The organism is Rhodopila sp. (assembly GCF_035548235.1).
GTDB lineage: Bacteria > Pseudomonadota > Alphaproteobacteria > Acetobacterales > Acetobacteraceae > Rhodopila.
On record NZ_DASZTJ010000057.1, the window covers coordinates 1 to 41,060 of the forward strand.

The following is a 41,060-nucleotide window of genomic DNA, read 5'->3' on the forward strand; positions in this document are numbered from 1 at the left end:
ATCCGCGACGCGCGCGCCGCGCCTGGCGTCGGCGGCGGCCAGGCCAATCTCCGCCCAAGGCCCCCAGGCAATGCTGGTCGCGGGCAGACCCCGCGCCCGCCGGTCGGCGGCCAGCGCGTCCAGCATGGCGTTGGCGGCGGCGTAGTTGCCCTGCCCCGGCGAACCCAGAAGCGCGGCGGCAGACGAGAACAGCACGAAAAAATCGAGGCCGGCAGTGAGGCGGTCAAGCAGCCGCGCACCCTCCACCTTGCCGCGCATCACTGTCCGGAACCGGTCCGCGGACAACTGGTCGACCAGGGCATCATCCAGCACGCCCGCCGAATGCACCACGCCCTTCAGCGGCGGCAGGTTGGCGGCGACGTCGTCCAGCACCGCGCGCAGTTGCGCCTCGTCGCCGATATCGAGGCTGCGGATCAGCACCTTGGCCGGCAGCCGATCGATGGCCGCTTGCGCCTGCGGCGACGGGGCGGACCGGCCGCACAGCACCAGGCAGCGCGCACCGGCCTCCACCAGTTCCTCCGCCGCGACCAGGCCCAGCGCGCCGAGACCGCCGGTGATCAGATAGGTGGCGTCCGGCGAGACCGGCATGCCGGCGGGGACCCGCATCCCGTCGGTCGCGATCACCACTTTGCCGACGTGGCGGGCGGCGGCCATCATCTGGAACGCCTCGGCCGCGCGCGACGCCGGGAACACGGTGACCGGCAGCTTGGCGAACACGCCGTCGCGCAACTTGTCCATGATCGTAGCCAGCATGGTCCCGACCTGCTCCGGCTGATCCTCCAGCATCGTCGCGAGGTCGATGCCGAAGATCGCACGGTTGGCGAGCAGCGCGCCGAAGCCGATGCGGCTGTTGTCCCACATGTCGCGCTTGCCGATCTCCAGGAACCGGCCATAGGGCGCCAAGGCCGCCAACCCTTCCTGGATCGCGCCGCCGGAGAGGGAGTTCAGGATGACATCCGCCCCCCGTCCCCCCGTCAGTTCCGCCACGGTCCCCGCGAACGCGCCCGCTCGGGAATCGAACACGCCGTCGATCCCCATGTCGCGCAGCATCGCGCGCTTGGCGTCGGTGCCGGCGCTGGCGATGATCCTGGCGCCGAGGGAACGGGCAACCTGGATGGCGGAAAGCCCGACGCCGCCGGTGGCGGAATGGATCAGCACGGTCTCGCCGGCCCGCACGCGTGCGGCCTCGACCAGCGCGAAATAGCTGGTCAGGTACACGCAGGGCAGCGCCGCCGCCTCGGCGATGTCCAGCCCGTCGGGGATCTTCGCGGCCAGGCAGGCGCGGGTGACGAGGTGCGAGGCAAGCGTCCCGACGTCCTGGAACGCGGGACTGAGCGCGACGACGCGATCGCCCGGCCGGAACGCGGTGACGCCGTCGCCGACGCGCAGGACCACGCCGGCACATTCGGCCCCCAGGCTGGGGATGCGTCCGGCCAACGGATCGAACAGCCCCATGGCGCGGATGATGTCGAGGAAGTTCAGGCCGGCGGCATGGACTTCGATCTCGATCTCCCCGGCGTTCGGCACGCGCCGCCGTCCCCGGCGGATGGTCAGGCTGTCCAGGACGCCCGGCACGCCGATCGCGACCTCCGCCCGTTCGTCCGCGAAAAGCGGGCGCGTGGCCGGGGACAACGCGTCCGCCGCATGCTGGTGCAGCCGCGCGGCATGGCGCCCGTCGGCGCGGAGCGCGACCCGCGGTTCCGTGCGCGCCTGCGCGATTTCGGCGACGAGGTCCGACACCGCGACATCGCGCCCCAGGTCGATCATGCGGCAATCGAGATCGGGCGATTCGTTGGCGATCACCGCGCCCAGGCCCCAGACGGACGCGGCGGGCGCCGACGCAGGCTCTTCGCCAACGGCGCAGGCGTCGCGGGTGACAAGCCAAAGCCTGGCACCGTCCCCATCCGCGAGCACGGTCGCCAGGCGTGCGATATCCGCGCCGGCCTCGGCGATTTCATCGATGGACGCGCCTTGCACCAGGTCGCAGCCACCGAAATGAACGGCGCGGCAACCGGCAAACGGCGCGTAGCGCGCACCAGGCTCGACGATATCCACCTGGTCGCCTCGGGCCCGGATCGCCGCGGCGAAAGCCGTTCCAATTCCCTGCCGGTCGGCGATGACCAGCCAGCGACCCTCGGCGGGTGAGCGTGCGGCTGCTTCCGGTCCGCGTTCCGCTCGCACCCAGTCCACACGCCAGAACGGCGCGGCGTCCGACGGGCCCTGGGCGGATCCGAAAGCCTGAAACCTCAGATCGTGGACATCCGCGAGCACCGTGCCGTCGGCCCCGTACAGCGTGACGTTCCCAAGCCCGTCCGCCGACGCCTCGGCCACGATCCAGGCCGCGGAGGTCGATTCCGCCTCGGGGAATATCCGGACCTCGCCCACGGATTGCGGCACCTGCGTCCGGTCGGGCGTGCGTTCCAGCAGCGCGACCGCCAGCGCCTGGAACCCGCTGTCCAGCAGCGCCGGGTGCAGGCCGTACGCGGTCGTGCGCAGCGCCGGGTCCAGCCGCGCGGCAGCCCGCACGCGGTCCCCCTGCACGTCCAGCCACTGCAGGTTCAGGAAGTTCGGCCCGAATTCATAGCCGAGACCCGCCAGCCGCGCGGCATGGTCCTCGGCGGAGACGGCGCCGCCCGGGGCCCCATGGCCAAACGCTTCCATTTCGGACGCTTGCAGCGGCGTCGCACGGTCGTCGGGATCGGCGGCGATGAGGGCCGAGGCGGACAAGGTCCAGCGATCGGTGTCACCGTCATGGGCGTGGAACTTGATCGACCACAGTCCCGGCCGCTCCGGCGCTGCGGACACCTGCACGGCATGATCACGCAGCGCCGACAGGACGATGGCTTCCTTGAGCTGCAGGTCCCGCACCACCACCCGGTCGTGGCCGAAGACCTGCCGCGCCGCCATGACCGCCATTTCGACATAGGCCGTCGCCGGCAGCAGCGTCGCGCCGCGCACGGCATGGTCCTTGAGCCAGGGCAGGATTTCCGTGCCGAGCCGCGTGGTCCAGATCCAGGTGCGGTCGGCGGCGCGGAAGGGTGTCGGCAGCAGCGGATGACCGCCGGCGGCGGTGGAGACCGGGACCGACCCCTCGACCTCCGGCCAATAGCGACGGCGCTGCCAGGGATGGCGGGGCAGGTCCACGAACCTTCCGGACGGATACAGACCTGCCCAGTCGACCGGCACGCCATGCGCGAACAACCGGCCGAGGGCGAACAGGATGGTGGCCTGCTCCGGTTCCTCCCGCCGCAGGGACGGCAGGGTCAGCACTTCCGTCCCGCTCTCCCGCCCGCTTTCATCGATCGCCGGCAGCAGAATCGGATGCGGGCTGGCCTCGATGAAAATGTGCCGCCCCTCGGCCATCAGCGCCTTCAGCGCGGTGTGGAACAGCACCGGCTTGCGCAGGTTGTCGACCCAGTAGCGCGCGTCGAATTCAGCCCCGTCGCTGAAGCGTCCGAGTGTGGTGGAGTAGATCGGAGTGTGGCCGGCGCGCGGGCGAAGGCCCTGCAGGCTGTCGAGCAACTCGTCGCGGATCAGGTCCATCTGCGGGCTGTGTGCGGCCACCTGCACCGCGACGGGACGGCAGAAGACGCCGGCCTCCTCCAGGCGGGAAACGATGTTGCGCAGCGCGTCGGGTTCCCCCGCCAACACCGTGGAGCGCGGGCCGTTGCTGACGGCGACCGACGCCCGGTCCTCGAACCCATGCAGTGCGGCGGCGGCGGCATCGGCGGACAGCTCCACCAGCGCCATGGTCCCTTGCCCGGTGAACCGGGTCATCAAGGCGCTGCGCCGGCAGATGATGGCGACGGCATCCTCCAGCGACAGGGCGCCGGCGACGTGCGAGGCCGCGATCTCACCCATGCTGTGGCCCACGACCACCGAAGGCCTGACGCCCCAGCTTGCCCACAGGGCGGCCAGGGCGACCTGGATCGAGAACAGGGTGGGCTGGATCAGCTCGATGCCGACCTTGTCCCAGGCCGTATCAGCGAGGAGAAGCTGACGCACCGACCAGCCGACCTCGGCCTGGACGGCGGCGTCGCAGCGGGCGATCGCAGCGCGGAACACAGGCTCCCGCGCCATCAGTTCGCGTCCCATGCCCAGCCATTGCGAACCCTGGCCGGGGAAGACCAGGACCACGCCCCCGGCCGGCGCCTCGGCGGCGACCGGCGACGCGGCAACGAGCGGGGCGCTGCCCTGCTCTGCCCAGTCGCGCAGGCGGGCGGCGAGTTGGGGCGCATCGGCGCCGACGGCGACGAGCCGATGGGGTAGCGCGGACCGGCGCCTGGCGGCGGAGAAGCCGATATCGTCGAGGTCGCCTCCGTCCGCCAGCATGGCAGCGTAGTCATGGGCCAGCGAGCGCAGCGCCTCAGGCGAATTGGCGCTCAGCGGCAAGGCCCAGGCATCGCGGCCCGCCGGGGCGGAGGGATGCGCCGCCGCAACGGGAACGGGCGGCTCCTCCGGCACGACATGCGCATTGTTTCCGGCGATACCAAAGGAGCTGACGCCGGCGCGCCGGGGCGTGTCGCCACCGGACCAGGGACGGCCGGAGGTGCTGAGCGCAATGCCCGCCGTCGGCCAGTCGATGCCGGCATTCGGCGTGGTGACGTGCAAGGTCGGCGGCAGGAACCGGTTTTCCATCGCCAGGGCGATCTTGATCACGCTCGCCATGCCGGCGGCCGCCTCGGAATGACCGATATTGCTCTTGACCGATCCGACGAGGCACGGCTCCGCGCGGTTGCGTCCGACGGTGGACGCCAGGGCGGCAAGCTCGACCTGGTCGCCGGTCGTGGTGCCGGTGCCGTGCGCCTCCACATACTGCAGGTCGGACGGCGACAACCCCGCATCCGCCAGCGCCGTCATGATGACCTGCGACTGCGCCTGCACGCTGGGCCGCGTGATGAAGCCGCTGGCCAGACCGCTGTTGGCGACGGCGGAGCCACGGATCACCGCGCGGATCCGATCGCCGTCGGCCTGGGCCTGGCTCAGGCGCTTCAGCACCAGCATCGCACCGCCTTCGCCGCGCACGTAGCCATCGGCGGTGTCGTCGCCGAACTTGCAGCGCCCGTCGGCCCCGAGGACGTTGGCACGCGCGAGGGCCTGGGTGATCTCGGGGCGGAGGATGAGGTTGACGCCGCCGACGAAGGCGACGTCGCACTGACCCGACCGCAGGGCACCCATGGCCTGGTGGATCGCGGTCAGGGAGGATGCGCAGCCGGCATTGCAGGAGATCTCGGGCCCCCGGAAGTCGAACGCGAAGGCGACCCGGCCGGACACGCCGAACAGCGAGTTGAAGACGGTGCCGCGCACATCGGCGACCGGCTGGATCTGGTCGAGCTGGTGTCCGAAATCCGACGCCCACGCGCCGACGAAGATGCCGGTCCGGGGGCCGGTGATCTTCTCGGCGGCGACGCCGGCATCTTCAAGCGCCTCCCACGCCAGTTCCAGAAGCAACCTCTGCTGCGGGTCCATCAGCTCGGCTTCGCGCGGCGATACGCGGAAGAAATCGGCGTCGAACTGGTCGATATTCTCGATGAAGCCGCCGCGCCGCGTCGGTGCGCCCAGGTCGCTGCCGGCGGCACCATAGAAGCGATCGAGTTCGGGGCTTCGCCCTGGCGTGTAATCGACGACGCCGTCGCGGCCGGAGGCCAGCAGGTCCCAGAACGCCCGAATGTCCGGGGCGCTGGCGAAACGGCATGCCATGCCGATGATGGCCGCAGGTTCCATGGTCATTCGATCCGCCATGATCTATCTCTATCGATTGGTCGAGACTGATGAAACTATTTTTGCCGCCAGGACAGGCCGCTGCTGCTGAAGATAGAAGTGCTCGCCTTCCAGCATCTGCAGGCTGCAACCGCCTGTCGTGTGCTGCCGCCAGTCTTCCAGGGCGGGACGCGGCGTCGCCTTGTCGTGCAACCCGCCGAAGACCGAGACCGGACAGTCGAGCGGCGACCGCTCCGCCACCTGATACCGCTCCAGGATGCCGAAATCGGCGCGCATGGCGGGCAGGATCGCCGCCATGAACCCTTTGTCCGCCAGGATCGCGGCGGGAATGCCGCCATAGCGACGCATGACCTCGGCCACGAAGTCCGGCTGCGGCAATGTGGAAATCGGTTCGGCGATCTGCGCCCGATTGGGAGCACGGCAGGCGGAGACGAACAGATGAACAGGCGTGCGTCCCGTCAACCGGCGCAGCCTGTGCGCCAGTTCGAATGCCAGCAGTCCGCCCATGCTGTGGCCGAACAGCGCGAACGGATGCCGGGCTTCCGGCGCAACCACGTCGAGCAGGTCGGCCAGCACGTCCTCCAACTCCGTCTGCGGCGGCTCGCGGAAACGGCTTTCGCGGCCGCGCAGTTGCAGGATCTGGACGGCAACGTGCGGCGCGAGCGCGTCCGCCCAGCCGCGGTAGGCTGAGGCACCGCCGCCCGCATGGGGAATGCAGAACAGCTTGACCGGACGCTGCGCCACGGTCCCCGCCACGCCGCTGTCGAGATAGGCCATGTCGTTGAAGTCTCTGTCCATGACGTCTTTCACGCGATCGCGGTTTGGTGCGGGTAGTGGATCGAACGGACACGGCCTTCGGCGATGTCGATGACGACATCGGCATCCGACAGCGCACTGCCGCGATGCGCCACGATCAGGATGGTTGCATCCGGAAACGCCGAGCGGACGTCCTGCAGGATCGTCGCTTCGAGCTTGGCGTCGACGGCGTTGGTCGCTTCATCGAGGATCAGCAGCCGCGGTTTCATCGCCAGCGCCCGCGCCAGCGCGATGCGCTGCCGCTGCCCGCCCGACAGACGATGCCCGCGCTCGCCGACCTTCGTCTCCAGCCCGTCCGGCAGGCTGCCGATGAAATCGGCGATGCCGGCAAGCGTCAGGGCCTCCATCGCCTCGGCGGCGGACAGGTCGGGGCGGCCCAGGCGAAGATTGTCGATCACGGTGCCGTTCATGACATCGATGTCCTGGCCGGTGATCGCCACGCCGCCCAGCCATGCCAGCCGGTCGATCGACGACAAGGGAACACCGTCGACTTCGATCGCGCCTTCGGACGGTTCCGTGAGCCGGAGCAGCAGATTCAGGATGGTCGTCTTGCCGGCGCCGCTCTGCCCCACGATCGCGGTGACGAGGCCGCGCGGAATCTCGAAGCTGAGTTGGTTCAAGGTCGGCTCGACCGAGGTAGGATGGCGATAGGACACGTTATCGAACCGGATCGAGTCCCACGGTGCCAGCGGCGTTCGTCCGGATCGGGCAGGCGGCTGCGCCGGCACCTGTTCGGTGATGACCCGCACGACGAGGCCGAGGGAACTTTCCAGCCCGTGGATCGAGGTCAGGCTGCTCTGCAGGCCCTGGATCTGTGGTTGCAGGCGAAACAGCAGCGCGACGATCGTCAGCGTCTCCGCCGATCCGTTGCCCAGGGCATGGGAAAACAGGACGACGGCGCCGATCATGCCCAGCGCGGCCAGGGTGGTGGAGGGCGTCACCACGTTCTCGACCGCCGCGAACCGCACCGCCATCCGCGCGACCGATTTCGAGGCATCGGCGAACCGGTCGAACTCCCGCCCCTCGGCCCCGAATGCCCGGATCGTGCGCAGGGCCTGGATGCCGGACAGCATGCGGCTGGCGAGGTCCTCGTTCAACGCGAGAATCCGCTGTCCGAGACGATGGAGGTAAACGCGGCTGACCTGCATGAGCAGCGCCAGGGCCAGCCCGGCGATCGCCGTCAGGCATGCGACCGGCCAGGAGATCAGCAGCAGCACGACGAAGAATATCCCGGCCCCGCAGGCGTTGATCGGCATGCGGAAAAGCTGGTCGATCAGTTCGGCGACCCGCGGCGCTTCGACCTGCAGCGTGTTCGTGATGAAGCCGAAGCTCGCCTGGGACGCGTCCTCATGCGGCGCGAACATGAAACGCTGGTAGAGGCGCAGCCGCAGCCGGTGGAACACCAGGCTTTTGAGCGACACGGCGACGACCCCGTAGGACGCCACCGCGGCGGCGCGCAGAAGGAGGGTCGCGACCACCGCGGCACAAACGAACCAGAAATGGACCTGAAACAACGAATTCAGGTCTATATCAAAATGGTCTTGTATCCAGGGGAACAGACGGCTGGCCCCGCCGCCACCGAGGGACAAATAGAGCAGCACGCTGATCAGGCTGACGGCCGCGGCTTCCAGGACCGAAGCAGCCAGGCCCAGCGCCACCATGCCGGCGAACACGGCCCGCCGGTCCGCGAGAATCGGCCAGATACGCGTCAAATCGGACATGAGCGACGAAACACCGGCCCGAGCGAGCTTGCCGTGGCCGATAACGCTCTTTGCCGAGAGGTTCCCCTTGAAGTTCAAATGAACCTCATCCTTCGTGTTGCCCCGCGCTGTATTGTTGGAGCAGAGAGCGCCGCCGTAACTGTATGCACTTTGGATCGTAACAAAGTACATCTGTATTGGCACAAAAAACTATAAACGTGTCAATTCAAAAATATTCAACCAGGAGTTGATTATCAATCCACAACTTTCGATGGCGGGTCCTTGTTCATTCAGGTCGGCGATTTTCGATTTTACCGTAATACAGTGAGAATCACTACGATCTTTTTACCACACCGCCCTTGAGCGCCACCGGAAGCAACCTCTCATTCTACAACCACAAGCGGTATTGAGGACTTTCGGCCGGGTGCTTGTCGGCTTTCGTGGCGTGGCTGGAAGTCTAATTTACTTGCTTCAGATCGCCTTATGATAAATTCCCAATTATTCCGCCTCAAGTCTCATCTTGCTGCCGCGCTCCAGGCCGACCGACGAGACCACGCTCGGCGCAGAATGGCATCCAAAGTCCGGTCCCGGCCGAACCTCTCGCCAAATACGCGCTGGACCACGAAAGATTCGTCCTCCCGCAGGCCGTCCGTGTCGAAGAACAGGCCGATCACCTCATGCCGTCGCCGCAAGTCCGCCAGCCACCTGCGGTCCAGGCCGCCGCCGAAATAAGGGAACGCGAACGGCACCGAAGACTCACCGGTCAAATCCGCGACGATGCGGCAGGATTCGACGATTTCCCGCTCCGCCTCGCGCGGCGACAGCCCACCCAGCCAGCGGTGACTGCGGCCATGCGCCCCGAGGGTGAAGCCATCGGCCTGAAGCTGGCGGATCTGTTGACTGGTGAGGTAAGGCCGAACGTCGTTGAGGTAGACTTGTGCTTCGACGCCCAGCCGAGCGGAAAGGCGACGCATGAGGTCCTGGTCTTCGGGGCCGATCGTCAGCAGCCAATGCAACAGCGGCCAGAGACGGGGGTCCGCCCGCCGATCAAGTCCTGCGATGTCGAGCGGGGTGCGCGCCGGGTCCATCCAGCCTCGCGCCGGCGGCGATGTCAGCCGCGTCTCCAGGTCAAGGTCGCGCAGGGTCGTTTCAACCTGCTCGACCGGCATCTTGCAGACAGCCTCGATGCATAGCGCCGCCTCACTCTCACGGAACAGGCTGGCATTATCGACCAGATCCGTGATGATGAAGAATATGCCGCTGACGCCATGCCGGCGCAGGATGGGGGCGATCACGCTGGCACATTCGGCGAAGCCGTCATCGAAGGTCAGGACGACCGCGTTGTCTCGGACCGGGGTTTGCGCGGCGCGGCGGGCGACAAGTTCCGGATAGGAAATGACATCGAACCGGCTGCGCAGATAAACCAGGTCGGTCTCAAACTCAGTGGGATCAAGAAACGGATAATGCTTCAGGTGTGCGACGTTGTCGTGCGACACGATATGATAACAGAAGCCCAGTTCGGTTTTCGGCCGCAGCCGGCGCCAGACGGGCGTCGGTACCGCATGAAGCACCCCCTCCCCGGCGGCGCGCAGAGTAGCCTTGGCCAGTCGCCTCATCGCGGCGGGCGCGGTCATTCCCTGGGTTCGTGGAACGGCAACGCACTACGCCTTCGCAAGGCGCAGGGGAATCGCCTGTTTGCCGTCTCGGCCCCAAGGGTCTCGGGACCTTGCGGCGGCCAGGTAGCGCCTGACCGCCTCGCCCTTGCTGGGAATGGCCGGATCACCCTCGGACGCGGACGCCGATTCGCTATAACCGCGCCGCAGCGTCGCGGGATCGATCCCGAGACGGCACGCAATCGCCTCGACGAAGGCGAACGGGTCCTGGCACAGTTTTTCATAGGAAATCGACATCGGCGTGATGCCGTGCCTGGCCATGTAGACCCTCCAGCCGCGTTCCTGTTCGGATAGGTCCAGCAGCGCGTGATCGATGGCCTCGTAATCGAAGAAGTTGGGGTTTTCCTTGGGGGCCGTCGTCACGGCATCATCGATGCCCCATTGCCCCGTCAGTTGCGCGAAGTGTTCTGACACCGCCTGCTTCAGCATGTCTTCGCGATACAGAAAAACGAACAGGCCGCCGGCAAGCAGTTCCTGCCCCACTTGATTGTCCAGGACCCGCGCGAAATCACGATAATGGATCTTCGCCGCCAGCACCCCCGCCTGGCATCGCCGGGTGGTCAGGAACTCGATGTATTGCTGAAGGAAATCCCGTTCCTGTTCACGTTCCCCCCGACGTAGCCCAAGGCGGTCCCGGCGGCCGCGGGGCGACCATTTCAGGTCCTTTGCGTTCCGAGCGAAACCCAACCGCGGCACGATCTGCTGGATCACGACCGGATTGAAGTATTCGTGGGGAACGCCAAGACCGGCGTTGATCATGTACCGGCACAGCAGGTAGCTGCCGCTTCTGGGCGTCGAACAGATGAACACCTTCTTGGGTTTACCCAGGAAGTCCGGCTGGTCCAGCAGGTCGCTGCTGATCTGCAGTTCCGTGTAGCGTGTCATGTATTTGTCCTGAAAGGCCGTGGCCGGCACGGATCAATCCCAGTCGAAAACGGAAGGTTGGGGCCGCAATTCCAGAGACTGCAAGAACTTGCGCACACGGCTTCTGGGCATGCGGCACAGCTTGGCCAGCCCCTCCGCCCTCTCGTAGCCGAAGTAACGCGACGCGATCTTGACGTATTTCGGTCCGACCGGTGCGATGTTCGGGTCCAGCGTACGAGCCATCTGGAGGTACTGACGGAACGCCGGCCGGTCTTGGGCATAGAGCAGCCGCCCCCAGATCGTGCAGTCGTCCAGAAGATCCCGACGCTCCGCCGCGGAAAGTCCGATATCGGTTATCGGCCTGCCCCCTGTCGCCTTCAGGATCAGCGAAATCCAACCCAGGGCGACCGGCGTGGAGCGATAACGCGCCTCTTCCCGGCCTATATAGATTTTCTCGCGATGCATGCGCCAGAAATAGCGCGGCTCCTTACCCGGCACGCGCGCGAAGCGGCCCGCCATGGCGAGACGGTAATTCAGCTCCTCGAACTCCCAGAAGCGGAGCGTCTCATCCAGTCCGCCGATCCGCTGCAGGACCGAACGCCGCGCCAGGCCGGCCCCGTGGAGCGGACGGTTCCCGCCCACCAGGCACATGATCGGCTGCCGTCCGTCCATATCGGGGTCGACCAGTCCCCCTTCCCAGGTGATCTTGCCATCGTCGACATAGCATCGCCGCCACGGCGAATAGACCGCCGCGACATCCGGCGCGGCGCGGACGCATTCGGCCATTTCTTCCGCGAATTTTGTCGGCGGGATCAGGTCGTCGCTGTCCATGAACTGGACCCACTCGCCACGGGCCGCCCGCAGCCCGACATTGCGGGCCGCGCTGGGCCCCCGATTCGTGCCGAGTTCGATGACCTGCCAATCGCCCTTGAAGTCGCGCGTCAACTTCTCCCGGACCACAGCCACGGTGTCATCTTGGGAGCCGTCGTCGACGGCGATGAACTCGACATGCGGATAGGTCTGGGCGATCACGGCGTCGATCGACGCACAAACCCATTTCGCCGCGTTGTATGTCGGCATGATCACAGTCAAAAGTGTCACAACTACCCCGACTTGAAGTGATGAACTTCGTGTTGATTTCGGATCACGTCCCGACTACGTCTCTCCGGTCCGACTTGCCTTCCTGATTGTCAGCGGGTGCGACGGCGCCGCCGGAACGCGGGTCGACGCGCCGCCGTGCTTTCTCCGCCACTGAACACAGGGCAATTGGCACCGTCAGTCTGCATGGAGCATCCTTGTGGGCTGCCTTTTATAATCACCGATACCGCATCATATAATGCGCAAGACCGGCAAATGATACAATTTTTTAGCCATGCTATGTAACGTTTGTCGTATTTTGCCTATCTGTGGTTGCCACGGGCATCGAGGCGCCCCAAAACTGAACCCATGTCAATTCGTTCTGGCATCCATGCTGACGAACCCTTTAGAGTGGGACGCGCCCAATATCTGAGGTCGGACAATCTTGCCCCCTCCTCCCGCCAAAGATGACAACCCGCTGAAGCCGTGGATCCGCGCGCTCGACCGCACGGCACCATTCGGGCGCGGGGAAGGCGTCACCCTGCCCGCCCATGTGGCCGGCATGGCGGAACGGTTCGGGGACCGACCGGCGCTGCTATCCGATGGGGAGCAGCTGAGCTATCGCGACCTCGCGGACAAGACCCATCGTTATGCCCGCTGGACCTTGCAGCAGCCCGTCGCCGCCGGAGAGGTCGTCTGCCTCCTGCTTCCCAACTGCCCCGACTACGTCGCCATTTGGCTTGGCATCAGCTCGGTCGGCGGCATCGTCGCACTGATCAACCCGAACCTGACCGGGGACGCGCTGCTGCATGTCATCGCGACGGCCGCGCCGAAGCAGGTCATCGTCGGCGCCGCGCTGGAAGCAGCCGTGGCCGAGATCCAAGACCGGCTGCCCGGCGCGCCGACGATCTGGACCCATGGCGCCGGCGAGCAGTGGCCCCGGATCGATGCCGCGGTCGAGACCCTTTCCGCCGAACCGCTGCGGACCGAGGAGCAGCGGCCCCCCGCGCTGAGCGACATCGCGCTCTACATCTACACGTCCGGCACGACCGGCCTGCCGAAAGCGGCCCGCGTCAGCCATCGCCGCGTCGCCGAATGGTCCTTCTGGTTCGCCGGCATGATCGATACGCAGCCGGACGACCGGATGTATAACTGCCTGCCGCTGTACCACAGCGTCGGCGGAGTGGTCGCGGTCGGGGCGATGCTCGTCTGCGGCGGGTCCGTGCTGATCCGGCCCAAATTCTCCGCGAGCCGTTTCTGGGACGAAGTCGTCGACGGCGAATGCACGCTGTTCCAGTATATCGGCGAGCTGTGCCGCTACCTGGTCAATGGGCCGCCGAACCCGCGGGAGACCCAGCACCGGCTGCGGCTGTGCTGCGGCAACGGCCTGCGCGGCGATGTGTGGGAGGCGTTCCAGCAGCGGTTCCGCATTCCCCGCATCCTGGAATTCTACGCATCCACCGAAGGCAACGTCTCGCTCTACAACTGCCAGGGGCGTCCCGGTGCGATCGGCCATGTCCCGGCGTTCCTCGCCCATCGCTTTCCGATCGCCCTGGTCCGCTGCGATCCGCTGACCGGTGAGCTGCTGCGGGGCGAGGACGGGCTGTGCATCCGCTGCGGCCGCGACGAGGTCGGGGAGGCGCTTGGGAAAGTCGGGCAGGCATCGTCGGCACATGGCAGGCCGTTCGAGGGCTATACCAGCGACGCCGCCTCCGACGCCAAGCTGGTGCGCAACGTGCTGGCCGCGGGCGACGAGTGGTTCCGCACCGGCGACCTGATGCGACGCGACGGCGCCGGATATTATTATTTTGTCGATCGGATCGGCGACACCTTCCGTTGGAAGGGCGAGAACGTCGCGACCGAGGACGTCGCCGAAACACTGCGCGCCTGCCCCGGCGTGACAGATGCCGTCGTCTATGGCGTGACCGTCCCCGGCACCGAGGGCCGCGCCGGCATGACCACCCTGACCGTGGAGCCTGGCTTCGACCTCGCCGCGTTCCACCGGCACGCCAGGGAGAGGCTGCCGGACTATGCCCGTCCCCTGTTCGTACGGATCGGCGACAGCATCACCGCGACGGGGACGTTCAAGCCGGCCAAGGCGCTGCTGGCGCGGGAGGGCTACGATCCGGACGCCATCCGGGATCCGCTTTATTTCGATGACCGAGCGGGCGGGGGGCTCGTGCCTTTGGACCAGGCGCTGTGGGAGCGGCTGCGAAGCGGGCAGGTCCGGGTCTGAAGGCCGTTCAGGCCCCTGCGCTACCGCGGTCGTGCGGCCCTAGGCCGTGTTCCCCGCGTCGACCGTCAGCGTCGTGGCGGTGATGTTGGCGGCGGCGTCGCTCATCAGGAAGCTGACCGCGCCGGCGATGTCGGTCACCCCCGGCATCCGGCGCAAGGCGCTGCGGCGGGCGATCTGCGCCTTCTGGCCGGGGTTCAGCTCCTGCGTCATCTCGGTGTCGACGAACCCCGGCGCCACGGCGTTGACCGTGATCCCCAGGGAGCCAAGCTCCCGCGCCAGCGACCGGGTGAAGCCAAGCAAGGACGATTTCGTCGCGGAATAGACGGATAACCCGGGATATCCGGTGGTCGCCACGATCGAGCTGATATTCACGATCCGCCGGCCAGCGCCCGTCATCATCCCGCGCACCACGTATTTCGTCAGCAGCATCGGGGACAGCACGTTCAGGCGCACCAGACGCTCGACCTGCGAGTCCGGCATGGTCGCCAGGATACCGCTCGTGCCGATGCCGGCATTGTTGACCAGCCCGTACGGGGCGCCGAATTCCGACTGCACGCGCTTGGCGAAACCACCCAGCGCCTCGAGCTCGCCCAGGTCGCAGGGGCGGAAATGGATGACCCCTGCCCCGGCGTCCCGAGCCTCTTTCTGGGCGGCCGCCAGTTCCGCGTTTTCCTGCCGCGCCACGGCGATCACCTGATAGCCGTCGGCCGCCAGGGCCCGCGCGATGCCCAGGCCGATCCCGCGGCTGCCGCCGGTGACGATGACGTTACGCACTCTTGCGCACCAGCTTGCCGGCGGCGTTGACGTTCAGCGACGGCACGATCCTGACCGAGGCCGGCACCTTGAACCAGGCCAGGGCCTGACGGCAGGATTCGATGATCTCGGCCTCCAGTTGCTTGGCGCCGTCGCTTTCCCGGGCATTGTCGTCGGCCGTATGGGACAGCACGACGTCGGCGACGACGATCGCGCCGATGATCGGGCTGCGCCGTGATCGGACCAGCGACATCTCGACGAACGGATGGCGGTTGACCACGGCCTCCACCTCCTCGGGATGGACCTTCAGGCCGCCGACATTGATCACGCCGTCGCGGCGCCCGACGAAGTGGTAGCGTTCGCCGCGCAGTTCGACCATGTCCTTGGTGTCGACGAAGCCGTCCGGTTCCTTGAGTGGCGGGGCCTTGTCGCCCAGGTAGCGGGTCGCGGTCCGCGGCGAGCGGATGCGCAGCGTGCCATCGACGACCCCCAACTCGACGACGCCGCGCGGCTGCCCGACCCAGGCGGCCGGGAAACCGGCCAGGCCATCCGCGACCTCGAACGCAACGCCGCCCTCGGTGGAGGCGAAAGCGTGGCAGACCCGTGCGTTCGGATAGGTCGCGCGCAGTTTCTCGATGATTGCCTGGTCGGCGACTTCCCCGGACATGCGGACGTCGCGGGGCGCGATCAGGGCGGCCGCGGGGCTGAGCATGGCACGCCGCCAATGCGTCGGCGTGCCGGAGATGAAGGTGACGCCGGCGCCCCCGGCCCGCGCGAGGAAATCGACGGGCGCCTCATGCTCGCTGGACAGCACCATCGATCCGCCGCCGATCAGGGCGCGCAGCAGGATCTGCAAGCCGCCATAGCGCCGTATGTCGTAGAACGTGCACCAGACCGACCCGGTCGCAGGCGCCGCGTCGCGCGCGATCACCCCGGTGAGCGCGGCCAGGCTGTGGATCGCCATTTTCGGCGGGCCGGTGGTGCCGGAGGTGAACAGCGCCCATTCCGTCTCCACGCGCCCATCACGCCCGAAGCCCGTGGGCGTGACGGCCGGGCCGTCCATGATGATGACCTTGACCCCGAGATCGGCCAGTTCCGGCAAGGGACGGTCGGACGCCACGACGCCGACCTCGGCGGTGTCGATGGCGAAGCGCATATGCTCCGGCGACAGGTCCGGCGTGCACAGGACGATCCGGCGCGCGATACCGTCCAGCGCCAGAAGCGCCAGGGCCGCGCCCAACTGGTTGGTGGTGCGGATCATCACATGGGCGTCGCGCACCGCAGCCAGGAACGGCTCCGAGGCCACGCCGCACGCGATCGCGTCGAACGGCAGGCGGGTCGTGTCGTCCAGAAAAAAGCGCTGATCGAGCGGTCCGGCCGCCTCGGTCAACTGCCAGAGGGTGCGCGGGTCAGGGTTCGGCATTCGTGAAGCGTTCATGGCCGTTGGGCATCGGGGCGGAACTCTATCCCTGTCCGAGCACGGGCGCGACATCGCCGGTGACCAGGGGGGCGGAGGGGCTGGCCAGGAAGGCGGGATCCGTCACGGATCGCGCGGCTTTCCGCTGCATCACCAGTCCCAGCCAGTTGGCATACAGATTCACTGCCAGCCCGTGCCAGCCATGGCCGAGATTGGCCAGGCAGGCCTCGGTCGGGAATGCCGCGGACAGGTCGGCACTGCGTTCCCGCATCGCGCGTTCCCGGAACGCGGTCAGGACGGCCGTCGCCTCGGGTCCGAAATAACCGTGCGGGATCGCTGGGTAGTCGTCGCGCTGGCAGGCCAAGTATTGGCGCACGTCCCGACGGTATTCGCGCAGCAAGGTCTGCGCGTCGTATTCCGGGTGACCCTGGCAGAACACGAACAGCGCGGTCACTTCCTTGATGAACAGATCGACGCCGCCATCGTCCGACCGTGACAGGACGCGGTAGCCGTGACGAAGCAGTTCGTCTTCGGGCAGTTCGTTGTAGCGGGAATGGGGGACCCGCCAGCGCCGCGGCATATCGGCGACGATCGGGTGCGCCGCTTCGGTCCGGGCGAAGTCGTACAGGCCGGATAGTTTCCCCGGCAACCGACGGCGTTCGATGCCGTCGAGATACAGCACCGCCGCGTGCGCGGCCAGGCAGGACCACATTGTGGGAACGGCGTGATCGACGGCGAAATCCACCAGCTCCGTCAGCTTGCGCCAGTAGGGCTCGTCCACCAGCGCCGCCGCCTGCGGGGGGGCGCCGGTGACGATCAGCGCATCCGGCACGGCGGTTTCAAGCCGTGAGGAGTCTTCATAGCGCGCTTCGCCGCACCGGCCCTGGGTCAGCGCCGGCATCACCGTATCGAGCGAATAGAAGCGCAACTCGACCGCGGCGTTCAGGCAGGCGGCCGACAGGATGGAACGGAACTGCTGTTCGGTATGCTTCCGGGCCTCGCCCGGCATGCTGTTGACCAGCCCGATGACGATCGGCGACACCGGCGCGAGGATATGCCGTTCCACCGAACTTGCAGCCCGCCTGTGTATCACTGTCAGCTTTCTCCCCCGTTCAGGATGCCGCAGCCAGCACGTCCAACCGAAGTCTCGCCGCATCCAAGGCCTGGTCCAGATCGGCGATGATGTCGTCGGCGTGTTCGATACCGATGCTCAACCGGATCATTTCCGGCGTGACACCAGCTTTGACCTGTTCCTCCCGCGTCATCTGCCGATGCGTCGTGGACGCGGGATGGCAGGCGAGCGACTTGGCGTCACCAAGGTTGACCAGGCGCTTGATGAGTTTCAGCGCGTCATAGAAACGAACTGCGCCATCATAGCCGCCCTTCGCGCCGAACGTCAGCAACGAACAGGCCTTCCCGTTCAGATATTTTCGCGCCAGCGCGTGATAGGGGTTGTCGGGAAAGCCGACATAGTTGACCCAGTCGACACGCGGATCGTTCCGCAGGAATTCCGCCACCCGCCTGGCGTTCTCGACATGCCGTTCGACCCGCAGGGCCACCGTCTCGATGCCTTGCAGCAGAAGGAAGGCGCTCAGTGGCGACAGCACGGAACCGGTGGTGCGCAGATACACGCTGCGGCACCGCGCGATATACGCGGCGTCTCCGAAATGATCGGTGTAGACGAGGCCATGATAGGATTCGTCAGGCTCATTGAACATCGGGAAACGCCGGGCATGGTTACGCCAGGGGAATTTTCCGCTGTCGACGATGATCCCGCCCATCGTGGTGCCATGGCCGCCCATGAACTTGGTCATCGAATGCACGACGATATCCGCGCCATGTTCGATCGGACGCAGCAGGATCGGCGTCGCGACGGTGTTGTCCACGATCAAGGGCACGCCATGCGCATGCGCGACGCGGGCCAGCCCTTCGATATCGCACATGTTCCCGGCCGGGTTCCCCACGGTCTCGCAGAACACGCCTCGGCTATTCTCGTCCAGCAGCGCCGCGATCGCTGCCGGCTGGTCGCTCTCCGCGAACCGGACGGTGATGCCGAGGCGGCGGAGGTAATGGGCGAACAGCGTGTGCGTGGTGCCATACAGTTGCGGCACGGAGACGATGTTCTTTCCGGGATCGAGAAGATTGGCGACGGCGTAGTGCAGCGCCGCCTGGCCCGACCCGACCGCCATCGCCTCCACGCCGCCTTCCAACTGCGCGACGCGGCGTTCCAGCACGGCACAGGTCGGATTGCTGATCCGGCTGTAGCGGAATCCCTCGGCTTCCAGATTGAACAAGGCCGCGCCGTGATCCGCACTGTCGAACGCGTACGCAACGGTCTGGTAGATCGGCACGGCGACCGAATGCGTCGTCGGGTCGTCTTCATATCCGCCATGGATGGCGATGGTTTCCTTGCGAACCTTAGACATCGCCATGCTCCTCAGCGATTATGAGCCTGCAACGCGGCGTTGACTGCTGCTTCAAATCTTCCCGCCTTCAGGGGAGCTGCAACATGACCGTTCTTTGCCAAGGTTGCCGCCTGAAACTGGACAATCATCCGCTAGAAGTCAAGAATTAATGATGATTCCCCAATTTTAGATGTCATAGACCAAAAAGTCGTCTTGGTTGCAAAGTTTCTACATCTTCAACCGGGGATTTATCGCGCCGCTTCCAGCGCCCCGACCAGTTTCTCCACATCCTCGACCGCCGTCGCCCCATGCGTGACGCAGGTCCGGATGACCGGCCGGCCTTCAAACATCGCCACGGAAATCCAGGCCGTTCCCGCGGCGAGCACACGCCGGACGATCGTAGCCGGATCGGCCGATCCTTCCGGCGGTTCCAGGCAGAGCACCGCCAGCGGCGAATCGTTCGCGACCCGCCACCCAAGCGATCCCAACCGCCGCGCAAGCAGCCCCGCCAGACCGATCGCCCGTTCCACATGCGCGGCGTAACCGTCCCAGCCGGCGGCAGCCAGCGCCAGGAACAGCCGCAGCCCCAGGAAGCGCCGCGACCATTGGATCGAATTGACGTAGGGATCGACGCTGACGCTGTTCGACGGCATGTAGCCGGTGGAGACCTGGAACGCCGCGGACAGCACGGCCGGGCGGCGCGTCAGGAACATCCCGCAGCCCATCGTCGTCGCGAACCATTTATGCGCGTCGATCGTCACTGAGTCAGCCAGTTCCAGGCCAGCCAATACGCCCCGGCGCTGCGGAGAGGCGATCGCCGCCCCACCCCAGGCCGCGTCGACATGCAGCCAAAGCCCGTGGTCCCTGGCGATCGCCGCGCAATCCGGCAAGGGGTCGATCATGCCGGCCGCCGTCGTGCCGGCGGTCGCGGCCACCATGAACGGCACCGCCCCTTGCGCCCGATCCGTCGCGATGGCGTCCGCCAGGCTGGGGGCATGCAGGCGTCCTTGCCCGTCGGTCCGGACCAACCGCACCGCCTCGCGCCCGATGCCCGCCTGGTGCGCGATCTTGATCCAGGCGAGATGCGCTTCCCGCGAGATGTAGAACACCGGCGGCCCGTCGAAGCACCGCGCGCCCAGCCGGGCGAAATCGGGACTGGCGACGGTCAGGGCGCAGGTCAGCGCCGTCGCGTTCGCCTCGGCACCGCCGGAGGTGAAATGGCCGCCCGCGTCCGCCGGCAGGCCTGCCCGAGCGGCGACGGCGCGGATGACATGGGCTTCCATCGCGACGGCGGCGGGGGACGTCGTGGCGCTCGCAAGCTGCGGGTTGAAGGCCGCGACGATGCGGTCGGCACACTGCGCCGGAAAGGTCGGAGCCGGGTTGAACAGGCCGAAATAGCGTGGGTGGGTGATCTGCGTGACCCCACGCTCCAGGCTTTCGATCACCCAGGGCAGCAACGCGTCGAGCGCCCGCGGGGCGGCGAAATCGACCTCTGCCAACTCCTCCCGGAACCGGCTCATGTCCAGCGTCGGCGCCACCGGCCCGGCGGCGATCCGCCGGTCGAGGCCGTCCAGCGCCGCAGCGAGCAACGCCTCCGACCGTCGGCGGTCGGCGGCGGCAGGGAACAGGCCGGGGACCGGAGGATGGGTCATGAATGGACCGCGGCCGCCTCATACAGATGGACGAGGTCGCCGACGGTGACCGGGATCGCCACGTCGTCGCCCGAACCGAACGGGTCGACCCCCAGTTCATCGTCCAGCGTGGCGACCAGGATCGCGAGACACAGCGAGTCGAGACCAGATTCGAGCAGTAGAACCCCATCGGCCAGAGGGACGAGTACTTTGTTTTGCTGCTTGGCAACAACAGCCATTTGATCGAGAACAGTCGAACGGATTGTCATAGTCTGACTCCAGTGGAAGAATACTTAACATTTACCCGGGATTTACGGCGGCGGCCTGGTTGGGCAGGCTACCGGCATCGCCGCCGTCATTCAATTCCGTCACGTACCGTATCATCAGATCGATCGCGGTCCGGCGCATCGCGCCGGCGGTGAGCATGTGGTCGAGGCCGGGGACGATCCTGACCGTCGTGCCGGCGAAGGCCATAAGCCCGGTGCCGCCGCGGCCGAATTCCTGTTCGATCGCATCGACCCCGTGATCGCCGGACGAGAACAGGAAGAACGTCTTCACCTGCCGTCGCGACAGCGCCGTCATGATCCGGCGGCCGACACTCTGCCGCTCGACCCAGCCGCGCCGCTCCGCCCAGCCCAGCACCGCGTCGCGCGCCCGCTCGGCCGTCCGTTCCGCCTGCGTCCATAGGATCTTGCCTATGTCGAGATCGCGCATGAGCCGCCCCCAGGCCTCCTTGGCGACGAGCCGCTGCACGTAATGGCTGAGCTTGGTGTTCCGGCGCGTCACCGAGAACAGGTCGTCGTCGCTGCGCCACTCCAGCACCGGCAGGTTCACCATCAGCACCACGCCGATGCGCTGGTCCGCCACCGCCCCGTGCAGCGCGTGATAGGCGCCCGAGCAGATGCCATGCACGGCGAAGCGGCGATATCCGAGTTGCGATAGCAGATCGATTGCCGCGCCGATATCGGCCGAGCGGTCGATATTGAACTCCGGCGCTGAAACAGGGATCTTGTCCGTCCGGTCGGCGCTGTCGCCCAGCCCCGCGAAGTCGATCCGAAACGAAGCGATACCGGACCGGGCGAGATCCCTGGCGAACTGTACGGCGAACCGCGCGACGCCGTAATGCGGGTTGAGCCCGGTGTTGCCGATGATGACGGCGAGATCGCCCGCGTCCCCATCCGGCCGGCAAAACATGCCGAACAGCGCATCATCCGGTCCGAACCGCAGCGGCGTTTCGACCCAGCCCGGCGCGGCGAGGACCGCGGCCGGCCCGGCTGCGCCGACCACCGACACCGGCGGGGTCGGCACCACCTGCCGCATCCAGGCCAGCAGCGGCGAGAAATCCATCGGCCGCGTGTCCAAACCTTCGATCGGCTGCAGCATGGGTGCGAGGCAGGCGAAGTCGGTGCTGGTGACGTCGGCACCCTTCTGGCGCCAGGCCCGCTCGCAGTCCGCGCCCAGCTTGGATGGCGCCTGCATGAACAGGCCGACCGGCAGGTCCGGCGGCAGGCTGGCGTTCCGCAAGTCGACCTGGGCGATACGCTCCAGGGTTTCCGCACCCAGATACAGCTCGTGCAGTTCCAGCCCGCCATCGGGCAACACGGCGGCCCGGTTTTCCAACCGCGCCTGCATCTGCAGTTGTTGCACATAGGACCGGCCGCGCAGCACCGGCGCCAGCAGCACGAGAGCAGCCACGTCGTCGCGCTGCTCCGCCGCCAGGGTCGCAAGCGTGGCGCCGATACGCACCCCGCACAGGATGACCCGCCGCGCCCCCGTCTCCCGCCGGAGATGATCGAGTGCGGCATGAATGCTCTTCCGCCAGGTTTCCCAAAGCTCGGTCCGCTCGGGATCTTCGGCGGAGTCGCCCGTATCGGGATAATCGAACCGCATCGCCGGGTAACCGGCGATGGCCAGTTCGTCCGCAAGGTTCCGCAAGGGATGGTGCGCGCGCACCATGTCCCAATTCAACCCTGAACAGATAAGAACAGCAACATCACTACTTTTAGTTGCTCTAATATAATGTAACCAACCGAAAGACGAGCCTATGACCACCGGCTGCATGGTCGGGCGACGATCGGGCGCGGTCCCGTCCGCCACGCCGGGGTTCGCCGGATTCATGATGACGCCGCCCGTTGCACCCACCGCGGCGAATCCCAAGTCAGGCGCTGGAAACATGGCTTTTTCGTCATGCCCGCCCTGATTCGGATGAACCGATATAGCAACGGTCGACGCCTGCCGCGCGGGCCTGATGATCGGCGCTTCGTCGTCGTAATACGCGTGAGAGGGCAACTGCCTGAACTCCGGAAGATTAAGCCAGACGAAAGATTGCAGCCGGCATCCCGCACGACCGCCCAATCTTGATATCCGACATTTTCGGACATCCGACGGGTATGGATAAAGTTTGTCATACTGTATCCATTACGTCTACCTATCTGTTGACTTGCGACGTGCATTTCTGCTTAAAGTGCGTCCAGAAAGTGAAAATCCTGGGCTGGGCCGACGGTTTCTGAGACAGCCTCTCGTGAAATTTTGTTGCGGATATAATATCATGTCAATGCAGGACGTATCGGTTCTTCCGGAAATGCCGCTTGCCTCCGGGGTCGTTGGAAATATTTCGCTATCTTCGCGGGAACGCTTGCGGGAACTGGTTGCCGAAATCCTGTCAACACAATCACAGATTACATCGTTTTCGGACGATGACACATTGGTTGAAATCGGAATTACATCCGTCGACATGGTCACGCTGCTGCTCGCCGTCGAAAGCACGTTCAACGTCGAAGTCCCGCAGCATGAGATCACCGCGGAAACGTTTCGGTCGATCGCAACTGTCGACGCGCTGCTTGGCCGCCTAGGATACGCCGCGTAGCCCTGAAACGGCTACGCTGCCCCCAGCCTTTCCACCACCTCGGCCCCGATCTGCCGATGCGCCTGGCGTGCATACGGGACCACGCGGCCAAACGCATAAAACAGATGAACCATTCCCGGATGGCAGGTGTACCGCACATCAACGCCAGCCTGGCGTAGCCGTTCGGCATAGGCAGCGCCTTCATCCTTCAACGGATCGAATTCGGCCGTATGGATCACGGTCGGCGGCAGATGCCGCAACTCCGGCTGCCGCAGCGGTGAAATATCCGGATGAAGCGGGTCCGTGCCGGGCGGCAGGTAGTGGGCCATTTCCTCGGCCAGGCCGCGCGTTTCGACCAGGTAACCCTGCCCCATCTCACGGCGGGACACCGTATCGGCGTTAGCCTCCAGAATCGGGCATAGCAGAAGCTGCAAGGCCAGGACGCCAGGCCTTGTCCGGGCAACATGGCTGCAAACCGCGGCAGCCAGCGTTCCGCCGGCGGAATCACCCGCGATCCCGATCCGCGTCGGATCGACCGCGATCTCCTCGGCATGGTCGATCACCCAACCGGCCGCGGCCAGTGCATCGTCCAGCGCGGCCGGGAATCTGTGCTCAGGCGGCTGTCGGTAGAGTACGGAAACGATACGGCTTTCCGTCACTTCACATAGAGTCCGACAGAATGGATCGTGCGTATCCAAGTCGCCACAAATAAAACCACCGCCATGGAAATAGACCAACGCCGGCAACCGGCCGGAATCGGCGTTTCGTGGCGCGTAAAGGCGAATGGTCACCCCACCGGCCAGATCCCGTTGTTCGATAGCCCCGACCTGGCTGCCGATCTCGGACAGCCGCATCAGGCCACGAAATGCGTCCCGCCGCTGCGTGATGCCGGGGTCCGCCACCGTTCCGGCGACAGACAGCGTGCGCAGAAGACGTTTGATATGAGGATCAAGCGGCATGGCCGGGACGGCGGCCGCAGGTCACATCTTCAACGCGTCACGCACACTCGCCGGCCATGACGCGATGTCCAGACCGTGCGTCGCGAACATCGCAACCGCCAGGCGATCCATCCCGAAGGCCGCGCACCCGGTGTGCACCGGCGCACCGGCATGGTCCTGGAAGTTCCAGGTCGTGCCGAAATGGTCACGGTGGTAGTTGAAGCTCATGCACGCCGTCGGGCGATCCGTGCCGTAGATCGGCACCAGCAGCTCGAACTTCAGCGCCTGCTGGAACTGGGCGACAGCTTTCATCTGGCCTTCGCGCCCGAAGAACGGATCGCTCGCCGTCTCCACCTTCGCCGGCAGACCGAGTCGCTGGGCGATCTGCTGCCCGCGCTCGATCCAATAGGTGCGAAAGGCGACGACGTCATTCGGCTCGCCGATGCAGACGTACTCTCGCATCCGAAACGACTGCAGCCTGTCGAGCATCTGCGATGGTTCCCGGCGGAAGCAGTCGCAGGCGACGTCGAACACCAGGCCGCCGCGCGGTGCCGGACCACGCGACGCAGCGATGGGATAAATGGGATAACAGGCGGCCGGCGACAGCACCAGGTCGGCGGGCGCCAGCGACGTCGTCCAACTGCCACCGGCGTAATGGCGCTGCACGGCGGCGCGGATATCCGCCTCACTGCCATGCAGCGAGCAGACGCAGCCCAGCAGGTTCGGAAAACTGTTGAGGTAGCCTGACTTTTCCAGGTCAGCCCTGCTCATGACGGGTGGAAAACGGAAAACTTCCGCGGCCGCGGGCCGATATTCCGATATCAGCGCGGCCAGCCGCTCCACCACGCCCTCATAAAGGCCGGTCCGAGCATAGACGCCGTCCACGCCCATCGGATGAAACAGGCCGGCAGCGAGCCGTTCAGTCAGTTCCGTCATTTCGATTCCCGACTATCGATTGCTGGATTCAGTGCTGACGCCATCATTTCACTTGGAAACGCTACTCGCTCAAGAAGGGCGGGACCGCGGTCAACAAGGCGGTCGTCGCCAGGTTGGTCATGATGCGGTCGTTGTTGATCATAATCGGCGAAGACAGCACATCGCGCAAATGCCGGCCAACGCTGACGTCGGAGTCGTTCCGATACCCCGACAAGCCGCACGCCCGCATCGCGTCCAGCACGATGCCGACGGCCAGTTCGGACGCCTGGACCTTGGTGAGGTTCAGTTTTGCCTGGAAGTCCATCGAGGCCAGCACGCGCGGATTGTCGGCGTTCTGCTCGAACGACCGAACGGACGTCGCGATCAGGCCGCGCAACGACTGCAGCGAACCCGTGGCCGTGGTGAAATGCGGCGCGCCCGGCGGCAGGGTCCCGTTGTTCTGGCGGGCGGCGCGGCGCACGAATGCACGGGCCCGCTCGACCGCGCCGGCGGCGATTCCGGCCCAGACCCCTGCCCAGGCCAGGTGGGAGACCGGCACCATGCTGTACTTGTGAATCGTCTCGTACGGCTCCGGCAGTACCTGGTCGGCGGACCCGGTGGCCAACAGGTTGAAGCCGGAACTGCAGGTGCCGCGCATGCCCAGCGTATCCCACCCGCTGGTCGGCTTGAGCACGCAGTCGGACTTCAGGAAGCTGACAAGGACCTGGTCCGACGCGGCGGACACCGCGGACCGGCGCGCCGTGGTGATGATCGCGTCCGCCTGCTCGCCGTAAGAGACCACAGTCGCGGCGCGATCGAGTTGGATGCCCGCCGCCGTCCGCTCGACCGGCGCGGCACTGGACCGGACATTGCCGCCTGCCTGACCTTCCGTGGTCGAGGAGGCCAGCAGCATCTGCTCTGCGGCGATACGGCGAAGAAACGTCTCATGCCAGGCGCTGTCGTGCGCATGCCGCAGCACGCAAGCCACGCAGGCCTGGTGCATGGCGTAGATCATCGCCGCCGAGGAGCAGGCCTGCCCCAGCCGGTAGCAGATATCGACGATCTCGGAGAGGGTCGCGCCCTCGCCGCCCAGCGCCGCGGGCAGCATGATCCCCAGCAGACGCTGTTCCCGCATGGCCGCGAGCGCTTCGTCCGGGAACCGTGCAGCGCGGTCGACGGCGTCCGCGTGCTTAGCCGCGACCGCGGCCACGGCTTCGGCCCGAGCGCGCAGATCCCGATCGTCGCGGCTTGGGTCGCTGTCCAGGGGCATCTGCCGCGCTTCGGCGCCGCTGATTGCGTGCTCCATGCTGCCTCTCATCATTCTCTCACCACGCTTGGGTTTCGTTCGATCAGCCGGGACAAAGATTCAGTGTCGGACCAGTCGTTGCCGTTCCAGATCTTGAGATCGTCAGTATCAAGTCGAAGCGGCGGTCCTGCCGCAGTTGGCCGCACGGGTTCATCGGAACAGACAAATTGTCTATACTGAACACATGACGCCATCCACCCGGGCTGGTGCGGCTTCCTCACCGCCTTCAACCCCTCAACCTTGGAAACCATCCGCAACGGGACCACGGTCGCGGTTTCGTCGAACCCAACGCTTTGAAGATCGTGACGTCGACCCTTCTTCCGACGGGAGGGCCGAGTCCTTACCAGACTTACCCAAAAACGGAACACATTTCCTATTTTTAGAAAAACCACCATCACATCCAGGTGTTTTTCATCATTAATGAGACGTAGCAGCTATAGCGCGTCAAAAGCAAGTAGAATCGCCAGGCACGGTCACGACCGGCTACAATCAGCCCCGGCGGATGCCGAAAGAAAGCCGCGCGTCGTCGCGACCGCCGAATTTCCCTGCGCTACCGTAGCGAAAAGCTGATCGGCACGACCAGATCGATGAGGTTCCCCGGCACCTGGGCCGGCGGCTTGGGCAGAGGCTGTGCGCGATCCACCAGGCTCTCCGCCTCCTGATCCAGGTCGGCGTGTCCGGAGCTTCGCGCCAGCGCGATGCCGTGGACCATGCCCGACCGGTCGATGGCGAAGCGGACCAGGACGATGCCTTCCTCCCCGCGCCGCTGTGCGGCGATCGGATAGCGCTTGAACCGTGCGAGATAGGCGGCAACGGCGCTTTCCCAGGACGCCGTCACAGGCCCCGACGGGGCGACTGTCTGCGGTGCCGCGGCCTGGGTCGGCGGCTGCGGGACGGGTGGCGCCGGCGCGGGTTCGGGCGTCCGCGTTTCCACCGGCGCGCGATGCACCGGCGGCGGCCGGCGCTTGAGCTTAGGTTTGGGCTTCGGGACCGGGAGGTCCGGCGGGATCTCCTTGGCCAGCGGCGGCGGCGGTTCCGGCAGGGGCAGCGGCTCCGGCGGCGTCACGTCAGGCGGTGTGGGATCGGGCGGTGTGGGATCGGGCGGAGTCGGCGGCGGCTCCCTGGCAGCCGGCGGCGGCGGCTCCAGCGTCGGCGGCGCTGGTTCGGGCGCCGGCGCGACGACCGGAGGAGCGGGCAGCGGCGCCAGATCCAGTTCCACCACCGGCGCGGCGTTCACCGGCGGGGTCTCCGGCTTGATCTCGCGCAGCCGCAGCATGGCCGCGCCGTGAAGCAACACGACCGCCACGAAACATAGACCCCAGCGGACCGCCGAACGGCCTCCTCCTCCGCTCCACGCTTGTTCCCCCGTGGCGCCTCCTGCGGGCCGCTCCGGCTCGACAGTGGTGGCGCTCAAGGCGTCGTCCCCGTCGGGGTAGCCTGTTCCAACGCCACCAGCGCAACCTTCAGGTAACCGGCCTCCCGCAGCCGGTCCATCGCACCCATCAGATCCTCATACGGCACCGTCTTGTCGGCGCGCAGGAAGATGCGCTGCGATTTGTCGCCGTGACTCGCCTGTTCCAGCGCCTGGGCCAGGCCGTCGGGCGCCACGACGTCATCGCCCAGGGCCAGCGTATGGTCGGCCTTCACCGTCAGGAAGATCGGCTTGTCGGGACGCGGCGACGCCTGCGCGGTCGAGCTTGGCAAGTCCACCGCGACATCCACCGTCGCCAGCGGCGCCGCCACCATGAAGATAATGAGCAGGACCAGCATCACGTCGATGAACGGCGTGACGTTGATCTCGTAGTGCTCCGCGAGTTCGTCCTCGCCGTCGTCCAACCGGGCGGCCATCGGACTACTCCGCCGCCGACCGCAGCGGCACGTGATGCAGGTCGAGGTCGCGTGAGGCCAGCCGCTCCACCGCCGCCGCCAAGTCGCCAAGGCCCGCCTTGTAGCCCGCCAGTCCGCGGGCAAACAGGTTGTAGATCACCACCGCCGGAATCGCGGCGATCAACCCGGCCGCGGTCGCCAGCAATGCCTCGGCGATGCCCGGCGCGACAACGGCGAGGTTGGTCGTCTGCATCTTCGAGATGCCGATGAAGCTGTTCATGATGCCCCACACGGTGCCGAACAGGCCGATGAACGGCGCGGTCGCGCCGATCGTCGCCAGCACCCCGGTGCCGCGCCGCATTCGCCGCGCCAGCCGCAACTCGATGCGCAACAGGCGGGAGGCGATGCGGTCGCGAATCCCCTCGCGCGATGCGCCGGCCGAATGCGCCTTCTCCGTCTCCACCGCGGCCAGCATCAGCGCGGTCGGATCACCGCCCTTGCCGATCCGCACCTTCAGCTCCGCTGCCGACCGTTGCGTCTCCGCGACCTCCACCGCCCGGCGGAGCCGGCGGCTGGCCATGACCAGTTCGCAGCCCTTGGCCAGCAGGACGGTCCAGGTGACGATCGAGGCCAGCACGAGGCCGACCATCACCGCCTGCACGACCCGGTCGGCGTGCAGGAACATCGAGGTCACCGACAATTCCGGCGGCAGGATCGCGGCCGTTACCGACGGCGGCGCGACGGCGGGCGCGGCAGCCGAGGTGACCGTGGCCGAGGCAGCCGTCGGCGCGACGTCCTGCGCCCAAGCCAAGCCCGGCAGGCAGATGCCCACCGATCCGATTATCGCGATCACGCGGCGGCGCGCGTCATTCCAGCCTGTGCTCATTCGCCTGCTCCTTGCAAAGTCGCGTGCATCTGGCGCTTGCGGCGGGCAGAGCGCCGCAGCAGCCACATCGCCACGCCGGTTATCGGAAACACCACCAGGGCCAGTCCCGTCAGGCCGACCGCAAGGCGCCAGACCGGCCCCAAGCCGGCGCCCTCGTGAAGCGTGCGCAGCCAGGCGAGTACCTTCGCCCCGGTCGGACCGGCGTCCGGGTCCCGCTTGCCCAGGACGCGATGGGTCGCCGGATCAAGCATCACCAGTGTCGGCGGCCCGTCATCCGATCCCTCGGGGCGCATGACCGCCATCAACGGCCGACCCGCTCCCGGCGGAAACCGCAGCGAGACCAGCCTCATATCGGGCGCCGCGTCACGCAGCGCGGCTTCGACACCGGCCAAGACGACCGTCCTGGGCCCGTTCCCCCCAGGCGCCTGCCCGGGGGCCATTCTGAGCTGAGGGACGCCGAAGAACGCACCGAACGCCTGCGGAAACGCCATGGTCACGCCCGAGGCGGCCTGCAGGAACAGCAGGACCATCACCCACCCGCCGATTGCGCTGTGCAATCCCCTTTGCAGGCGGTATCCGGTCGCGCCGAACGGCACGGTCAGCGCCGCACGCCAGCGTCCATGTCGCGGCCAGAAGATCGGCACGCCGGTCAATGCCAGGATCGTTAGGCCGATCCCGCAACAGCCGATAACGTTGCGGCCAGCCGGACCGGGGATCAACAACGTCTCGTGGACGGCGTGGACCCAGCGATAGAGACTGTCCGGATGCGCCGCTTGGCCCAGGACCGCGAGGGAGGCTGGATCGACGTAGATACGCGTGTCGGCTGCCCGTTGACCTGGCCGCCCCAGGTCGACGACGGCCGGATGCCGGGCATCATCCGATGCTTCATATCGCAACAGCACGCTTCCGGGAGCGGCGGCCTCGGCGACAGCGACAACGGCCGCCATCGGGTGCGGCAACCCTGGCGAGGCCGGCGGCGCCGGCCTCGCCAATTCGCCGAACGGCGGTGCCGCGACCATGAAAATACCGGTCACCGCCTGGATCAGCATCGGCAGCGCCAGGAGCAGGCCGAACCAGCGATGGACGGCGCGCAGGAAGGCCATCATGGGCTCACACCTCGGCCCAGAGTCGCAGCAGGTTGTGATACACGCCGGTCAACTGCACCACGGCGGCGTGGTCGGGCACGTCGCGGCCCAGTTGCTGGATCGCGGTGTCGAGGTCGAACAGCAGCGTCCGCTGCTCGTCGCTGCGCAGCATGCTCTGGATCCAGAAGAACGCGGCGATGCGCGCACCTCGGGTGACCGGACGGACATGGTGCAGGCTGCTGGCGGGATACAGCAGCATATGACCCGCCGGCAGCTTGGCGGCATGGGCGCCGTAGCGGTCCTCGATCACCAGTTCGCCGCCGTCGTAGCTGTCGGGGGGACTGAGGAACAGGGTCGCCGACAGGTCGGTGCGCACCCGCATGGGCGGCGTCCGTGCCTGGCGGATCGCGTTGTCGACATGGGTGCCGAAGGATTCGCCGCCTTCGTACCGGTTGAACAACGGCGGAAAGACGCGCTGCGGCAGGGCGCCGGCAACGAACAGAGGCGTGCGTTCCAGCGCCGCCAGGATCACCTGGCCCTGCGCCCGCGCGACCGGATGGTCTTCCGGCACCTGGCGGTTATGTTTCACCTGGGCCGACTGAAAGCCGGCGGTGATCCGTCCATCGGCCCAGGCAGCCTTGGCGAGCGCATCGAGGCATGCGCGCACCTGGGCTGGTGTCAGAACGTCCGGGATGTGCAGCAGCATCCGTCAGAGCTTGGCGCTGATGGTAAACAGGGCGGCGCGCGCCGGCCCGAGGATGATGTGGCCGGGATGGAGCTCGTCGAAGTAATAGGTATTGGTCACGTTCGTGACGTTCACCTGCAGGCTGAGATTTGGGGTGATCGGGTATTTCGCCATCAGCGACATGGTCCAGTAGCCGGGCGCGCGTTCGATGATGTTCGTTCCGCTGACAGGGGTCGAGGACGCGGTCCTGGCGGAGACGAAGTTGATACCGCCTCCGATCTCGACGTTGTGCCAGGGCAGGCGGTATTCGGTCCAGGCGGTCAGGGTATGAGCCGGCGCGTTTGGCGGCGTATGGCCGACCTCCTTGGGATTCGGCGACGACACCACGATTGCGTCGTTATAGTTGTAACCGCCGAATACCTGCCATCGATCCGTCAGGTGGCCGGTCACGCCGATCTCGAAACCACGCACCCGATAGTTGCCGGCGAGAATGTCCGCGAGCGGATTGTTCGGATCGGTCTCCCGGACATTGCTCTTCTGCTCCTGATACAGTGCGCCTGTCAGCGAAACGCGCTGGTGCAGGAGGTTCCATTTCGTCCCGACTTCATAGATCGTCGTCTTTTCAGGGGCGACCGTGGCCGTGGCGGCGGTCAGCGACAGCGACTCCGCCGACGGGTCGAAGGACGTGCCGTAGTCGAAATAGATGCTTCCGTCGGTCGTAGGCTTGACGACGACCGCCCCATGATAGGTCGGCAGGTCGTCGTTTCGTGTCAGGTTCAGCCTGGTCGGCACGCTCTGGTGGAACGTGCTGTCGAAACGATCCCAGCGCCAGCCGCCGATCAGGTCCACATAGGGGCCGATGCTGATCGTATCGATGGCATAGATGCCGTAATTGTTGATGATGGTGTTGGTGATGGAACTGACGGTCGGCGACTGGGTGAACGGCACGGGTACCGGCGACAGCAGGCTGGTCGCGGTGGTTCCGTAGGTATACCGCGTCGGGTCCGACGTCTGCCGCGCGATTTCCACACCCGTGACGAGGGTGTGCTTGATAGGGCCGGTATCGAAATGGATCGTCGCGTTGGTCTGGTTGTCGAGAATCGTCTCCTGGCTGCTCAAGGCGATCGTGTGACGTGAAACGGTCAGCGCCGAGAGGGGAAGCAGCGGGTTGGAGACGATGCCCGTGGCCGGGCCGAAGCCGATGATCTGCGGTTCGGTCACCCGGATGGCGCGCTGGTAAGTGCCGTAGCGGAATTGGTCGTTGACCGTGATGTTGTCGTTGAAGTCGTGCTCGATCTTCGCCGTGCCGATGTTGACGTTGGTACGGAAGAAGTCGGAATCGGGATAGCCGTAGAAATTCCGCTGCGGCACCGGCGCGGGCCTGCCGCTGAGCCAGGGGATGCCGTAATCAGGCGTGTCGTATTCCTGGAAATGGAAATAGTCCAAGGTGACGCGCGTGGGCGTCCCGAGCCCGAACGCCAGCTCCGGGGCGAAACCAAAGCGGCTGAACTCGGCGTCGTCGCGACCGGCGACATCGTTCCGGTCGGCCATCAGGTTCATGCGCAGGGCAGCGCCGTTCAGGCCCTGGATGGGGCGATTGACGTCCGTGGTCATACGCGCCGTGCCATCCGTCCCGAAGCTCAGCGTGCCGGCGGTGATCGGCGTCAGCACCGGTTGCTTCGAAACCTGGTTGATCGCGCCGCCGGTCGATCCGCGGCCGAACAGGACCGAAGCGGGGCCCTTCAGCACCTCGATCGTTTCCAGGTTGAACGGGTCGCGATAGTAACTGCCGAAGTCGCGCACGTCGTCCAGGAAGAAGTCGTTCTGGGCGTTGAAGCCGCGGATCGACAGGTTGTCCCCCTGCTGCCCACCCTCCCCGGCCGCGAGGCTAATTCCCGGGACGTTGCGCAACGCGTCGCGCATGGTCGTCACACCCTGGTCGTTGAGCAACTGCCTGGGCACCTCGGTGATCGATTGCGGGGTATCGACGAGAGGTCCCGTCAGCTTGCCGAAACTTGGTGCGTCGACCTGATAGCCGCTGTTGCTGCCCGCGCTGCCTTCGACGGAAACCTGCGGCAATTCCCGCGACGTGCTGTCCGTGGCCTGCGCCCACGCAATGGTCGCGAATGGAAGGTTTGCGGCCGCCAACCCCAGGAACGTGCAGGTCGAAGGTCGAAGCGAAAGACGTTCAGGGGCGGGCATCCAACTGGGTTCCTTGACTTTCATATAAATGCGAACGATTCTCATTATCATTATCATCGGAATTCAGCCCCGACAAGCGTCCAGACGCCCAACCCGGAGATGACGAATGAGACTGCGCGCAAGCCGAGTCGCGGAGCCGATCGGGTTCGATTCGTTACGATCGTTGGATGAGACCCGCTGGCAATCGATCCTGTCCGGCGAACCCGCCAAGGCCGCGCAATGGCTGGAGGCCGCGGCGCGCTATGGGCTGGTGGAGGCGCAGACGCTGTTCGCCCAGCTTCTTCTCGACGGCCACGCCCTTCCCAAGGATTCCGCTCGGGCCTTTCGATGGTTTCGGATCGCGGCCGATGCTGGATATGCCCCGGCAATGAACATGGCAGGTCGGTGCCTGGAGCATGCCTGGGGCGTAGCGCGGGATTGGGAAGCCGCCGCCGCGTGGTATCGGCGCGCCGCCGAGGCGTCATTGGATTGGGCGCAATACAACTTGGCGAACATGTTGTTACGCGGCCGTGGCGTGCCGCGGGACCGACCGCAGGCACTTGATTGGTTCCTGCGCGCGGCAGCGCAGGGACATGCGAAGTCGATGAACCTCGTCGGCCGGTTCCTGGAAGAAGGATGGGAGATGCCGGCGAACCCCTCGGCCGCGATGGCGTGGTATCGCCGTTCGGCGGAACTGGGCGACTTCCGAGGTCAGTTTAATCTGGCAACCTGCCTGATCCAGGCTGGCCGCATCGCGGAGACGACACCCTGGCTGCAACAGGCGGCGGAGACGGGATCAGCCGATTTCTTGCGGGAGATGGATGTGTGGGCGCAACTTCATCCGGATCTGTGCCCCAAGCCGGTGCTGCAAACGATCGCCTCGCGTCTGGCGGCGATTGCGAGGGGCCATGGGGGCGCCATTCCCTCCACCATGGCGCCGGCCTAGGTTCGTGGCGCCCCAACACAGGAAGGCGCGCATGAACCAGGTATCGACATGGAAAGCCGATCCGTTGGCCTGGGGCCGCGGGCCCCGGATATTCGAAGCGTTCCTGGAGCCGACCTGCCCGTTCTCGGCGAAAGCGTTCGGCAAGCTGGACGAGACGCTGGCCTCGGCGGGAGAAGATCGCGTCACCATCAAGATCCGCCTGCAGTCCCAGCCATGGCACATGTACTCCGGCGTGATCGTGCGCTGCATCCTGGCCGCGTCCACCCTGCCCGCCGGGAAAGAGGCGGCGAAGTCCGTGATCGCGGCGGTGGCGGCGCACCGTGAGGAATTCGAGTTCGCGCGTCATTGCGGCGGACCGAACATGGACGCCACGCCGAACGACATCATCAAGCGGATCGAGGCCTATAGCGGCCTGCGGCTCGCCGAGGCTTTCGCCATCCCGGACCTGGACCGGGAAATCAAATGGCACTGCAAATACGCGCGCCAGAACGGCATCCACGTCTCTCCGACCTTCATGATCGACGGATTGGTTCGTTCCGACATGAGCAGCGGCGACAGCGTGTCCGATTGGGTGTCGCGGCTGCTGGCGGGGTAATCCGCCCTTACCCGACCGGTCGCGTGACGCAGTACGTGCCGCCGCCCCAGGGCACCAGGCAGGTCATCTTCACGCCGGCCCCGCCCGTGACGATGACATGGATGTCGCGGGGAGCGTGGGCGATCGGCCAATCCGGTCCGGACTCGGAATGCAGGAAATCCTGGGCCTGTTCCAGCGTCCAGCCGGCCTTGGCAACGACGTCCGCCATTTCCGGGGGCAGCAGCAGGAACTGCTCGCCAGGGTCGCGACGGCGGCCGCCGGACGACGCCTCGCGCGCGCCCTGCATCGCGGCCAGGGCGGGACGCAAGACGGCCTCCGGCGTCGACGCGCCGGCTTCGGGCAACACTTCCAGCGTGCCGGACAGGCCGATGACCGTGACGGCGTCCGCAGCCGCGTCCAGGCCTCGCCGCGCATGGAACGGGGTGGTCAGGGAATGCTCCCCCTCGGCGAAGGCCATGCCGTATTTCGCTGGTTGGCCCATCGTGGCCATGTCGCCCACCAGCGGCCGGGCGCCGCCGATGTTCGTCAGCACGAGGCGCAACGCCCGACCGATGCAGGCATTCGCCCGATTGCCGGGACCGAGGCAGTTGGTGCCGGCGTTCATGCCCAGGACCGTGGCCAACGGTCCATGCACCAGCGCCGCGACCGTCGGCGTACCGGTCGTGGTCTGGATACCGAGCAGGTTGAACGTCGGCTCCAGTGTCGCGATGGCGGCTTCGAGCACGACGGGGAACTCGGCAGGGCGGCATCCCGCGACCACGCAGCACCAGGCGGCGGCCTGGGCGGTGATCTCTCCGAACAGCGGCGGCATCAGGCCGAAGGAAGACGCCGGATCGCGGCCTCCCAACATGGTTGCCAACCGTTCGGCCGTCGGCACCACTGCGGGCAGCCCGTCGGCCAATTCCAACTCCAGCAACAGTCCCTGCGCTTCATCCCAGGCCGAATCATCGGCAAAGAGCGGCGCGTCCCGGTCGCCGACGGTGACGCTGCTCATCCGGCCGGCAAGGTGACGGGGATGGAGATCGCGGCGGTGCCGCCGAAGGACGGTATCCACGCCGAATGCTTGCCGGGACCGCCGGCGACGGCGATGTGGATGTCGTCCGGGGTCGGCGCGGTCTTGTAGAAGCCGTTTTCCGGCATGTGGCCGGCTTCCTGGTAGATGCGATGGTTCTCCGGCGACACCAGTGCCGCGGACACGCGTGCCTTGTCGAACAGGAACTGCTGGATCGCTTCGATCGTCCAGTTGTCGCGCGCCAGCGTCGCGGCGTGCTCCGGTCCGAACACCAGGACATACGGGCCTTTGGCATAGACCGTGTTCGCGGCGGGCGAGGCGATGGCGCCGGCGAACGTCGTCAGGATGCTTTCGCCGGTCGTGCTGCCATGGTCGTTCAGGTTGTGGTTCGGTTCGGCCGACATCACCGTCACCACACTTTCATGCGCCTGGAAGCCGTGGCGGACGTGATAGGGGGCGAAGGGGCTGTCCTCCTCGTTCTCGCCGAAGCAGAACGTGTATTTCGCCGGCGAACCGAAGGTCGAGCGGTCCATCACCGCCGGCTTCGCCCCGCCCACATTGCTCAGGATCAGTTGCAGCGCCCGGCCAATCGCGGCGTTGGCGCGCCAGCCCTGGCCGAAGCAGTTGGTGCCGCAGTTGATGTTCAGCGCGTGGCGCAGCGGACCGTTCACCATCACCATCGGCGCGCAGGAATGCGTCGTGGCCAGCGTTCCATGCAGGTTGTAATCGGCGACCAGCACGCCGCGCAGCGCCGACAGGACGACGGGGAAATAGGCCGGGCGGCATCCCGCCATCACCGCGTTCGCCGCCAGGCTGCGCAGCGTGGGCACAAGCTGGCGCGGCGTGATCGCCGGGAAGGGTTTGTTGTCGCCGCGCGCGCCGTCCATCATGCGGGCGACGGCGTCCTCGGTGGGCACGACCAGCGGCAGGCCGTCGGTCCAGCCCTGCGCTTCCACGTAGTCCGCCCAGGCATCGGCATCCATTTCCGGAATGTCGAGAACCTCGGCGTCGTCGGTATCGGACATCCTTGTTTCCCCAACGATAAAGGCTTCGGGCCGCCTCTTGTCCTCCCAGCCCCCATCATGGCCCGGCTCGACCGGACCATCCCCTGCCAGGGAGGACAAAGATGGTTCGGTCGAACCGGGCCCGACGGAGGAAGACGATCACGGTCAACCGGGGTCGGCGTGACCCTTCATCTCCTGCTTCAGCCCCTCGAACGCCGCCGAGATCCGGTCTTCCAACTCCGCGGCGTTCAGGCCGCCGACCGGATGCTTCACCACGATCAGATGCGGCTCCAACTTCCGGGCCTTGGCTTGCGCCAGGACCAGGGGCCTGAAGGTCTCCGTGGCGATCACCATCCCCGTCCCGCCACGCTTCCGGAATTCGATTGAGTCATGGAAACTCCACGACGAGCAGGACCCTCAGTCGCCGAGGGCGAACAGCCCGATCCGGTATTTGCGGGTGATGTCGTTGATCACCTCGGGCGAGGCCGGCTGGCTGGCGCTGGGCTTGGAGATGTAGTCGACATTGTCGATACGCCGTACCGTGGCCAGTCGGCTGCGCAGCCCCTCCAGCAATTCCCGGGCGTTGGGCTTGTTGTTGGAGAAGAGGATGATCGGGTCATTGAGCCAGTCGACCGGGGCGGCGGCTGCCACCCCGCCCCCCTGGGGCGCGATCCCGAACGTGGGATTGACGATGCGCATAGACGATTTCCTCCGCGTCGGCGCGTATCACACCCCTATTCGGCACACTTGCCAAGGGGGACAGCGGCGCGGCGCCCGTCTTCCATGGCGAAGCGGAGGGTGCGTTCGGCGCCGCTGCGGGCGTCGCCGGCGGCGAACAGGCCCGGCAGGCTGCATTGCTGCGCATCGCCGGTGACCAGGCGTCCATCCGCGTCCCGGGATAGATCGGCGGGGGCGAAGCCAACGGCGGGGCGGCGGCCGGTCTGGATGAAAACAGCCAAGGTTTCGAGCCGCTTCGGCGCTGCCCCATCCGCAGGCTGCACGGTCACTGAATCGAGACCGGGACTGCCCCCCAAAGCGGTGATGCGGCCGGCAATGACGGTGATGCCATCGGCGGCGGGCGCGGGCGCACCCTGGGTGACCAGCGTGACGCGGGAGGCGGTGGCGGCGAGTTCGCGGGCTTCCTCGACCGCCCAGCGGTCGGCACCGGCGACCACCACCGGGTCGCCGCGATACAGCGGACCGTCGCAGGCGGCGCAGTGCGATAGGCCCCGGGCTTCGTACCGGTCCTCGCCGTCGATACCAAGCGTGCCGGGGGCAAGGCCGACGGCGATGATCACGGCGCGTGCGTCGTGGGTCCCGCTGTCGGTGGTCACACGCCAGCCGCCGGCGGCGGGCATCAGGCCCGTGACCTCGGCGATCTCCAGCTCCGCGCCGGCCGTCACCGCGTCGTCCAGCAGGCGGGCGGCCAGGTCGGGTCCGGTCAGAGACGGACCGGTCTGGGGTTCGTCCAGGTGGGGTTCGTCCAGGTGGGGTTCGTCCAGGTGGGGTTCGTCCAGGTGGGGTCCGTCCAGGTCTTGCAGGGGGCCGAGGTTCATCAGTTCGCCACCCCCGCCCATGCGGTCGATGACGACGCAGGACAAGCCCGACCCAGCCGCCGCCGCGGCGGCACTCAGGCCTGCCGCGCCGCCGCCGATGATCACGACATCCCAGGCGGCCATGCTTACTCCGCCGCCTGCGCGGGCGTGATCTTCGCCATGTTGCCGCCGTAACGGGTCTGGAAGACAGCGGTGTCGATCTCCTCCAGGTCGATCTCGCGATTGATCACCTGCTCCTTCCACTTCAGCAGGTCCGGATGCGCGGCCTGGAATTCAGGCATGACTTCCCGGGCGAAGAGTTCGAGCGATTCGCAGATATGTTCGTGCGTGTTCTTGCCGGCCTGGTTCAGCAGGACGACCTGGTCGATGTTGGAGGTCTGGAACTTCCGCAGCTTCCGGCGAATGGTTTCAGGCGATCCGATCAGGCCGCCGCGCAGGGCCGAGGCGTGCGCTTCGGGATTCGCGCGCTTCCATTTGTTGTATTCTTCCCACATGTTCACCGCGCCGGGCGGCGGACGTTTCCGGTCGCCGCTCGCGCTGCTGTAGTATTTCAGGCAGAACTGGAAGAACGTATCGCCATCGGCTCGGGCCCTGGCCTCCTCGTCGGTCTTGGCGCACATGAAGAAGGACACCAGGGCGATGTTCGGATTGGTCCGGTAGTCGGCCAGCTTCTTCTGGCGTTTGACGAACGCGTTGTAATAGGCATGCACCCAGGCATGCGCGGCGTCGGCCGAAACGAACTGGAAGCCCAGCGCGCCCATGCCCCATTCGCCGCATTTGGCCAGGGTCTCCAGTTGCGAGCAGGCGACCCAGAGCGGCGGATGCGGCTTCTGCACAGGCTTGGGCAGCACGTTGCGCAAAGGCAGGTCGAAATACTTGCCATGATGCTCGCTGCCGCCATCCCTGAACATCGGGATGATGGCCCGGACGGCCTCCTCGAAGATCGCGCGCTTATCTCCGACGGCGACGCCGAACGGTTCCAGTTCGGTGGAGGAGGTGCTTTCGCCCATCCCCATCTCCACCCGTCCTTTCGACAGCAGATCAAGCGTGGCGATGCGTTCGGCCACGCGGCTGGGATGGTTGGTGGTGAGCTGGCAGATGCCGTGGCCGAGACGGATCTGCTTCGTGCGCTGGCTGGCGGCGGCGAGGAAGGATTCAGGCGCGGGCGAGTGGGAGTATTCCTCCAGAAAATGATGCTCGACCTGCCATGCGTAGTCGTAGCCGCAGCGATCGGCCAGTTCGATCTGCTCCAGGGCGTTCTGGTAGAGGGTCAGCTCGTCGTTCGGACCCCAGGGGCGCGGTAGCTGGAGTTCGTAGAAAATCCCGAATTTCATCTTGTTCTCCCGCGTTTCCTCGGCGTAGGGGGCGGGAGTGTACGGCAGGGGCTGGGGGTCAGCAACTGGCGGTCGGCGCGCGGAGTTTGGCGCGTGCTCTCAGCCCGATAACGATCCGATGGGCCTTAGCCCCCTCAAGGCCGCGAAGAATTTTCATTGGAGACCACCATCGAACCCTCGATATCGCCTAACCGCCTGCACCGTGCGAGGACGCATTTTTCGCATGTCCTCGCCGTATCCGTCCACGGAACGCGATGCCTTCGCGGACGATCACCAGCATCATGAATGCGCCGAACACGCATTGCAGCGTGCTCGCGCGCAGATAGAGCGCGAGCGCCACGCCGAGGATGCTGCCGACAAGCGCACCGCCACCCAACGCCGCGCCCAGTCTCACCGAGGCCGTTCCTTGCCGCACATGCGCGATCGCGCCGGAGATGGCGTTGGGCAGCATCAGGGCGAGGGAGGTTCCCTCGGCGACATGCTGCCCTCGCCCGAAGAGAAGCACCAGGGCCGGAACGGCAAGCAGGCCGCCGCCCAACCCCATCGCCGCCGACCACGCGCCGACGACCATGCCTATCAGCGCGGCGATGAGCGCGATGACCGCCTCGTGATCCAGGATGGCGGGCGGGAACAGCGCCGAGGCTCGCCCTTCGACAGCGCCGGCCGCATGAAAGAAGAGGTCGATCGTCGCGACAACGAGCACGAGAATGAAGATGGTTCGCAGTAGGATCTCGCTGCTTTGCTTCGCGAAGCGTGCACCGAGCGGCGCACCGACCAGGCCGCCGACGACCATCCCAGGCCCTGCCACAAGATCAAGGCTGCCGCCCCTCAAGACATAGAATGCCACCCCGGCAACGGCGATGGCGATGTTGGCAAGGGTCGAGGTCCCGTGGATCTCCGACCGTCTGAGGGAGGTGAAGTGGTCGAGTGCGGGCACGATGACGATCCCGCCGCCACCACCCGCCAATCCTCCGACGATCCCCGCTGCCACGCCGATGCCGGCCAGAAGGGTGGGACGCAATCGCGGGGAAGCCCCGCCCGATGGGAGCACGTTGGAAGGCGGTGTCACGATATCCTCTTCGGCCAGGTTCTCCCCGGGTCTACACGTGCCCCCGGCTCAGCATTCGCACGCGCAAGCACCATTTATCGTCGTGAAAGGATCAAATGCGATGCAGACCGTGCCCGACGCGACTCCCGCGTCACCGAGACTGATCCCGATTGCGAAGGACGCGCGAGCGTTCTCACGCGGGCGCCACAGTCATCCCTGGGCGCATCTGATCTATGCGACGAGCGGCGTCGTCTCTGTGACCACAGAAGCTGGGACCTGGGTGGTACCCCCCAATCGGGCTATCTGGGTTCCGGCCGGGGTGGAACACGCAACGCGTAGCCATGGTCCGGTCAGGTTTCGCGCGTTCATCGTCGAATCAGGGGCAAACGTGGATTTGCCGGCAGCATGCTGCGTTATGGAAATGTCCGAGTTGGCGCGGGCGCTCATCCTCCGTTTGGATGCCACCCTTTTTCCGGCCCGTCCAAACGATTTCACCGAGCGTGCAGCGCGGCTGCTGCTGGATGAATTGGGGGCCCTGCCGACCCAGCCGCTGCGTCTTCCGATGCCGCGCAACCCGCAGTTCGCAAAACTCTGCATCTCGTTA

33 protein-coding genes are annotated in these 41,060 nt (G+C 66.4%); 5 read left to right on the top strand and 28 right to left on the bottom strand.

What is annotated here, in order from left to right; genetic code table 11:
* From VHB27_RS04825 to VHB27_RS04850, 6 genes are all read right to left on the bottom strand, one after another.
* On the bottom strand, positions 1-5,724 hold a 5,724-nt coding region (locus tag VHB27_RS04825; protein ID WP_325597796.1), incomplete at its 3' end, for an SDR family NAD(P)-dependent oxidoreductase.
* 27 nt (positions 5,725-5,751) lie between these two features.
* Positions 5,752-6,519, bottom strand: coding sequence for a thioesterase II family protein (locus VHB27_RS04830; RefSeq protein ID WP_325597797.1), 768 nt, complete (start codon positions 6,517-6,519; stop codon positions 5,752-5,754).
* An 8-nt stretch (positions 6,520-6,527) separates the two neighbouring features.
* The gene (locus VHB27_RS04835; RefSeq protein WP_325597798.1) at positions 6,528-8,336 is read right to left on the bottom strand and encodes an ABC transporter ATP-binding protein; all 1,809 of its coding nucleotides are present in this window, start codon (positions 8,334-8,336) and stop codon (positions 6,528-6,530) included.
* Positions 8,337-8,752: 416 nt separating this feature from the next.
* The gene (locus VHB27_RS04840) at positions 8,753-9,871 is read right to left on the bottom strand and encodes a polysaccharide deacetylase family protein (RefSeq protein WP_325597799.1); all 1,119 of its coding nucleotides are present in this window, start codon (positions 9,869-9,871) and stop codon (positions 8,753-8,755) included.
* A gap of 27 nt (positions 9,872-9,898) precedes the next feature.
* Complete coding sequence (locus VHB27_RS04845) at positions 9,899-10,795, bottom strand: Stf0 family sulfotransferase (protein ID WP_325597800.1); 897 nt, start codon at positions 10,793-10,795, stop codon at positions 9,899-9,901.
* Between the two features lie 33 nt (positions 10,796-10,828).
* Entirely contained in the window at positions 10,829-11,854 is a 1,026-nt protein-coding gene (locus VHB27_RS04850; RefSeq protein WP_325597801.1) for a glycosyltransferase family A protein, read from the bottom strand.
* Between the two features lie 442 nt (positions 11,855-12,296).
* On the opposite strand from VHB27_RS04850, the gene VHB27_RS04855 reads away from it, so the two are divergent.
* Positions 12,297-14,087 carry a long-chain-acyl-CoA synthetase gene (locus VHB27_RS04855; RefSeq protein WP_325597802.1) on the top strand — a complete coding sequence of 597 codons (1,791 nt, stop codon included), beginning with the start codon at positions 12,297-12,299 and terminating at the stop codon, positions 14,085-14,087.
* Between the two features lie 39 nt (positions 14,088-14,126).
* Here VHB27_RS04855 and VHB27_RS04860 read toward each other — a convergent pair whose 3' ends face one another.
* The 7 genes from VHB27_RS04860 to VHB27_RS04890 all read right to left on the bottom strand — a co-directional run bounded on the left by VHB27_RS04860 (position 14,127) and on the right by VHB27_RS04890 (position 22,468).
* Positions 14,127-14,861: an SDR family NAD(P)-dependent oxidoreductase gene (locus tag VHB27_RS04860; protein WP_325597803.1), complete on the bottom strand. Its 735-nt coding sequence runs from the start codon at positions 14,859-14,861 to the stop codon at positions 14,127-14,129.
* Complete coding sequence (locus tag VHB27_RS04865; protein ID WP_325597804.1) at positions 14,854-16,263, bottom strand: class I adenylate-forming enzyme family protein; 1,410 nt, start codon at positions 16,261-16,263, stop codon at positions 14,854-14,856. The genes VHB27_RS04860 and VHB27_RS04865 overlap by 8 nt, the downstream gene beginning before the upstream one ends.
* A 40-nt stretch (positions 16,264-16,303) precedes the next feature.
* On the bottom strand, positions 16,304-17,323 hold the full coding sequence (metA, locus tag VHB27_RS04870) for a homoserine O-succinyltransferase MetA (RefSeq protein ID WP_325597805.1): 1,020 nt from the start codon (positions 17,321-17,323) through the stop codon (positions 16,304-16,306).
* A gap of 46 nt (positions 17,324-17,369) precedes the next feature.
* Positions 17,370-18,683, bottom strand: a complete 1,314-nt coding sequence (locus VHB27_RS04875; protein WP_325597806.1) for an O-acetylhomoserine aminocarboxypropyltransferase/cysteine synthase family protein — start codon at positions 18,681-18,683, stop codon at positions 17,370-17,372.
* A gap of 227 nt (positions 18,684-18,910) precedes the next feature.
* Positions 18,911-20,314, bottom strand: a complete 1,404-nt coding sequence (locus VHB27_RS04880; RefSeq protein WP_325597807.1) for a pyridoxal phosphate-dependent decarboxylase family protein — start codon at positions 20,312-20,314, stop codon at positions 18,911-18,913.
* A complete protein-coding gene (locus VHB27_RS04885; protein WP_325597808.1) occupies positions 20,311-20,562 on the bottom strand; it encodes a hypothetical protein in 252 nt (83 codons plus the stop codon). Before VHB27_RS04885 ends, VHB27_RS04880 begins: the two co-directional genes overlap by 4 nt.
* 31 nt (positions 20,563-20,593) lie before the next feature.
* Entirely contained in the window at positions 20,594-22,468 is a 1,875-nt protein-coding gene (locus VHB27_RS04890) for a serine aminopeptidase domain-containing protein (protein WP_325597809.1), read from the bottom strand.
* Positions 22,469-22,841: 373 nt separating this feature from the next.
* On the opposite strand from VHB27_RS04890, the gene VHB27_RS04895 reads away from it, so the two are divergent.
* On the top strand, positions 22,842-23,159 hold the full coding sequence (locus tag VHB27_RS04895; RefSeq protein ID WP_325597810.1) for a phosphopantetheine-binding protein: 318 nt from the start codon (positions 22,842-22,844) through the stop codon (positions 23,157-23,159).
* A gap of 11 nt (positions 23,160-23,170) precedes the next feature.
* Here the strand turns inward: VHB27_RS04895 and VHB27_RS04900 are convergent, their stop codons facing one another.
* The 9 genes from VHB27_RS04900 to VHB27_RS04940 form a co-directional block, all read right to left on the bottom strand.
* Entirely contained in the window at positions 23,171-24,097 is a 927-nt protein-coding gene (locus VHB27_RS04900; RefSeq protein WP_325597811.1) for an alpha/beta hydrolase, read from the bottom strand.
* Positions 24,098-24,118: 21 nt separating this feature from the next.
* Positions 24,119-25,012: an amino acid--[acyl-carrier-protein] ligase gene (locus VHB27_RS04905; protein WP_325597812.1), complete on the bottom strand. Its 894-nt coding sequence runs from the start codon at positions 25,010-25,012 to the stop codon at positions 24,119-24,121.
* A gap of 61 nt (positions 25,013-25,073) precedes the next feature.
* Positions 25,074-26,297, bottom strand: a complete 1,224-nt coding sequence (locus tag VHB27_RS04910; RefSeq protein WP_325597813.1) for an acyl-CoA dehydrogenase family protein — start codon at positions 26,295-26,297, stop codon at positions 25,074-25,076.
* Positions 26,298-26,847: 550 nt separating this feature from the next.
* The gene (locus tag VHB27_RS04915; RefSeq protein WP_325597814.1) at positions 26,848-27,603 is read right to left on the bottom strand and encodes an energy transducer TonB; all 756 of its coding nucleotides are present in this window, start codon (positions 27,601-27,603) and stop codon (positions 26,848-26,850) included.
* Between the two features lie 104 nt (positions 27,604-27,707).
* Positions 27,708-28,145 carry a TonB system transport protein ExbD gene (gene exbD, locus VHB27_RS04920; RefSeq protein ID WP_325597815.1) on the bottom strand — a complete coding sequence of 146 codons (438 nt, stop codon included), beginning with the start codon at positions 28,143-28,145 and terminating at the stop codon, positions 27,708-27,710.
* A 4-nt stretch (positions 28,146-28,149) separates the two neighbouring features.
* Complete coding sequence (gene exbB / locus VHB27_RS04925) at positions 28,150-29,010, bottom strand: tonB-system energizer ExbB (RefSeq protein ID WP_325597816.1); 861 nt, start codon at positions 29,008-29,010, stop codon at positions 28,150-28,152.
* Positions 29,007-30,116: a PepSY-associated TM helix domain-containing protein gene (locus VHB27_RS04930; RefSeq protein ID WP_325597817.1), complete on the bottom strand. Its 1,110-nt coding sequence runs from the start codon at positions 30,114-30,116 to the stop codon at positions 29,007-29,009. Before VHB27_RS04930 ends, exbB begins: the two co-directional genes overlap by 4 nt.
* A gap of 4 nt (positions 30,117-30,120) precedes the next feature.
* Positions 30,121-30,801 (bottom strand): Fe2+-dependent dioxygenase, encoded by a 681-nt coding sequence (locus VHB27_RS04935; RefSeq protein ID WP_325597818.1) that lies wholly within the window; start codon positions 30,799-30,801, stop codon positions 30,121-30,123.
* A 3-nt stretch (positions 30,802-30,804) separates the two neighbouring features.
* Positions 30,805-32,982 carry a TonB-dependent receptor gene (locus tag VHB27_RS04940; protein WP_325597819.1) on the bottom strand — a complete coding sequence of 726 codons (2,178 nt, stop codon included), beginning with the start codon at positions 32,980-32,982 and terminating at the stop codon, positions 30,805-30,807.
* A gap of 106 nt (positions 32,983-33,088) precedes the next feature.
* On the opposite strand from VHB27_RS04940, the gene VHB27_RS04945 reads away from it, so the two are divergent.
* Together VHB27_RS04945 and VHB27_RS04950 are read left to right on the top strand one after the other, a co-directional pair.
* The gene (locus VHB27_RS04945; protein WP_325597820.1) at positions 33,089-33,907 is read left to right on the top strand and encodes a tetratricopeptide repeat protein; all 819 of its coding nucleotides are present in this window, start codon (positions 33,089-33,091) and stop codon (positions 33,905-33,907) included.
* Between the two features lie 31 nt (positions 33,908-33,938).
* Complete coding sequence (locus tag VHB27_RS04950; protein WP_325597821.1) at positions 33,939-34,502, top strand: DsbA family protein; 564 nt, start codon at positions 33,939-33,941, stop codon at positions 34,500-34,502.
* Between the two features lie 7 nt (positions 34,503-34,509).
* Here the strand turns inward: VHB27_RS04950 and VHB27_RS04955 are convergent, their stop codons facing one another.
* From VHB27_RS04955 to VHB27_RS04985, 6 genes are all read right to left on the bottom strand, one after another.
* Entirely contained in the window at positions 34,510-35,496 is a 987-nt protein-coding gene (locus tag VHB27_RS04955; protein WP_325597822.1) for a hypothetical protein, read from the bottom strand.
* Positions 35,493-36,539, bottom strand: coding sequence for a hypothetical protein (locus VHB27_RS04960; RefSeq protein ID WP_325597823.1), 1,047 nt, complete (start codon positions 36,537-36,539; stop codon positions 35,493-35,495). Before VHB27_RS04960 ends, VHB27_RS04955 begins: the two co-directional genes overlap by 4 nt.
* A 144-nt stretch (positions 36,540-36,683) precedes the next feature.
* On the bottom strand, positions 36,684-37,217 hold the full coding sequence (locus tag VHB27_RS24870; protein ID WP_422662663.1) for a UGSC family (seleno)protein: 534 nt from the start codon (positions 37,215-37,217) through the stop codon (positions 36,684-36,686).
* 35 nt (positions 37,218-37,252) lie between these two features.
* Positions 37,253-38,197 (bottom strand): NAD(P)/FAD-dependent oxidoreductase, encoded by a 945-nt coding sequence (locus VHB27_RS04975; protein ID WP_325597826.1) that lies wholly within the window; start codon positions 38,195-38,197, stop codon positions 37,253-37,255.
* A 2-nt stretch (positions 38,198-38,199) separates the two neighbouring features.
* Complete coding sequence (locus VHB27_RS04980) at positions 38,200-39,408, bottom strand: LLM class flavin-dependent oxidoreductase (protein ID WP_325597827.1); 1,209 nt, start codon at positions 39,406-39,408, stop codon at positions 38,200-38,202.
* Positions 39,409-39,595: 187 nt separating this feature from the next.
* Positions 39,596-40,429 carry a sulfite exporter TauE/SafE family protein gene (locus VHB27_RS04985; RefSeq protein WP_325597828.1) on the bottom strand — a complete coding sequence of 278 codons (834 nt, stop codon included), beginning with the start codon at positions 40,427-40,429 and terminating at the stop codon, positions 39,596-39,598.
* A gap of 148 nt (positions 40,430-40,577) precedes the next feature.
* Here VHB27_RS04985 and VHB27_RS04990 point away from each other — a divergent pair.
* Positions 40,578-41,060 (top strand): AraC family ligand binding domain-containing protein (locus VHB27_RS04990; RefSeq protein WP_325597829.1); only part of this gene is annotated, 483 nt, incomplete at its 3' end.

Bases quoted from the DNA above. Each gene is read 5' to 3' on its own strand.
- VHB27_RS04830 (WP_325597797.1), bottom strand. From the start codon at position 6,519: ATGGACAGAGACTTCAACGACATGGCCTATCTCGACAGCGGCGTGGCG.
- VHB27_RS04840 (WP_325597799.1), bottom strand. From the start codon at position 9,871: ATGACCGCGCCCGCCGCGATGAGGCGACTGGCCAAGGCTACTCTGCGC.
- VHB27_RS04845 (WP_325597800.1), bottom strand. From the start codon at position 10,795: ATGACACGCTACACGGAACTGCAGATCAGCAGCGACCTGCTGGACCAG.
- VHB27_RS04850 (WP_325597801.1), bottom strand. From the start codon at position 11,854: ATGCCGACATACAACGCGGCGAAATGGGTTTGTGCGTCGATCGACGCC.
- VHB27_RS04865 (WP_325597804.1), bottom strand. From the start codon at position 16,263: ATGCCGAACCCTGACCCGCGCACCCTCTGGCAGTTGACCGAGGCGGCC.
- VHB27_RS04875 (WP_325597806.1), bottom strand. From the start codon at position 18,683: ATGTCTAAGGTTCGCAAGGAAACCATCGCCATCCATGGCGGATATGAA.
- VHB27_RS04880 (WP_325597807.1), bottom strand. From the start codon at position 20,314: ATGACCCATCCTCCGGTCCCCGGCCTGTTCCCTGCCGCCGCCGACCGC.
- VHB27_RS04885 (WP_325597808.1), bottom strand. From the start codon at position 20,562: ATGACAATCCGTTCGACTGTTCTCGATCAAATGGCTGTTGTTGCCAAG.
- VHB27_RS04890 (WP_325597809.1), bottom strand. From the start codon at position 22,468: ATGTTTCCAGCGCCTGACTTGGGATTCGCCGCGGTGGGTGCAACGGGC.
- VHB27_RS04895 (WP_325597810.1), top strand. From the start codon at position 22,842: ATGTCAATGCAGGACGTATCGGTTCTTCCGGAAATGCCGCTTGCCTCC.
- VHB27_RS04900 (WP_325597811.1), bottom strand. From the start codon at position 24,097: ATGCCGCTTGATCCTCATATCAAACGTCTTCTGCGCACGCTGTCTGTC.
- VHB27_RS04905 (WP_325597812.1), bottom strand. From the start codon at position 25,012: ATGACGGAACTGACTGAACGGCTCGCTGCCGGCCTGTTTCATCCGATG.
- VHB27_RS04910 (WP_325597813.1), bottom strand. From the start codon at position 26,297: ATGGAGCACGCAATCAGCGGCGCCGAAGCGCGGCAGATGCCCCTGGAC.
- exbD (WP_325597815.1), bottom strand. From the start codon at position 28,145: ATGGCCGCCCGGTTGGACGACGGCGAGGACGAACTCGCGGAGCACTAC.
- exbB (WP_325597816.1), bottom strand. From the start codon at position 29,010: ATGAGCACAGGCTGGAATGACGCGCGCCGCCGCGTGATCGCGATAATC.
- VHB27_RS04930 (WP_325597817.1), bottom strand. From the start codon at position 30,116: ATGATGGCCTTCCTGCGCGCCGTCCATCGCTGGTTCGGCCTGCTCCTG.
- VHB27_RS04935 (WP_325597818.1), bottom strand. From the start codon at position 30,801: ATGCTGCTGCACATCCCGGACGTTCTGACACCAGCCCAGGTGCGCGCA.
- VHB27_RS04940 (WP_325597819.1), bottom strand. From the start codon at position 32,982: ATGCCCGCCCCTGAACGTCTTTCGCTTCGACCTTCGACCTGCACGTTC.
- VHB27_RS04945 (WP_325597820.1), top strand. From the start codon at position 33,089: ATGAGACTGCGCGCAAGCCGAGTCGCGGAGCCGATCGGGTTCGATTCG.
- VHB27_RS04950 (WP_325597821.1), top strand. From the start codon at position 33,939: ATGAACCAGGTATCGACATGGAAAGCCGATCCGTTGGCCTGGGGCCGC.
- VHB27_RS04955 (WP_325597822.1), bottom strand. From the start codon at position 35,496: ATGAGCAGCGTCACCGTCGGCGACCGGGACGCGCCGCTCTTTGCCGAT.
- VHB27_RS04960 (WP_325597823.1), bottom strand. From the start codon at position 36,539: ATGTCCGATACCGACGACGCCGAGGTTCTCGACATTCCGGAAATGGAT.
- VHB27_RS04975 (WP_325597826.1), bottom strand. From the start codon at position 38,197: ATGGCCGCCTGGGATGTCGTGATCATCGGCGGCGGCGCGGCAGGCCTG.
- VHB27_RS04980 (WP_325597827.1), bottom strand. From the start codon at position 39,408: ATGAAATTCGGGATTTTCTACGAACTCCAGCTACCGCGCCCCTGGGGT.